Here is a 57,671-nt window from a genome sequence, read left to right as displayed (position 1 = left end):
CATCGCGCTCTGGGGTCATAGCTCTTCGGACGGCAAGAAAACCCGGATCTACGCAGCGACCAAGTTCTTCATCTTCACTCAGGCTTCCGGCCTGATCATGCTGGTGGCGATCCTCGGTCTGGTGCTGGTCAACTTCAACAACACTGGCGTGATTACCTTCAACTACGCCGACCTGTTGAAGACCAAGATGTCGATGACCACCGAGTACATTCTGATGCTCGGCTTCTTCATCGCCTTCGCGGTCAAGCTGCCAGTCGTACCGTTCCACTCGTGGTTGCCTGACGCGCACGCCCAGGCGCCGACTGCCGGTTCCGTCGACCTCGCCGGTATCCTGCTGAAAACCGCGGCCTACGGTCTGCTGCGTTTCGCCCTGCCGCTGTTCCCGAATGCTTCGGCCGAGTTCGCGCCGATCGCCATGACCCTCGGTCTGATCGGGATCTTCTACGGTGCGTTCCTCGCGTTCGCGCAAACCGACATCAAGCGTCTGATCGCCTTCTCGTCCGTTTCCCACATGGGCTTCGTGTTGATCGGCATCTACTCCGGCAGCCAACTGGCGCTGCAGGGCGCCGTGATCCAGATGCTGGCGCATGGTCTGTCGGCCGCGGCACTGTTTATCCTCAGCGGTCAGCTGTATGAGCGTCTGCACACCCGTGACATGCGTGAGATGGGCGGTCTGTGGTCGCGTATCGCCTACCTGCCGGCGATCAGCCTGTTCTTCGCCGCCGCTTCGCTGGGTCTGCCGGGTACCGGTAACTTCGTCGGCGAGTTCCTGATCCTGATCGGTACGTTCGCCAGTGCGCCATGGATCACCGCGATTGCCACCTCCGGCCTGGTGTTCGGTTCGGTCTACTCGCTGATCATGATCCACCGTGCCTACTTCGGTCCGTCGAAATCGGATTCGATCCTGCACGGCATGGACGGTCGCGAACTGACCATGGTGCTGGGCCTTGCGGCGCTGCTGATTTACCTCGGCGTCTACCCGCAACCGTTCCTCGACACTTCCGCCGCCACGATGCATGGCGTGCAGCAGTGGCTCGGCACCGCCTTCACTCAACTCGCTTCGGCCCGGTAAGAGCGCTATGGAATTCACGATTCAACACTTTATTGCGCTAGCGCCACTGTTGATCACCAGCCTCACCATTATCGTGGTGATGCTGGCAATCGCCTGGCGCCGCAACCACTCGCAGACCTTCCTGATCTCGGTCGCCGGTCTGAACCTGGCCCTGCTGTCGATCCTGCCAGCCCTGAAAGTCGCGCCTCTGGCCGTGACCCCGTTGCTGCAAGTCGACACCTTCGCCTGCCTGTACATGGCGCTGATCCTGGTCGCCACCCTCGCCTGTGTAACCCTCGCCCACGCCTACCTCGGCGATGGCGGTTCGGGTTACCCGGGCAACCGTGAAGAACTGTACCTGCTGATCCTGATGGCCGCCGCCGGTGGTCTGGTTCTGGTCAGCGCGCAGCACCTGGCCGGTTTGTTCATCGGTCTGGAACTGCTGTCGGTGCCGGTCTACGGTCTGGTGGCTTACGCCTTCTTCAACAAGCGTTCGCTGGAAGCCGGCATCAAGTACATGGTGCTGTCGGCCGCCGGTTCCGCGTTCCTGTTGTTCGGTATGGCCCTGCTCTACGCTGACGCCGGCACCCTGAGCTTCGTCGGTATCGGTCAGGCGCTGGCCACCACCAACCTGCCGAGCTCGCTGGCGCAGCTGGGTCTGGGCATGATGCTGATCGGTCTGGCGTTCAAGCTGTCGCTGGTACCGTTCCACCTGTGGACGCCGGACGTGTATGAAGGTGCTCCGGCACCGGTCGCCGCGTTCCTCGCCACGGCGTCGAAGGTTGCCGTGTTCGCGGTGATGGTGCGTCTGTTCCAGATCTCCCCTGCCGCGAGCAGTGGCGTGCTGAGCGACGTACTGAGCGTGATCGCCGTCGCCTCGATCCTGTTCGGTAACCTGCTGGCCCTGACCCAGAGCAACCTCAAGCGTCTGCTCGGTTACTCGTCCATCGCGCATTTCGGCTACCTGCTGATCGCCCTGGTGGCGAGCAAGGGTCTGGCGGTGGAAGCCATCGGCGTGTATCTGGTGACTTATGTGATCACCAGCCTCGGCGCGTTCGGCGTGATCACCCTGATGTCCTCGCCGTACAACGGCCGTGACGCCGACGCGCTGTACGAGTACCGCGGCCTGTTCTGGCGCCGTCCGTACCTGACCGCGGTACTGACCGTGATGATGCTGTCGCTGGCCGGTATCCCGCTGACTGCCGGCTTCATCGGCAAGTTCTACATCATCGCCACCGGTGTCCAGTCGCATCAATGGTGGCTGGTCGGTTCGCTGGTACTGGGCAGCGCCATCGGCGTGTTCTACTACCTGCGTGTGATGGTCACCCTGTACCTGATCGAACCGAACCTGCGCCGCCACGACGCCCAGCTGCACTGGGAACAGAAGGCAGGCGGCGTAATGCTGCTGGCCATCGCCGTGGTCGCGTTCTTCCTCGGTGTGTACCCGCAGCCATTGCTGACTCTGGTTCAGCAGGCGGGTCTGGCGGGCTGATATTCGGCTGGCTGGAAACGGAAACGGCACCTTCGGGTGCCGTTTTTGTTTTACGGATTCTATGTAGCAACAAATAACCTGTGGCGAGGGAGCTTGCTCCCTCGCCACAATGGCATCACAGTTTCTTCACCATCGGTACACACGCCAGTTGCAGACCCGAAGGTGATTGATAAACCGCGCTCTCCTCCCCGACGTAACCGCAGCGCCGGTAAAAATCGGCAGCGTTCAACGTTGCGTCCAGACACACCTCGGTCAGCCCGAGATCCCGCGCCAAATCTTCGAGAAAGTACAGAACACGCTTGCCCAGCCCACGCTGCATGAAATCCGGGCGAATGAAGATCGCGCCGATTTCACGGTAATCCAGATCGAGCATGCCGGTCGCTACGGCTTCACCCTCGATGCAGCCCAGATAGAAATGTCTCTCCATCAGCGTGTCGTAGCCGTCTTCGGCCGCTCCTTTGGTCCAATCGAGCATTTGCTGCTCGCTATAGGCACCGATGCACTGATGCCGAATCGCTAGTCGCCGGATATCGAAGGCAATCTGGGCATCGTCCGGGGTAGCTCTTCTGATGTCGAACATTTCTCTCTCCATGAGGTATGTGCGGACGGGGCATGAAAAAGCCCCGTCCATTGCTGGCGGGGCTTTGGGTAACACGTCAAATGACAAACACGTATGACCTCATGGCCCGCCGGAAGCGGTCATGGAGAAGCACATCATGTTCATTCGAAGTTGGACAGTCATGGGGCGATAGTGCTGCGGATTGTTCCGACACGTCAATTGCTAAGCCTCCTCTCTACTCAATCGAACGTTCTCACCACACTCGTCGATTCGTCCTACAGGTGTTTTTACGACCGGCGTCTACCGTTGAAAAAGGGACGAAAAGCAAGGCCAGGAGGCCTTGACCGATTCGATTATCGAGACAACACTATACGTAGGTAACGTACAGAACATGGATGCTCTATTTATCGAATTGCCTGTGTTTCAGAAGCACCGAGACGACTATCTGGATGACGATCTGTTTCGCAGCTTTCAACTGGAGTTGCTGAAAAATCCGGAGGCGGGCGATCTCATCGAGGACACAGGCGGGCTTCGTAAAATTCGCTTCAGCGACCAACGAAGAGGGAAAGGCAAGCGCAGCGGATTACGAGTGATTTATTACTGGTGGTCAGGCTTCGATCAGTTCTGGCTCTTTACCGTCTTCAACAAAAACGAGCAGGACGATTTGACGCCTGCCCAGAAAAAGCTTTTCAGAAAAACACTGGATAGAGAACTCAACGCGAGAAGCCACTATGAAACGTGACATTTTTTCCGAACTGATGGATGGACTGGAAGCACTGGCCGATGAACGCCAAGGCAAAATCACCTTGCGTACCCACAAGGTTCAGCTGCCAAAACTGATGCCGATCACTGCTGAGGAAGTGGTAGCCATCCGTCAGCAACTTAATCTCTCCCGGTCAGTATTCGCGATGTATCTACGCACCAATACGCGAACGCTCGAGAACTGGGAGCAAGGACGAGCTACGCCCAATGCTCAGGCCACAACCCTGATCCGTCTGGTCGAGCGTTTTCCACAGACAATCGAACAACTCGCAGCCCTGACCTGACACGGGGTTTTGATTCCAGCCACATGACGAAATTGTAATTCCCCCATCACCTTGGCGTTATCCGCAGCTTGCAACGATGTGACCCGGCGACCAATGCCGGCGGGCCCTGCCCCGCCGAACAATAAAACCACGCCGACGCACGTTCCCGTTCTGCCGAACCCAAGGAGTGTTTGATGGTTAACAATACAAAAATGTCGATGGCCGCTTTAGCGGTGGTGGTCGGCTCCGGGCCGTCCATGGTGTTTGCAGAAGACAAGCCCGAAGGCTTTGTCGAAGGCAGCAGCCTGACGGTGCTCAACCGCAACTTCTACTTCAATCGTGATCATCGCAACGGCCAGTCCAGCCCCACCGGCAACGGTTATTCCGAAGCCTGGGCGCATGCGGTCATCAGCAAGTTCGAATCCGGTTTCACCCAAGGCACCGTCGGGGTCGGTGTCGATGCATTTGCCATGCTCGGCTTGAAACTCGACACCGGTGACGGCCGCAACGGCGGGCGCAGTTCGTTCGATGTGCTGCCGGTCAACCGTGACGGCCAGGCGCGGGATGAATACACCAAAGTCGGTGGCGCCGCCAAAGTGCGGGCCTTCGATACCGTGGTCAAGGTCGGTGATGTGTTCCCGGCCAACCCGGTGGTGGCCGCAGGTGATTCGCGCCTGCTGCCGGAAAGCTTTCGCGGTGTGACGGCGACCAACACCAGTATCGACGGTCTGTCGATTCAGGGCGGTCGTTTGCATGCGATGAGCCAACCGGTGTCCAGCGACATGCGCGAAAATTTCGCCACGTTCTACGCAGGCCCGGTCAACTCGCCGTGGATCGCTTATGGCGGTGGTGATTATGTGCTGAACAAGAACCTTAGTCTCAGCCTGTACTCCAGTCGCCTCAAGGATGCCTGGAACCAGTATTACGCCGGCACCGCATGGACCTATCCGCTGTCGGATGACCTGTCGCTGTTCGGCGGCCTGAACTATTACAAGGCGGTCGACGAAGGCAAGCAACTGCTCGGCCAATTCGACAACAACATCTGGAGCGGCCGCGTCGGCGTGAAGCTCGGCGCGCACTCCGTCGCCCTCTCCCACCAGCGCAACAACGGCAACGACGACTTCGATTACTTGCGCCAGTCGGACTCGATTTTCCTCGACAACTCGATCCAGTACAGCGACTTCAACTCGCCGAAAGAACGTTCGTGGATGGTGCGTTATGACCTCGACATGAGCACTTACGGCGTACCCGGTCTGTCGTTCATGACCCGTTACGCACGTGGCACCGACGCCGACTATTCCAACGCCAACGCCGTGTACATGCGCCGCGATGCCGAAGGCAATCCGCTTACCGACCAGAAGCGCTGGGAGCGCGACATCGAAGTCAAATACGTGGTGCAGAGCGGTTCGATGAAAGACCTGTCACTGCGTTTGCGCCAGGCCACCACCCGTGCCACGGCGTTCGAGTCGGACCTGGATGAAGTGCGGGTGATCGTCGAATACCCGCTGGCGATTCTCTGAGTTTCCCCGAGCAATACCATTCACCTTTAGAAGCTCCTTGCTCCTTTGGTCAGAGGTGAATTTTTTGGCGCCCTTCGGGGCGCCTTTTTTGCTCTGCGGTCGCGACATAATCAACCCGCTATCGAGACAACCTGGCGGATAGCTGATTAATCCAAGCTTTTAGCGTAAAGGCAGCATCAGTGTTATAGGGGAAATGTCGGGGCACGGAATGAATCCCGCGTACTTGATATAAAAGCTCGACAGCCGATCATTCAAGGGATGAACAATTATCGCGCTGGATCCGATCGACTGAGACGCGTTGAGAGCTCTTTCAATCGCATCTTGCAGTAAATCGATGGCGAAGCCCTGGCCCTGAGCTTCCCGTGTTACGCCCATACGTCCCAATAGAGTTACCGGATGGACACTGGGCGAGTTGCGTTGACGGCTTTTCGGCATGACGCTGGCGCGGGCGACTGATCCGCTGGATAGCGTGTAGTAGGCCATCACATTCGACGTACCTTTGAGGCAACTGACGTACACAACAGCCTGCTTGGTGGATTGGGCTTTTCGCGCCTTCCTCTGCAGGTATTGGTCAATGGTCACCTCACCAGAATCGAAGGCATCAAGTTCGTGTTGGTCGTTGAGCTTCTCGGGCGCGGTCAACTCCAACGTTTTGGACGAGCGAGCAGTTGGTGCAGGCATTCGTTACCTCGAGCCGGATTGGCTTCAATAGCCTGTTCGAATGCGTCAAATGCGCTGTCGTCGAGAAGGAACAGTCGTTTATCCAGAATCACCTCTTCAGCTTTTTGGCAGGCAGCTTCCAGGATAAAACTTGTGCGATCACGACCAGACATGGCGGCTGCCAAATCGATCAGATTACGTTTCTTTTCGTCCGCTCTCATGTTGATTGGAACGGGTTTGGATTTTTCAACGCTTTCAGTTGTGGACATTGTTCTGTTTCCCATCTGGGTAGGTGATGTTGGAGCTGGAGCCTCCTTATGGCGTTAGCACATCAGCTTTTGTTTATTTTTCATTTTCTGACTCCTTGAGTGGCCCGGAGAGGTTTAGGCCATGCTCTTAACGTGAGATCTAACGTTTGAGGTGCGAAGCCATGAGAGCGACTTCGGAGTCGATTCTATACCGACCGTGTAGCTAATGCATATACGCGTATAGCTTTCAGATACACGGTCATTTTATTCAGGTCTGGCGAGAAAAGGATCCTCGTCAAAGGACCTTCGCCTACGTCGCGACTTCCACGTTATCCAGCGCTTTGTTCACCGCCAGTTCACCGAGCATGACCACCTGCGCGATGCCGAGCAGCGTCTTGCGATGCGTGCCCTCCAGCAACGCGGCGAAGTCGCCGAGCATCACCGTGGCCGAGGCCAGGGATTCGCAGGCGTTGGCCAGCAGGGATTCGGTGTCGGCGTTGGGATTGACCAGAAACAGCGCGTTGGCGGTGTAAGGCGTGGCCATGATGGGCGCTGCGGGCTTGAGGTAGTAGTCGAGGGCGCGCTCGGCGGCTTCGTGGAGTTTGTGGGTGTCGATGGCGGCGTAGGGGGATGTTGGATCGGGGTCTGCAGCAGCGTTCGCTTCGGGCGGATTGGGTGTTGGCTTTTTCATGGTGTATCTCCAGTCTTGCGGTGGAGCTGGCCCATTCGGTTCCACGCGATGGGTGGCAGCTGTACGCAGGTTGGAACCCGGGGACCAGAGAAAACCCGGCAGACTCGAAGTCTCCCGCGCACAGCCGCCATAACAGAGTGCACACCATGAAGGTGCGCAAGCATACGTCATGAAAGCCTCTTTTGCGCTTCTTGGGTCCCGGGGTTCCAATCCCGATCGCTGATTTGGCAGCGACCCACACAGGCTAGAGAGCGGACGTCCGAGGGACAACCTGAAAACATTGTGGGAAGGTTCAGCTTTTCCGACACAACCTTTAAACATTCCGAATCTAAATACAGATCGTGATACTGAAAATGTGCCCCGTGTAGGAGCTGCCGAAGGCTGCGATCTTTTGACTTTGAAGACCAAGATCAACAGATCGCAGCCTTCGGCAGCTCCTACAGGGATTAGGTGTTGGTTAGCCCCCACTGTTGCGGCACACGCCTGCCACGCTGTACTTGAGCGTATTGAGTTGCCCTTGCGAGTCCTCGTAGGTCATCGCCGTCGGCACCACCGAGCAAGCCGGCTGCGGCTTCACCACGCTGACGATTTTCACCACGTCGAGCTTCATGCCGTATTCGTATTCCTTGACCACCGGCGCCGCTTTGCCGCGCTCGGCGGCGTATTGCTCCATGGCTTTGGCGTTGGCGCTGAAAGCACGTTCGAAAGTGCGATCGCCGCCGCCTTCAGCCAGTGCATTTACCGACATCGCCATGACGCCGGCGAAGGTCATCCATTTGATCAACTGCATGTTTACTCCTCCGTAAAAAAGCCCGGCATCGGCACACGACAACGGGCTTGTTGCAGTGCGCCGGGCTTACAGGTCTTTGGTGCTGGCGTCTTTCTTCTCGTTGACGACGACCGGGTCGCGGGTCTGTTCCTTGGCCACGAACAGCTCCACGGCGCGATCATTGGCGGTCATCATCCGGTCGAACGTGCGGTCACCACCGCCTTCGGCCATGGCCAGGGACGACAACATCAGGGCGGCTGCGAAGGTGCTGAGTTGGGCGAATTTCATGGTTGATTCCTCGTTTAAGTAACTGACGGGATCAAGGTAACAAGGCGCACCTTTCGTGACGGTGGCGGGGGAATTACATATCCGTTATCTGCCGGATCAGTGCACGGAACCCATGTGGGAGCGGGCTTGCTCGCGAAAGCGGTGTGTCATCCAACATTGATGTCGACTGACACGGCCTCTTCGCGAGCAAGCCCGCTCCCACAAGGGATCACCTATTCAGACGGTACGGTGTCCTCATCCCGGCGATGGGCGATCTGGTACAGCGCGGGCAAGATCAGCAACGTGAGAATCGTCGAGGACAGAATCCCGCCGATCACCACCGTCGCCAGTGGCCGCTGCACCTCGGCGCCGGTGCCGGTCGCCAGCGCCATCGGAATAAACCCCAGCGACGCCACCAACGCCGTCATCAACACCGGCCGCAAGCGCGTCAGCGCGCCGACGTTGATTGCCTCCGCCAGCGACCTTCCTTCCTCGCGCAAATTGCGAATAAACGCGATCATCACCAGCCCGTTGAGCACCGCTACCCCGGACAGCGCGATAAACCCCACGCCTGCGGAAATCGACAACGGAATATCCCGCAGCCACAGCGCCATCACCCCGCCGGTCAGGGCAAACGGAATCCCGGTAAACACCAGCAAGCCGTCCTTCAAATTGTTGAACATCATGAACAGCAAGCCGAACACCAGCAGCAACGCCACCGGCACCACAATCTGCAAGCGCTTGGCCGCCGATTGCAGTTGCTCGAACTGCCCGCCCCAACTGGTCCAGTAACCGGCCGGCACCTGCACCTCGCGCTCGATCAGCGCACCGGCCTCGCTGACGAACGAGCCGATATCCCGCCCGCGCACGTTGGCGCTGACGATCACCAGACGCTTGCCGTTTTCGCGGCTGACCTGGTTCGGCCCGAGCACCAGATCGAGGCTGGCGACGTCCTTCAGCGCGATAAACCCGATCTGGTTCGCCGCACCGCTCAGCGCGGGCACCGGAATCAGCAATGCCGACAAGCCGTCGATGTCCTTGCGCATCGCGTCGGACAACCGCACCACCATGTCGAAGCGCCGATCGCCCTCGTACAAGATGCCGGCCTGACGCCCGCCCACTGCCACAGCGATGGTGTCCTGCACATCACCGACGTTGAGCCCGTAACGCGCCGCCTTGTCGCGATCGATGTTGATGGTCAGCACCGGCAGCCCGGTGGTCTGCTCGACCTTCACTTCAGAGGCGCCATTGACCTTCTGCATCGCCGCCGCGATCTTCGCTGCCGTGGCGTTGAGCACGTCCATGTCATCGCCGAACACCTTCACCGCGACATCGCTGCGCACACCGGAGATCAGTTCGTTGAAGCGCAACTGGATCGGCTGCGACAGTTCATAGTTGCTGCCCGGTAACGTCGCGGCGGCTTGTTGCAACTCGGCCATGAGGGTTTCGCGGGACTTGTTCGGGTCTGGCCATTGATCCTTCGGTTTGAGCATCACGTAGCTGTCAGAGATGTTCGGCGGCATCGGGTCGGAAGCGATTTCCGCCGTACCGGTGCGGGCGAACACCCGTTCAACCTCCGGCACTTTGGCCAGGATCAGCGTCTCCAAACGCTGCTGCATGTCCACCGATTGCGTCAGGCTGGTGCCCGGCACGCGCAGCGCTTGCAGGGCAAAATCCCCCTCACTGAGACTCGGCACAAACTCGCTGCCCATGCGGCTGGTGAGCACGCCGCTGAGCACGATAACCGCCAACGCCGCGCCCACGGCCACCGTGCGATGGGCCATGACCCAGGCCAGCGCTGGCGCATAAATACGACGGGCGCCGCGCATCACCGCACCCTCCTCTTCCTTGACCTTGCCGGTGACGAACAGCGCAATCGCCGCCGGCACAAAGGTCACCGACAGCAGCATCGCACCGAGCAACGCGATGACCACGGTGAACGCCATCGGGTGGAACATTTTCCCTTCGACGCCGCTCAGGGCGAAGATCGGCAGGTACACCACCATGATGATCAACTGGCCGAAAATCAGCGGTCGGCGCGCCTCTTTCGCCGCCGCGAACACTTCCTTGAAACGCTCGGCACGAGTCAGCAAGCGGCCGTGATGCTGCTGTGCGTGAGCCAACCGGCGCAGGGTGTTTTCGACGATCACCACCGCACCGTCGACGATGATCCCGAAGTCCAGCGCGCCGAGGCTCATCAGGTTGGCGCTGACCTTGTTACTGAACATGCCGGTGAAGGTGAACAGCATCGACAGCGGAATCACCATCGCCGTGATCAGCGCGGCGCGGATGTTGCCGAGGAACAGGAACAGAATCGCGATCACCAGAATCGCGCCTTCGATCAGGTTCTTTTTCACCGTGGCGATGGCTTTGTCGACCAGGTGCGTGCGGTCGTACACCGGCACGGCGATCACGCCTGGCGGCAGGGATTTATTGATCTGTTCGAGCTTGCTGGCCACCGCTTGCGAGACGGTGCGGCTGTTCTCGCCGATCAGCATGAACACGGTGCCGAGCACCACTTCACGACCATTTTCGGTGGCCGCACCGCTGCGCAACTCACGGCCGATTTCCACCGTGGCGACGTTCTTCACCCGGATCGGCGTGCCATCGACATTGGCCATGACGATGTTGGCGATATCCTCGGTGCTCGCCACTTGCCCCGGCGCGCGGATCAGCAACTGCTCGCCGCTACGCTCGATGTACCCGGCGCCGACGTTGGCGTTGTTGCGCTCCAGCGCGGTGATCAGATCGGTGAGGGTGAGCTTGTACGCGGCGAGGCGTTTCGGGTCCGGCGCGATCTGATATTCCTTGGCGAAACCACCAATGGTGTTGATCTCGGCGACGCCCGGCACGTTGCGCAACTGCGGCTTGATGATCCAGTCCTGAATCACCCGCAGATCGGTCGGCGTGTAGGCGCTGCCGTCGTCCTTCAGCGCGCCCTCCTGGGCTTCCACCGTCCATAAAAAGATCTCACCGAGACCTGTGGAAATCGGCCCCATCACCGCTTCCGCGCCTTCGGGCAATTGCTCCTTGGCGATCTGCAAGCGCTCGTTGACCAGTTGGCGAGCGAAGAACAGGTCGGTGCCGTCCTTGAAGATCACCGTCACTTGCGACAGGCCCGAGCGCGACAGCGACCGGGTCTGCTCCAGCGCCGGCAAACCGGCCATCGCGGTTTCAATCGGGAAGGTGATGCGCTGCTCGGTTTCCAGCGGCGAGAACCCGGCGGCACCGGTGTTGATCTGCACCTGGACGTTGGTGATGTCGGGCACGGCGTCGATCGGCAGTTTCTGATAACTGGCGATGCCGAGGCCGGCCATGAGCAGAACGGCGAGCAGCACGATGATGCGCTGCTCGATGGCAAACTGGATCAGGCGTTCGAACATGGTGACCTTCCAGAATTAATGACTGTGCTCGGCTGAGGCTTTGCCCAGCTCCGACTTGAGGACGAAGCTGCCGGCGCTGGCGACTTGCACGCCCGGTTCCAGGCCTTGGGTGACTTCGACGTGGCCGGCGGCGCGGCTGCCCAGCTCCACCGCCTGCGCCTTGAAGCCGTCGTCGGTTCGGACGAATACCGTGGGTTTGTCCTCGACGGTCTGGATCGCGGTTTCCGGTACGGCGACTTTGGCCTGGCGGCTGTCGGTGGCAACCCGCACGGTGACGAACAGCCCCGGACGCCATGAGCCCTGCGGGTTTTCCAGGGTCACGCGTACGGTCGCGGTGCGGGTCTGTTCGCCGAGCAGGCTGCCGACGTACGCCACGCTGCCGGTCACTTCGGCCTTCAGTTCAGGCGCGCTGACGGTGACCGGTTTGCCCACCTGCACTTTGGTCAGATCCTTGGGCGAGACACCGAAGGTCACCCACACCCGCGACAGATCCGAGAGGGTGAAAGCCGCGGTGGTCTCATCGACCACCTCCCCCGGCGTCAGGTGTTTTTCCACTACCACGCCATCGAACGGTGCGCGCAGTTCGTAGCGATTGCCGCCGGTGGCGACCACGCTGCCGCTGAGCACGCTGATTTTTTGCCGGGCGTTGTTCATGGCGATTTCCGCTTCTTGCAAGGCCTGGCGCGCCTGCAGAAAATCCTGCTCGGCGGAGATCTTGTCCTGCCACAGTTTTTTCTCGCGCTCGTAGGTGGTGCGCGCCAGCGCCAGGCGACGTTGCGCGGCCGCCTGTTCGCTGCGCTGATCGGAGATCTGCTGACTGGCGATCACCGCCAGCAACTGGCCTTTTTTCACCGGTTGCCCGAGGTTGACCGCCACCGACTCGACCACCCCCGGCACGCGCGGCACGACGTGTGCCGTGCGGTCCTCGTCGAAGCGCACTTCGCCGGGAAACGACAAGTCGAGACTGATGCTTTGCGCCCGGGCCTCGGCCAGTTGAATGCCTGCGGCGGCGATCTGCTCGGCGCTCAATTCGATGTGGCCTTCTTCGGCATGTTCGCCTTCGGCGGCAGCGCCCTCCTCGGCGTGATCGGCGTGTTCGGAGGCCTCATCGGCATGCGCGTCGATATTTGAATTGGCCGGCCACATCGAACCGATGCCAATGCCGAGCGCCAAGGTCGCCACCGCGACCACCATCAGTTTTTTATCCATGGAAACTCCTCTGCGCCGTGCCATCGCGCAGTTGTCTGAAAAGTGAAATTCAAGGGCTGACGCTGAGGTCGCCGTAGATCCGTTCGAGGCGCACGCGGGCGTCGGTCGCCTCGCTGACGGCCTGGATGTACTGGCTGCGCGCGGCGATCAGGGTGCGTTGGGCATCAAGCACGTCGAGGAAAGCGAACTTGCCCATTTCGAAACCACGGGTGGCGCTGTCCACTGCGCTTTGTGCGGCAGGCAGGATGGTCTGGTTGAACGCGTTGACTTCGCCGTTGGCGGTCTGCCATTGCTCAAGGCTGGTCTGGACTTCGGTGCGCAAACGCAGCTCGGTGGCGTTGCGCAGATCCCGCGCCTGATCGCTGCGCCTTGCGGCGGCGAGCACATTGCCCTGATTGCGGTTGAACAGCGGAATCGGCATCGACAGCCCGACCACGTTGACCCGTTCGCGCTCGGTTTCGCTGTACTGACTGCCGATGCTCACGGTCAGGTCGGGAATGCGCTGCGACTTTTCCAGGCCCAACGAGGCTTCGCGCTGATCGATCTGCAGCTTCGCCAGACGCAGCTCGGCAGTCTGGTTCAGACGCTCGAGCAAACGGCCGGGCGGCGGCAGCGTGGCGAGGTTTTGCGTGGCGGCTTGCACGTTGGTCGAGGTCGGTAACGGTGCGCCCATGACTTGCGCCAGTTGCTGATAGGCGTTGGCCTGATCGCGCTCGGCGCGGCTCACCTCCAGGCGCACTTCCGAGAGCTGCACCTGTGCTCGCGTACCTTCGACCGGCGACGATTTACCGGCCTCGATCCGCCCCTGAGCAACGCGCACACCGTGCTCGGCCAGTTGCAGCGACTGGCGCGCCAGCTGCAAGCGTTGCTGCGCGGTTTGCGCGCTGTTGAACGCCTGGAACACATCGGCGCGCAAGGCATTGCGCTTGCGCTCCAGCTCGATGCCGGCGGCGTCCTGCGCACGGCTGGCGACATCGATGCGCGCACCGCGTTTACCGCCCAGCTCAATCGGCTGGCTGAGCATCACCGTGGTGGTGCGCGAGTTGCGCCGGGTGTCTTCGGCCTCCCACGACACCTCGGGATTGGGGATCAGGCCGGCCTGCTGGCGATCGCCCTCGGCAATACCGATTTCCCATTGCGCGGCAGCGAGATCGGGGTTGCCGGCGAAAGCACTTTGCAGCGCCTGATCCAGTGTCAGGGTCGATGCGCTGGCCAGGCTGCTGCTCGCCAGCAACAAGAGGCCGCTGGCGGTTTTGTTCAGGCGTGATCGCGCCGTCAGTTCGATTAAACCGGGCAATGGAGGACTTCCTTTAATTCAGGATTTTTCGATGCCGCAACGTTAGGGTTTTGAACTTATCGACAAGGTGACTGGAACATTACAAATCCGTTATCCACGGTTCAGCAAAGTTGTTTTGTTCTAGGATGCGAAGTGCAAAAGGCTTTGCCGCAATACATGGAAACAAATACTCAGTAGTTATCTGCCGAACAGCACTTGCCTGAATGAAATACATGTCTGCTGGCGCATTCAGGCTGCGACAGGCTGTCGCGGATGGCCGTTTTAAAGGCCTCCAAGATTGACCCTGTAGCCACTACAGCCTTTACCGTATTCGTCATTCAGTTATTGAACAGCGTCCGGAAGACCTTACAAAAACCATAACTTTCCCGGCCACCTTAATTAAATATCCCTTAAATAAAAGTGGTGATAGATCATGCGAATCCTTGTCGTTGAGGACGAGCTTAAAGCTGCCGAATACTTGCATCAGGGTTTGACCGAAAGTGGTTATATCGTTGATCACGCCGCCACCGGTGCCGATGGATTGCATCTGGCGCAACAGCAGGCTTATGACCTGATTATTCTCGACGTGAACCTGCCGGAACTGGACGGCTGGGGTGTGCTGGAGCAACTGCGCCGCACCCACTCGACGCGGGTGATGATGCTCACCGCGCGCGGGCGGCTGGCGGACAAGATTCGCGGTCTGGACCTGGGCGCCGACGACTACCTGGTCAAGCCGTTCGAGTTTCCCGAACTGCTGGCGCGGGTCCGCACCCTGATGCGCCGCAGCGAAAACATACCAGTGCCGCAGGTGTTGAAAGTCGCTGATCTGGAACTGGATCCGGGCCGGCATCGGGCGTTTCGGGGTGCGCAGCGCATCGACCTGACCACCAAGGAATTCGCCCTGCTGCACTTGTTGATGCGCCAGTCCGGCGAGGTGCTGACCCGTACGCAGATCATCTCGCTGGTGTGGGACATGAATTTCGACTGCGACACCAACGTAGTCGAAGTGTCGATCCGGCGCTTGCGGGCGAAGATCGATGACCCGTTCGACAACAAGCTGATTCACACCCTGCGCGGTGTCGGCTACGTGCTGGAGGCCCGCGAATGAAGCCGGCCAGCCTGTCGATGCGCCTCGGTCTGACGGTGAGTATTCTCGGTGCGCTGTTGGTGGTGTTTCTGGCGATCCTTGCCTATTTCGCCCTGACCCATGAGCTGAATGCACTGTCCCGCGACAGCCTGCAAAAGAAGATGGCGCAGGTGGAGCACAGCCTGTCGCTGTATGTCGACGCCAACGAAGTCAGTGGCAGGCCGCACATTCTGCTCGATCAGGTCATGGGCCATGACAACCTGACGCTGACGATTTATGACCGTTCGAACCTGCGTACGCCGCTGCTCAAATCCGGCTCGGGACTCAAGGATCCACGCGCCGAATTGCGCGCAGTGCGAACCACCACCGAACAATTGGCCTATAGCGAAAGCATCGATGACGAGGGTGCGAAGTTCCTTACCGCGTCGAAGCTGATTCGGCTCAAGGACGGCAGCAGCGTGCCGGTGCTGTTGTCGATGGACAACGCGCACGATCAGGCGCTGCTCAGCGCCTATCTGCGCTCGACGCTGATTGCCTTGCCGCTGTTGCTGGTGTTCATCGGCCTGACGGCGTGGGGCGCGGTGCAGCGTGGATTGGCGCCGCTGCGCGAGTTTCGCAAAGTGGCGGCGAGGGTCTCGACGCAGGATCTGGAGCATCGGCTGTCGGTGGTGAACATGCCGCAGGAGTTGAGCGAACTGGCGCAGGGCATCAACTTCATGCTGCATCGGCTGGATGCCGGGGTGCAGCAGTTGTCGCAGTTCTCAGATGACCTGGCGCATGAGTTGCGCACGCCGATCAACAACCTGATGGGCAAGGCCCAAGTGACGCTGTCTCGCGAGCGCACGAGTGAGGAATACCAGGATGTGCTGGTGTCCTGCACCGAAGAGCTGGAGCGCGTGGCGCGGATTGTTTCGGACATGCTGTTTCTGGCGCAGGTCAGTCATCCGTCGGCACTGGCGCCATTTGAAACGGTGCCGCTGGAGGCGGAAGCGGCGAAGGTTGCGGAGATGTTTTCGCTGGCGGCGCAGGACAAGCAGATTCATTTGAATGTTGTTGGCAGCGCATCGGTGTTGGGCGATCGGCTGATGATCCAGCGGGCGATTTCCAATCTGCTGTCGAATGCGCTGCGTCATTGCCCGAACGGCAAAACCATCACCTTGCTGATCGAGCAAGGCGCGACGCAGGCTTCACTGCTGGTCAGCAATCCCGGCACCGGCATCGAGGCGCAACACCTGCCGCACCTGTTCGACCGCTTCTACCGCGTCGACAGCGCCCGCTCGCGCTCACAGGGCAGCACCGGGCTGGGACTGGCAATCGTGCGCTCGATCATGAGCCTGCATCAGGGCGTGGCGGAGGTGAAGAGCTTGCCCGGCGTCATGACCGTATTCCGCCTCGGTTTTCCTGCGGTGACACCCATGACCCCATCGCTTGCAGGCAAGCTCCCACAGGGACAGTAGTCATTCACAAAATATGTGGACGCCGCCAAAACCTGTGGGAGCGAGCTTGCTCGCGAAAGCGGTAGATCAGGCAACAAAAAAACGGCACCTTACGGTGCCGTTCGCCTTTCACATTTCAGCTATTACTTACGCGCATCCGCCCACGATTTCAGCAGTTCGTTGTAGCTCACGGTCTCGCCCTTCGGCTTCTCGTTGGCCAGTTTCGGTTTCGGTGCGCCTGGCTGGTCGAACCAGTACTGTGCGTCGCGCTCCGGGTTCATTTTCGGGGCGCATACTGCTTGCGCCTTGGAGCGTTCGAGGCGGGTCATGATCGCGTCCTGATCCTTGGCCAGGCCGTCCAGCGCCTGTTGCGGAGTCTTCTCGCCGCTGGCCGCTTCGGCGATGTGGCTCCACCACAATTGCGCCAGGCGCGGATAGTCCGGCACGTTGGTTCCGGTCGGGGTCCATTGCACGCGGGCCGGACTGCGGTAGAACTCGACCAGCCCACCAAGTTTCGGCGCCAGATCAGTCATCGCCTGCGAGTTGATGTCCGACTCGCGAATCGGTGTCAGGCCGACGATGGTTTTCTTCAGCGACACGGTTTTCGAGGTGACGAACTGCGCGTACAGCCACGCCGCCAGTTTCTGTTTCTCAGGCGTGGATTTCATGAATGTCCACGAACCCACGTCCTGATAGCCGAGCTTCATGCCCTCTTCCCAATACGGCCCGCGCGGCGACGGCGCCATGCGCCATTTCGGCGTGCCGTCGGCGTTGACCACCGGCAGGCCCGGTTTGGTCATGTCGGCGGTGAACGCGGTGTACCAGAAGATCTGCTGGGCGATGTTGCCTTGAGACGGCACCGGGCCGGACTCGGAGAAGGTCATGCCCGCCGCTTCCGGTGGCGCGTAGGCCTTGAGCCAGTCGACGTATTTCTGCGTGGCGAACACTGCCGCCGGGCCGTTGGTGTCACCGCCGCGAGTCACGCTGGAACCGACCGGGTGGCAGTCCTCGACGCGAATCCCCCACTCGTCCACCGGCAAGCCGTTGGGCAGGCCCTTGTCGCCGCCACCGGCCATGGAGAACCAGGCATCGGTGAAACGCCAGCCCAGCGACGGGTCTTTCTTGCCGTAGTCCATGTGCCCGTAGACGCGTTTACCGTCGATTTCCTTGACGTCTTCGCTGAAGAATTTGGCGATGTCTTCATAGGCCGACCAGTTCACCGGCACGCCCAATTCGTAGCCGTACTTTTCCTTGAATTTGGCTTTCAAGTCCGCGCGTTCGAACCAGTCGGCGCGGAACCAGTACAAGTTGGCGAACTGCTGATCGGGCAACTGATAAATCTTGCCATCCGGCGCGGTAGTGAACGAGATGCCGATGAAATCCTTGATGTCGAGGGTCGGCGAGGTGAAGTTCTTGCCTTCGTTGGCCATCAGGTCGGTGATCGACTCGGTCTTGCCGTAGCGAAAGTGCGTACCGATCAGGTCCGAGTCGTTGACCCAGCCGTCGTAGATGTTCTTGTCCGACTGCATCACCGTCTGCATTTTTTCCACCACGTCGCCTTCTTGCAGCAGGTCGTGGGTGAGCTTGATCCCGGTGATTTCAGTGAAGGCCTTGGCCAGCACCTTGGACTCGTATTCGTGGGTGGTCAGGGTCTCGGAAACCACTTTGATTTCCATGCCGCGAAACGGCTCGGCGGCCTTGATGAACCACTTCAATTCTTCGAGCTGCTGATCCGCCGTCAGGGTCGACGGCTTGAATTCACTGCCGATCCATTTTTTCGCCGCGTCTTCGTAGGCATCGGCCCAGGCAGATGCGCTCAAACCGCTGAGTGCCAGCATGGCTGCCAATGAAATGCTATGTCGCAGCTTATTGTTTTTGTCGAACATAGAGACCTCCAGTTTGAGTTACGGAGCACGATTGCCGAGCGACTCGACTAGCCCCAGCGCATCACAACCAACAGCCACACCAGAGACAGCGCGGACGCTACCCAGATGCTCCAGTCGGTGACGCCGATTACCAGCAGATGCAGGTAGGCGCTGCCGAGAAGACCGATGAACAAGCGATCGCCACGGGTGGTGGCAATCGGCAGAAAACCTCGCCGCAGGATGCTCGGCGAGCGCAATTCCCAGGTGGTCATGCCCACCAGCAACAGGCCGATGGCAATAAAGAACCCCGCCGTGGGGGTGGTCCAGCTCATCCATTCCATCATGCGTTCCTCAGACCCGACCGAGGGCAAAGCCCTTGGCCACGTGGTTGCGAACAAACCAGATCACCAGCATCCCCGGGAGGATGGTCAACACCCCCGCCGCCGCCAGCACGCCCCAGTCGATGCCCGAAGCGGAAACCGTACGGGTCATCACCGCGGCAATCGGCTTGGCGTTGACCGAAGTCAGCGTGCGCGCCAGCAGCAGTTCGACCCAGGAAAACATGAAGCAGAAGAACGCCGTGACGCCGATGCCCGAGCCGATCAGCGGGATGAAAATCTTCACGAAGAACTTGGGAAAGCTGTAGCCGTCGATGTATGCGGTTTCGTCGATTTCCTTGGGCACCCCGGACATGAAACCTTCAAGAATCCACACCGCCAGCGGCACGTTGAACAGGCAGTGCGCCAAGGCCACGGCGATGTGCGTGTCGAACAGCCCGATCGACGAATAGAGCTGGAAGAACGGCAACAGAAACACCGCCGGTGGCGCCATGCGGTTGGTCAGCAGCCAGAAGAACAGGTGCTTGTCGCCGAGGAAGCGATAGCGCGAAAACGCATAGGCCGCTGGCAGCGCCACACTCAGCGAGATCACCGTGTTCAGGCTGACGTAATACAGTGAATTGAGATAACCGGTGTACCAGCTCGGATCGGTGAAAATCACCTTGTAGTTGTGCCAGGTGAAATCCTGGGGGAACAGGGTCAACCCGCCGAGAATTTCGGTGTTGCTCTTGAACGACATGTTCAGCAACCAGTAGATCGGCACCAGCAGGAACAGGATGTACACCAGCAACGGGATCAGCTTTCTCTTGCTCATGGCCGGGCCCTCAGCGGTTGGCGTCGGAATGGGTCATGGCGGTGTAGAACAGCCACGAGACCAGCAGGATGATCAGGAAGTACACCAGCGAAAACGCCGCCGCCGGCCCCAGATCGAATTGGCCGACCGCCATCTGCGTCAGCGTCTGACTGAGGAAAGTCGTGGCATTGCCCGGCCCGCCGCCGGTGAGCACGAACGGCTCGGTGTAAATCATGAAACTGTCCATGAAGCGCAGCATCACCGCGATCAGTAGTACGCTTTTCAGCTTGGGCAACTGGATGTGCCTGAACACTGCCCACGCCGAAGCCCGGTCGATCCGCGCCGCCTGGTAATACACGTCGGGAATCGCCCGCAGCCCGGAAAAACACAGCAGCGCCACCAGCGAAGTCCAGTGCCAGACGTCCATCACCAGCACCGTCACCCAGGCGTCCATGGTGTTGGCCGCATAGTTGTAGCTGATGCCCAGGGCATTCAGGCTCGAACCGAGCAGTCCAATGTCGGCACGGCCGAAGATCTGCCAGATGGTGCCGACCACATTCCACGGGATCAGCAGCGGAATCGCCAGGATGATCAGCACCACTGACGACCAGCGGCCCTTGGTCGGCATGGTCAGGGCGACGGCGATACCCAACGGGATTTCGATCAGCAGCACGCAGGCCGAGTAGATGAACTGGCGTAGCAGCGAGTCATGCAGACGCGGATCGAGCAGCACCTGTTTGTACCAGTCGGCGCCGACGAAGTAGCGGCTGGACTGGTCGAAAATGTCCTGCACCGAATAGTTGACGACGGTCATCATCGGGATCACCGCACTGAACGCCACCAGCAGAAATACCGGCAACACCAGCCACCAGGCCTTGTTGTTCTGCACCTTGTTCATGGCTGCACCTCTTCATCGGCTTCAAGCAGAAACTCATCGGCATAGACCATCAGCCACTGTGCCGGAAAACTGATGTACGCCGTGCCCTGCGGCACCGGTTTGTCTTCGGCCAGACGCACCTTCAGCGGCGCACCATCGAGGTCGAGGGTGAGAATCTTGTAGGTGCCCAGGTCCTCGACGTGGACCACCCGCGCCTGCATCGCCTCGTCAAACGGCTCGTCCCAGACATGGATGAACTCCGGGCGGATGCCGACCTTCAGATTTTTCCACTGACCGTGTTCGATATGCCGTTGCAAGGCGTCGGACAGTGGCAAGTGCGTCGAAGCGAAACCGACCCCGCCCGGCTGCGGCTGCACCTCGATCAGGTTCATCCCCGGGCTGCCGATGAAGTAGCCGACAAAGGTGTGGCTCGGCCGCTCGAACAATTCCCGGGGCGTGCCGAACTGCACGATCTGTCCGCCGTACATCACCGCGATCTTGTCGGCGAAGGTCGAAGCTTCGAGCTGATCGTGGGTGACGTAGACCATGGTGATGTTGAACTGCTCGTGGATCTGCTTGAGCTTGCGTCGCAGCTTCCATTTCAGATGCGGGTCGATCACCGTCAGCGGCTCGTCGAAGAGGATCGCCGAGACGTCGTCACGCACCAGACCACGGCCCATGGAGACTTTCTGTTTTTCGTCGGCGGTGAGGTTGCGCGCCTTCTTGCTCAGCAGGTTTTGCAGGTCGAGGACTTCGGCGATTTCCTGCACCTTGCTGTGCACTTTCGCCTCGGCCATGCCCTGATTGCGCAGGGGGAAGGCCAGGTTGTCGAACACGGTCATGGTGTCGTAGACCACCGGGAACTGGAACACCTGGGCGATGTTGCGCTTCTCCGGGGTCAGGTCGTTGACCGCTTTGCCATCGAACAGCACATGTCCTTGCGAGGGGCTGAGCAGGCCGGAAATGATGTTGAGCAAGGTCGATTTGCCGCAACCCGAAGGGCCGAGCAAGGCATACGCGCCGCCCTGCTCCCAAATGTGGTCCATCTCGCGGATCGCGTAATCGTCAGGCCCGCTCGGGGTTTTGCTGTAGCTGTGGGCGAGGTGCTGCAAACGGATTTCGGCCATCAGGCAACCCTCGCGACACGTTGGCCCGGTGCCTGCACCAGACGGCCCTGCGCATCGAACACGAACAGTTTGTGAGTCGGGATGTAGATGCGGATCGGCGCATCGACGTCGTATTCGTGAACCCCCGGCAGGTGCAGCACCAGCAGGAAATGCTCGTTGCGCACGTGCAGGAAGGTTTCCGAACCGCTGATCTCGGCCACTTCGACGGTCACCGCCAACTCCAGATCGTCATCGTTGCTCGGCACCAGCGAGATATGGCTGGGGCGCACGCCAAAGCGAAACTCGCCCTCACCCACCGGGCGCAGATCGACGTTCAGCGGGAAGTGCACGAAGTTGGCGAAGCTGACTTCGTTGCCGGCGATGCGCCCGGGCATCAGGTTGATCGGCGGCTCGGAAAACAGCTCCGCCGCCAGCACGGTTTGCGGCTGGTGGTAGACCGAGGTCGACGGGCCGCTCTGGATCACCCGACCCTCGTGCAGAATCGTCGTGGTGCCGCCCAGCGCCAACGCTTCGTTGGGTTCGGTGGTGGCGTAGATCGCAATGGTGTGGCGCAGCTTGAACAGCTCGCGCATTTCCTGGCGCAGTTCTTCGCGCAGCTTGTAGTCGAGGTTGACCAGTGGCTCGTCGAACAGGATCAGCTCGGCGTCCTTGACCAGCGCCCGGGCCATCGCCGTGCGCTGCTGCTGACCGCCGGACAGCTCCAGCGGATAGCGCTGCAGGAACTTCTCGATGCGCAGCATCTTCGCGGTTTCCAGCACTTTGCTATGAATGATTTCTTTGGAAACACCGGCCTGACGCAGCGGCGAGGCGATGTTCTCGAACACGGTCATGGTCGGGTAATTGATGAACTGCTGATAGACCATCGACACGTTGCGCAGGCGCACCGGGCGCTGGGTGACGTCGACGCCGTTCATCAGGATCCGGCCACTGTCGGGCTTGTCCAGGCCTGCCATCAGGCGCATCAGGCTGGTCTTGCCGGACAGCGTGCGGCCGAGCAGAACGTTGAAGGATCCGGGTTCGAATTTCAGGCAGGCATCGTCGATCCAGGTCTGGCCCTCGACGGTGCGGCTGACGTGCTCCAGGGTGAGTGACATGGCTCGGCCTTTTTATTATTGGAGTCAAGCGACCTGTGCAGCAGAGCGACATTCGTGCCAGAAATGGCAAGTGGTTGATTTGTCGTGAAAAGGGCTGAAAACGCGGGGATCGGGCGTTCATTGCTGAACACATTTGAACAGTTGGGCGATTGACAATGAACAATAGTGAACAACACTCTATGAACGCTTTTTGCCCAAATTCTGTGAACGATGAAAATCCAATGTGGGAGCGGGCTTGCTCGCGAAGGCGGTGTGTCAGTCGATGTAAATGTGTCTGATATACCGCTTTCGCGAGCAAGCCCGCTCCCACAGTTTTGATCTGTGTTGGTTTTGAAAGCAGTGCCATAACAACAATAAAATGCCCTTCAGAGGCCCACCACCATGGCCGCACCTGCCCCGCCGCTGTCCCACGACGCGATTGTCCAGACCTCCTGGCAACGTTGCCGCGCCTTCGGCCTTGACCACCAGAGCGCCCCGGCCTTCGATCAATTGCCCGCCGCCGGGATCGCGCAGCTGCTCGACCGTCACCACGCGCTGGTGCAGACCACCCATCAGGAAGTGCTGCCGTACTACGAGAACATCCTCAGCAACTCCAATTGCCTGATCATGCTCGCCGACCATCAGGGTCAGGTGCTGACCTCGTGGGGCACTCAGCGCTTTATCGAGCCGAACCTGGCCCGAGGGTTTAGCGCCGGGGCGAGCTGGATGGAACGCTGCAGTGGCACCAATGCGATCGGCACCGCGCTGGCCTGCGAACAGGCGGTGCACATCGAGCACGATGAACACTTTCTGAAAGCCAACCGTTTCATGACCGGTTCCGCCGCGCCGATTTTCGATGCCGAGCGCAAGGTTATCGCCGTGCTCGACGTGTCCAGCGACAGTTACCTGCCGCCCTCGCACACGCTGGGCATGGTCAAGATGATGAGCCAGACCGTGGAGAACCGGCTGATCCTCAACCTGTTCCACGGCCAGCACTTTCAACTGACGTTCAACACCGGGTTGAACAACCTCGACAGTCAGTGGGCTGGTTTGTTGATTTTCGACGAGAGCGGTCAAGTGCTGTCGGCCAATCGTCGCGCCGACAATCTGCTCGGCGTGCGCCTGTCGCGGGTCAGTGTCGAGAGCCTGTTCAACGTGTCGCTGCTGGAGTTGATCAATCAGCCGGATGGATTGCCGTTCGCCCTGCAGACCTCCGGGCGCAACCGTTTTCAGTGTGTGCTGAAGCGCCCGCAACAGGCAGCGGTTCAGCCTCGGGTATTTGCTGAACCGAAGAGCGCCGAAAAGTCGCTCAAACCCGCGGGCGCCATCAGCCTCAGCACCCTGCACTTCGGTGACAGCCGGGTGGAAAAAGCCGTGCGTCAGGCCGAACGCCTGCTGGAGAAAGACATTCCGCTGCTGATCCACGGCGAAACCGGAGTCGGCAAGGAAGTCTTCGTCAAAGCCCTGCACCAGGCCAGTTCGAGAAGCAAACAGGCATTTATCGCCGTCAACTGCGCGGCGATCCCCGCCGAACTGGTGGAATCAGAACTGTTCGGCTATGAAAAAGGCGCGTTCACCGGCGCCAACCAGAAAGGCAGCATCGGCCTGATCCGCAAAGCCGACAAAGGCACCCTCTTCCTCGACGAAATCGGTGACATGCCGTTGCCGACTCAGGCCCGGCTGCTGCGGGTGTTGCAGGAGCGCTGTGTGCAACCGGTGGGCAGCAGTGAGTTGTTCGCGGTGGATCTGCGGATCATCTCGGCGACCAACCGCTCTTTGCGCGAACAAGTGCAACTGGGGCGGTTTCGTGAGGACCTGTATTACCGCATCGGCGGTCTGACCCTGGAGTTGCCACCGCTCAGAGAGCGCAGCGATAAAGAGGCGCTGTTCAAACGCCTGTGGGAGCAGCATCGTGAACCGACGCAATGGGCCGGGCTCAGCCGCGAAGTGCTGGAGCTGTTCGAGCGGCACCCGTGGCCGGGCAATTTACGTCAGGTCAGCAGCGTGATGCAGGTGGCACTGGCAATGGCCGAGGAGCAGCCAGTGCGGCCGGAGCATTTGCCGGATGACTTTTTTGTCGATCTGGAGATGGAGCCGGTGGAGAGCGTGCAGCCGCTGGGGCTGGATCTGAATGATGTGGAAGCGTTGAACCGGGAGTTGAAAGCAGCCGGGGGGAATATTTCGCATCTGGCACGTAGGCTTGGGGTGAGCCGCAATACGCTCTACAAGCGCTTGCGGCAGGCGGAGAGCTGACTGCTGCGCAGTCAATCGCGAGCAGGCTCGCTCCCACAGGGGATGTGTGTCGCGCAAAGATCCACTGTGGGAGCGAGCCTGCTCGCGAAGGCATCAGCCCTGGCACTGCAGTAATTAAGCCATGCGCATCAACAAAAACCCGCACAAGGCGGGTTTTGTTTTATAGCGGATCAGGCATCAGTCAGCCAGGCGCCAGGTCGTGCCGCCCTTGCCGTCTTCCAGCACCACGCCCATGGCGGTGAGCTGGTCGCGGATGCGGTCGGATTCGGCCCAGTCTTTGCCAGCGCGTGCCGCCAGACGTGCAGCAATCAGCGCGTCGACTTCAGCCGCATCGACACGCCCTTCGGCGCCCGCTTGCAGGAAGTCATCGGCTTCCAGCTGCAACACGCCCAGCACGCTCGCCAGTTCTTTCAGACGTGCCGCCAGACCGGCCGCCGCGTCGAGATCGCTGTCGCGCAGACGGTTGATCTCACGCACCATCTCGAACAGCACCGCGCAGGCTTCCGGCGTGCCGAAGTCGTCGTTCATCACCGTGGTGAAACGCTCGACGAAGGCTTCGCCGCCAGCCGGAGCAACGCTCGGCAGGCCTTTCAACGCGTGGTAGAAACGCTCGAGTGCGCCCTTGGCGTCCTTGAGGTTGTCTTCCGAGTAGTTGATCGCGCTGCGGTAGTGGCTCGACACCAGCAGGTAACGCACGACTTCCGGGTGGTACTTGTCGAGCACGTCACGAATGGTGAAGAAGTTGTTCAAGGACTTGGACATCTTCTCGCCATTGATACGGATCATGCCGCAATGCATCCACGCGTTGGCGTAGGTCTTGCCGGTGGCCGCTTCGCTTTGGGCGATTTCGTTTTCGTGGTGCGGGAACTCGAGGTCGCTGCCGCCGCCATGAATGTCGAAGGTTTCACCGAGGCAGCAGGTGGACATCACCGAGCACTCGATGTGCCAGCCCGGACGCCCGGCGCCCCACGGCGATTCCCAGCTCGGCTCGCCCGGTTTGGCGGCTTTCCACAGGACGAAGTCCAGCGGATCTTCTTTCGACTCGTCGACTTCGATGCGTGCACCGATGCGCAGGTCTTCGATCTTCTTGCGCGACAGCTTGCCGTAGCCCATGAACTTGGCGACGCGGTAGTACACGTCGCCATTGCCCGGGGCGTAGGCGAAGCCCTTGTCGATCAGGGTCTGGATCATCGCGTGCATGCCCGGAATGTGATCCGTGGCGCGCGGCTCCATGTCCGGCTTCTTGATGTTCAGGCGCGCTTCGTCTTCGTGCATCGCGGCGATCATGCGCTCGGTCAGCGCGTCGAACGACTCACCGTTCTCGCGGGCACGATTGATGATCTTGTCGTCGATGTCGGTGATGTTGCGCACGTAGGTCAGGTCGTAACCGCTGAACCGCAACCAGCGGGTCACCAGGTCGAACGCGACCATGCTGCGGCCGTGGCCGAGGTGGCAGTAGTCGTACACGGTCATGCCGCACACGTACATGCGCACCTTGTTGCCATCCAGCGGCTTGAAGACTTCTTTGCTCTTGGTGAGCGTGTTGTAGATCGTCAGCACTTTATATTTCCTTGACGCTAAATCACTGGCCCCACGAATCACGCAGGGTCACGGTACGGTTGAATACCGGCTGACCTGGTTTCGAGTCCTTGATGTCGGCGACGAAGTAGCCTTCGCGCTCGAACTGGAAACGGTCTTCCGGCTGTGCGTTGCCAAGCGATGGCTCAGCACGACAACCGGTCAGCACTTGCAGTGAGTCAGGGTTGATGTTGTCGAGGAAACTCGCGCTGTCTTCGGCCTTCTCCGGGTTCGGAGAACGGAACAGGCGATCGTACAGACGCACTTCGCACTCGATGCTGGCAGCGGCCGGCACCCAGTGGATCACGCCTTTGACCTTGCGGCCTTCCGGGTTCTTGCCGAGGGTGTCCGGGTCGTACGAGCAACGCAGCTCGACGATGTTGCCGTCGGCGTCCTTGATCGCTTCGTCGGCACGGATCACGTAGCTGCCACGCAAACGCACTTCGCCGTTCGGCTCCAGGCGCTTGTAGCCCTTTGGCGGTTCTTCCATGAAGTCATCGCGGTCGATGTAGATTTCACGGGCGAACGGCAGCTGGCGCACGCCGAGTTCTTCTTTCTGCGGATGACGCGGCAATTCGAGGTTCTCGACCTGACCTTCCGGGTAGTTGGTGATCACGACTTTCAGCGGGCGCAGCACGCACATGGCGCGCGGCGCGTTCGCGTCCAGGTCCTGACGGATGCTGAACTCGAGCATGCCGAAGTCGACCACGCCGTCGGAACGGTTGGTGCCGATCATGTCGCAAAAGTTGCGGATCGACGCCGGCGTGTAGCCACGGCGACGGAAGCCGGACAGCGTCGACATGCGCGGGTCGTCCCAGCCATTGACGTGCTTTTCATCGACCAGTTGCTTGAGCTTGCGCTTGCTGGTGATGGTGTAGTTCAGGTTCAGGCGGCTGAACTCGTACTGGCGCGGGTTGGCCGGCACCGGCAGGTTTTCCAGGAACCACTCGTACAGCGGACGATGGCTTTCGAATTCCAGGGTGCAGATCGAGTGGGTGATGCCTTCGATGGCGTCCGACTGACCGTGGGTGAAGTCATAGTTCGGGTAGATGCACCACTTGTCACCAGTCTGATGGTGATGAGCGTGGCGGATGCGATACATGATCGGGTCGCGCAGGTTCATGTTCGGCGAGGCCATGTCGATCTTCGCGCGCAGCACGCGGGCGCCGTCCGGGAACTCACCGGCACGCATGCGCGCGAACCAGTCGAGGTTCTCTTCCACCGAACGGTCGCGGAACGGGCTGTTCTTGCCCGGCTCGGTCAGGCTGCCACGGTATTCCTTGGCCTGCTCAGGGGTCAGGTCGTCAACGTAGGCCTTGCCGGCCTTGATCAGCTCGATGGCCCAATCGTGCAACTGGTCAAAATACTGCGAGGCGTAGCGCACTTCGCCGGACCACTCGAAGCCCAGCCATTTGACGTCGGATTCGATCGCGTCGATGTATTCCTGGTCTTCCTTGGCCGGATTGGTGTCGTCGAAACGCAGGTGCGTGACGCCGCCGAACTCCTGGGCCAGGCCGAAGTTCACGCAGATCGACTTGGCGTGGCCGATGTGCAGGTAGCCGTTGGGCTCAGGCGGAAAACGGGTGACGATCTGGGTGTGCTTGCCCGAGTCCAGGTCTGCCTGGATGATCGGCCGCAGGAAATTGACCGGCACGGCAGGGCCGGACTTGGCATTCGAGGTAGGGTCGACAGTGGGCTTGCTCATAGGATCCTTGACTTACATGTGCGCGGCCGCAAAGGGGGCCAGACAAAACAAAGCCGCTATCATAGCCGATGCTGTCAAGGGCCTGACAGAGCGCGGCCTATAAAGGAGTGCATTTAATCGAAGGGTTTTGGAAAAACAGCCTCGAAATTCGCGCCTGTCACGCTAAACTGCGCTCCTTGGCCGAAGCAGGCTGAACCGGTTGTGGGGCTGAATGTCCCAGAACCACGAATTCCTTATAAAGAGTAGCGATCATGACTCAAGTCAAACTGACCACCAACTACGGCGACATCGTCATCGAACTGGACGCGGAAAAAGCGCCAATCACCGCTGCCAACTTCATCGAATACGTCAAGAAAGGTCACTACGAGAACGTAGTGTTCCACCGCGTGATCAAGGGCTTCATGATCCAGGGCGGCGGTTTCGAGCCTGGCATGCAGGAAAAGAAAGACAAGAGCCCAAGCATTCAGAACGAAGCTGACAACGGTCTGCAGAACGAGAAGTACACCGTTGCCATGGCCCGCACCATGGACCCGCATTCGGCCTCGGCGCAGTTCTTCATCAACGCCACCAACAACAGCTTCCTCAACCACACCGCCAAGACCGCTCAGGGCTGGGGTTATGCCGTGTTCGGTAAAGTGGTTGCCGGTACCGACGTGGTCGACAAGATCGAAGGCGTTGCCACCACTTCCAAGGCCGGTCACCAGGACGTGCCGAAAGACGACGTGATCATCGAGAAAGCCGAGATCATCGAAGCGTGATATTGCTGATTTCAGACTTGCATCTGGAAGAGGAGCGCCCGGACATTACCCGGGCGTTTCTGGATTTGCTCGCCGGACGCGCCCGCTCGGCGAGTGCGTTGTACATCCTCGGCGACTTTTTCGAGGCGTGGATTGGCGACGATGCCATGACGCCCTTTCAGCGTTCCATCTGCCAAGCCCTGCGCCAGTTGAGCGACAGCGGCACGGCGATTTTTCTGATGCACGGCAACCGCGACTTCCTGCTCGGCAAGGCCTTCTGCAAAGAAGCCGGCTGCACGCTGTTGAAGGATCCGAGTGTCGTGCAGTTTTACGGCGAGCCGGTGTTGTTGATGCACGGCGACAGCCTGTGCACCCGCGACGTGGGCTACATGAAGTTGCGCCGCTACCTGCGCAACCCGATCACCTTGTTCATCCTGCGCCACCTGCCGCTGAGCACCCGCCACAAACTGGCGCGCAAGCTGCGCAGCGAAAGCCGTGCGCAGACGCGGATGAAGGCCAATGACATCGTCGATGTCACACCGGAAGAGATTCCGCGGGTCATGCAGCAATACGGGGTAAAAACCCTGATCCACGGGCATACCCATCGTCCGGCGATCCACAAGCTGCAACTCGGCGAGCAGGCAGCTAAGCGGATTGTGCTGGGGGACTGGGATCGTCAGGGTTGGGCGTTGCAGGTGGATGAGAACGGGTATGCCCTGGCACCGTTCGACTTTGCTCCGCCGCCGGCCCTGCCCGCTCACGCAATCTAAAAGTCAAACACAAACCACTGTAGGAGTGAGCCTGCTCGCGATAGCGGTGTACCAGTCAACGAAGATGTTGAATGTGATACCGATATCGCGAGCAGGCTCACTCCTACATTTTGACCGCGTTTTGCTTAGTGACCGCTGGCGGCCGGCCCGGCCTTCGCCGCAAACGGTGGCTTCGCCAGCCACACAATCAGAATCAGCCCCATGAAGCCCCAGCCCAGCAACGTGAAGTAATCCACGGTGGAAAGCATGTACGCCTGGCTGGTGAGGATCTGATCCATCTGCGCGTACGCCGATTGGCTCGCGCCGCCTAAATGGTTCAAGGTCTCGCGGGTCGCCGGTTCGAAGGTGCTGATGCTTTCGCTCATGTACGCATGATGCTGATCGGCGCGGCGGATCCAGATCCACGTGGTCAGCGATGCGGCAAAGCTGCCGCCCAAGGTGCGCAGGAAGGTTGCCAGGCCTGCGCCGTCGGCGATCTGGCTCGGTGGCAGGTCGGACATCAGGATGCTCAGGGTCGGCATGAAGAACAGCGCCACGCCAATCCCCATGAATAGCTGCACCAGAGCGATGTGCTGGAAGTCCACCTCGTTGGTGAACTCGGCGCGCATGAAGCAGCTCAGGCCAATCGCGAGGAACGCCAGACCAGCCAGCAGGCGCAGGTCGAACTTGTTCGCGTACTTGCCGACAAACGGCGACAGCAACACCGGCAGAATCCCGATCGGCGCCACCGCCAGACCGGCCCAGGTCGCGGTGTAACCCATCTGGGTTTGCAGCCACTGCGGCAGGATCAGGTTGATGCCGAAGAACCCGGCGTAACCCAACACCAGCACCAGCGTGCCGATGCGAAAGTTGCGGTGCGCGAACAGGCGCAGATTCACCACCGGGTGCTGGTCGGTCATTTCCCAGATCACAAACACCGCCAGCGCGATCACCGAAATCGCCGCGCCGATGATGATGAAGTTCGACTCGAACCAGTCCAGGTCATTGCCCTTGTCGAGGATCACCTGCAGCGCGCCGACGCCGATGATCAGCGTGATCAGACCGACGTAGTCCATCGGCTGGCGACTGGTCTCCACCGGGCGCTTGGCCAGTTGCGAGCGCACCACCATCACCGCAAAGATGCCGATCGGTACGTTGATGAAGAAGATCCACGGCCAGCTGTAGCTGTCAGTGATCCAGCCACCGAGAATCGGACCTGCAATCGGTGCGACCACTGTGACCATCGCCAGCAACGCCAGGGCCATGCCGCGCCTCGCGGGGGGATAGACCGCAATCAACAGGGTTTGCGTCATCGGGTACAGCGGCCCGGCCACCAGGCCTTGCAGCACGCGGAAACCGATCAGTTCCGGCATCGAGGTGGAGATGCCACAGAGAAACGAGGCCAGCACGAACAGAATGGTGGCCCACAAAAATAGCTTCACCTCACCGAAACGGCGGCTGAGCCAACCGGTCAGCGGCAGCGCAATCGCGTTGCTCACGGCAAACGAGGTGATCACCCAGGTGCCCTGCTCCGAACTCACCCCGAGGTTGCCGGAAATGGTCGGCAGCGCCACGTTGGCGATGGTGGTGTCGAGCACTTGCATGAACGTCGCCAGCGACAGGCCGATGGTGCTGAGCAACAGGCTGGGCGGCGTGAAAGAGGCGTTATTGCTCATTGTGAATCCTATGAAACCGGGTTGACGCCCTGTCTGTTACAGACACAGCAGCCCTTGTGGGAAAAAATCAATGTTGCAAGGAAACACTGTGGCGAGGGGATTTATCCCCGATAGGCCGCGAAGCGGCCCCTCCTTTGATTCATAAAAGCCGGGCCTGCTGCGCAGTCCATCGGGGATAAATCCCCTCACCACAGTAAATCTCATCACCTTGAGAACCTGTTCCCACAGGGGAAAGGGTCAGCGTTGCGCAGTCTTGCTCACCGCTGCGCTGTTGTCGTGGATCAGCTGCGCAATCATCGCGTCGGCTTCGGCCAGTTGGCGGTCGTAGACGTTGGTGCTGAACGAGGCCTTTTGCGGTGGTTGCTGGGCCAGCACCGGGCCGCTCTGGTCGTGCAGGTTCACTTCTACGTTGGTCGACAGACCGACCCGCAGCGGGTGCTTGGCCAGCTCTTCGGCATTGATGTGAATCCGCACCGGCACACGCTGCACGATCTTGATCCAGTTACCGGTGGCGTTCTGCGCCGGCAACAGGGCGAACGCGCTGCCGGTACCGGCGCCGAGGCTGTCGACGGTGCCGCTGTATTTCACGCTGCTGCCGTAGATGTCGGACTCGATGTCCACCGGTTGACCAATGCGCATGTCACGCAGTTGGGTTTCCTTGAAGTTGGCGTCGATCCACAGTTGATCCAGCGGAATCACCGCCATCAGCGCGGTGCCCGGCTGTACGCGCTGACCGAGCTGCACGGTGCGCTTGGCGACGTAACCGGTGACTGGCGCGATCAGGGTGCTTCGGGCGTTGGTCAGGTACGCCTGACGCAGATCGGCAGCGGCCGACATCACGTCCGGGTGCGACGAAACCACGGTGTCATCGACCAGCGCGCTGGTGGTTTTCAGTTGCTGCTTGGCGTTGGCCAGGGCGTTTTGCGCCGAGGTCAGGTCGTCGCGGGCGTGGGACAGTTCTTCCTGGGAAATCGCCCCGCCAGCAGCGAGGTTTTTCCGGCGGTTGTAGTTGTCCTGTGCTTTCTGTACTTCTGCCTGTTGCGCGTTGACCTGGGCTTTCATGCCATCGACGTTGCTGTACAGGCCGCGCACCTGACGCACGGTACGCGCCAGTTTTGCCTGAGCACTTTGCAGGCCGACTTCGGCGTCGTTCGGGTCGAAGTTGATCAGCACCTGCCCTTCGTGAACCAGATCGCCGTCGTCGGCGCCGATGCTGACCACGGTGCCGGTGACCAACGGGGTGATCTCCACGACGTTGCCGTTGACGTAGGCGTCGTCGGTGCTTTCGTTGAAGCGCCCGATGAATTCGTGATACGCCCACACGCCAGCACCAGCGAGCAGGACCACGACGGCCAGCACCAGCAGCATGAATTTGCGCTTGCGCGGATTGCCGGTGTCGGGGGTGTTGGTTTGAGTTTGGGTGTTTTCGGCAGTGGCCATGACAAATACCTGAATTAGTTGTGCGACGTGGCTGGGGTGGCGTTGGCTGCGGTCAGGGTTTCACCCTGAAAGCCGCCGCCCAGCGCTTGCATCAGTTGAATCGACAGGTCGATCTGCTCGGCATTGAGGTTGGCCAGCTGACGCTGGGCCTGCAGCAATTGCTGCTCGATGCTGAGCACGTCCAGGTAGTTGCCGATGCCGGAACCGTAACGCTGGACGACGGTGTTGTAAGAATCCTGAGCAATCTCGGTGGCGTGTTGCTGCGCGCCGATCTGCCGGCCGATGTCACGCAACTGGTTGATCGTGTCGCTGACATCACCGAGGGCTTTCACCAGGCTTTTGTTGTACTGCGCCACCGCCAGATCGTAATCGGCGTCGCGCGCATCGAGGTTGGCGCGCAGGCGCCCGCCGTCGAAGATCGGCACCGAAATGGTCGGGGCGATGCTGAAGAAGCGACTGGCCGACCCGAACATCGCGTCACCCAACAAGGATTCGGCACCGGCCGAAGCCGTGAGGTTCAAGTTGGGATAGAAGCGGGTTTTCGCCGAGTCGATGTCTTTGCTCGCCGCCTCTACACGCCAGCGCGCAGCGACCAGATCCGGACGCCGACCGAGCAGTTCCGCCGGCAACACCGACGGCACCGCCACGGCGCTGGCTTGCAGAACTTTCGGTCGAGCAATTTCGTTGCCGCGATCCGGGCCTTTGCCGAGCAGTACGGCCAAGGCGATTTTCGCGCTGTTCAGACGTTTTTCAGCGTCGATCAGGCTGGCTTCGGAACTGGCCTCAAGGCTTTGGGTTTGCTGGAACTGGTACTGGCTGTCGATCCCGGCACTCAAGCGGCGCTGGCTCAGATCGAGCATCTGTTTGGTGCGTTTCAGATCGTCGTTGGCCAGGTCGTAGACGATGTGCGCCTGACCCAGATCGCTGTAGGCCCGGGCCACGTCGGCGGCGAGGGTCAATTGCGCGGCCTGACGGTCGACTTCGGCAGCGCGAGCCTGACCGAGTGCAGCTTCCCAGGCATCACGCTGGCCGCCCCACAGGTCGAAGTTGTAATTGAAACCGGCGCTGACGTTACGCACGGTCGCATAAGCATCGCCCTGCCCGCGCGGGTCCTGATCCTTGGCCAGGCGCGAACGGCTGATGCCGGCGCTGGCGTCGAGGGTCGGATAGCGTTCGGCATCGGCGGCATACGCGGCGGCGCTGGCCTGATGCGCGCGGGCTTCGGCGATCTGCATGTCCGGGCTGTCGTGCAGCGCTTCGCGGATCAGCCCGTCGAGTTGCGGATCGCCGAGGCTCGTCCACCAGTCGCTCTTCGGCCATGCCGCCGGCGACAGAGTCACGCCGTTGAGCGACTGGCCGACTTTCAGGCTTTTCGCGTCGAGATTTTTGCCCTGAGTGTCGAGGCCGCTGTAGTTGGCGCAGCCGGCGAGGATCATCGCCGACAGCACCAGGGTCAGGCTGCTGCGCAAGGTTTTACCGCTCATTGTGTTCACCTAACCGCTGGATAGTGATCGGGTCACCGGCTGCCAGCAGGATTTTCTTGAGGATGTATTCCAGGGTTTTCAGCTCTTCACGAGAGATGGCGCCGGCCAGTTCATTCATCGCATCGGCACCGATGTATGGCAGGCGATCGGCCAGTTGCTGGCCCTGCTCGGTGAGTTTGAGTTGCACCTGACGGCGATCGCCTTCGCTGCGTTGGCGAGCCAGGAAACCTTTCTGCTCCAGACGATCGAGCATGCGTGTCATCGAACCGCTGTCCAGCGACAAATGCCGGCACAGCTCGGCCGGGGTGTCGACGCCGAACTGGGCCATGATGATCAACACCTTGAACTGCGCGGCGGTGATGCCGTGGGGTTCCATGTGGATGTCGATGATCCGGTCCTTGAGCAGCGCGGCACGGCCGAGCAACAGACCGAGATGGCAATGTTTGAATTCGTCCGGGGTGAAATGCTTCATGTGCTCACCTAATAACTGCCTAGGCAGTGAATGTATGTCGAGATGTTACTGCCTAGGCAGCTAATGTCAACGTAATAGTTAGGTTGCTTTGTAATTAGTTGACCAGTGGAGTGGGTTTTTGTGTTGCCCGCACTGACGCTTTCGCGAGCAGGCTCGCTCCCACAGGGTCATGCGTCAGCCAGACAATATTGGCAAGGACCCAAAACCTGTGGGAGCGAGCCTGCTCGCAAAGGCAGCGACTCGGTGTAACGTCGGTCAGGATTTGTCGGAAGGATGCACAGCCGGCGGCTGGAGGGGATGCACTTCACGCCCGCGCAAAGCAGTCACTGCATAACCGCAGGCGCGTTTGATCACCGCATACATGCTGTGCCAGCCCGGCGGTGCCGGCTCGATGGCGGCATGCAGCGCCCGTGCGTAATCGAGCACCAGACCGGGCGTCCAGGCCATCACTTCAGCGCGTTTACGCACCTGCGCCGCCACCCAGAACTCGGGGCTGAGGACCACTCTGGCGAAATCGAGCATGCTCGAATGCCCGCGATTCATCGCCCCTTCAAGGGCTGCTTCGAGGCTGTGAGCGACGGCACTCGAGCAGTTGCGGCTGGTGAGATTGTACGTGCTGTTCTGCCGATATTCGCTCCAGAACGCCTGCAACCGCCGGGCGTCGTAGTGAGCAAAACTGACCTGAACCGAAGACGGGCACCAGTCAGCCACCTCCCCCGCATAATCAGGCAGAAACCGCCCGGCGACATCGTTGTTCGGCGTCGCCCGCAGCAAGCGCACGAAATCCCCCGCCGAACGATCGATGTCGTCCAGCGGGTAATGGCTGATGTAAATGTCCGGGCCACATTCCAGCGCCGCGTGGCCGGCCGAGATTACGCCGTTGATGTCGACTGCGGCGATATAGCGATTGAGCAGACGGTTGCGCACCAGAGTGTCATCGACGGTGCCGCTGGGGGTCCAGACATGAATGACCAATGCGTCGCTGCTGGCCGGCGCACTGGGCGCAACAGGGTTTGTCAGCGGCGGCAGGTGTCTGAAGCGCACGGCTTGGCGCAATAACGCGCAGCCCGAGAGAAACAGGCTCATGCCGATGCAGAACGGCACCGTGCCCTTGTACAACGTCGGATACGGTTCAAGGATAAACAGGCCAAAGCCGATTTCGAACAATCCGGTCAGCAACGACAATTGCCAACCGACAAAGCGCACCACCACCGCAGCCGCCAGCCTGAAGACCCCGTCAACGATGAAAGCCCCGCCAAACAGCACCGCCAGAATCAGCCCGGCAGCATGTTGCCGGTCAACGATCAGCAGCCCCAGCAAGAGAAACGCCAGACCTCGCGCTTTACGCAGGGCCGCAGCGGTCCCGGTCTGCGGTGCCGGCACCAGCAGCAGGATCAGCGCTTCGAGCAACAACAGATAGCCGAAGAGATGCAGCGGGAAATACAAAACGCCATCCAGCGCATCGATGAAGATCGCCACCCCGGCCGCGCCCCAGACAATGCCGGTCAGCGCCAGTGCCGACCAACGCTTGCGGACAAAGTCATTACCGAGCAAGACCATACTCAAGCGGACCATAGGCGCAACCGGCAAGGTTTTGAGGGTTCGGTGAGTCTAATACATCCTGGAAAAACCGGATCGCAGCGTCACGACCCGGCTATTGGCCACGTTCTCAGAAATCGCGCTTGTAGAAGATATCCAGCGAACTGGCGACACCGCTGGCGGCTTCGACATATACCTTCTTGCTCAGCTTGTAACGCAGCGCGATGGTGTTGGCTGGCTCGAACACGCCGACGCCATAACGCAGGCTGAGCTTTTCGGAGATGTTGCCGCTGGCGACCACGCTGGTGGTGTTGCCGCTGCCCTGGGTGTCGAGCTGGAAGTCCTGAATCCCAAGGTCTTTGGCCAGGCCGCTGGTGACCCCGGAACTGCCCATCAAGCCCAGACCCAATGCTGCTTGCGCGAGCATGTTGTTGTCTTCGCCGTTGGTGCTCAGCGGACGTCCCAGTACCAGGTAGGACAACGCCTGCTCCTGACTCATCGCCGGTTCAGAGAAGATTTGCGTGGTCGGTTGCTCGGCGCTGCCGCTCAGGCGGATACCGGCGATCACGTCGTCGGTCTGGCGGATCGCTTCGATGTCCAGATACGGCTGATCGATCGGGCCGGCAAACAGCAGCCGCGCACGACGCACGTTCAGGCGCTGGCCATAGGCGCGGTAACGGCCGTCGTTGAGCCACAGCTCGCCACGGGTGTCCATGTTGTCGCCGATGTGCACGTGACCTTGCAGGTTGGCGGTCAGGCCGAACCCGGCGAAGCTCAGTTTGTCTTCGCCGACCACCACGTCGATGTCCATCTTCATGGCCATCGGCGGTTTACCCTCCTCGGTCTGCGCACCAACGATGATCGTGTCATCGGAGACTTTAACCGTGGAGGGCGGCAGTTCGCGGACGGTGATTTCGCCTCTGGGTACCAGCACTTTGCCGGCAATCTTCAGCTCGTCGCCGGCCATGGAGATTTTCAGATCCGGCGCCACTTCCAGCTTGGCATACGGCTCGACGGTGACCGGCAATTGCGTGCCCTTGAGCGCCAGATCGACTATCAGCGCCTGCCCCCACGCGACGTTGCCATTGAGACTGCCCTGCCCGGTCTTGCCACTTTTCCAGCCGCCGTCCAGACGCACGGACTCGCCGGCAATCACCGCTTGCAGTTGCAGGTCTTTGAGTTCCATCGGCAACTCGGCGCCAGATACTTCGCCGTCGCTGAGTTGCACGGTGCCGTTGACCAGCGGCGCCAGCAGCCCGCCGGAAATCGTGCCGCTGCCGTTCAGGCGCCCGGTCAGTTTCTCGACCATCGGCACAAACGGCCGCGCCACCGACAGGTCCAGCCCGGAGAGACGGAACGAGCCGCTCAGCGGTTTGTTTTTCGGCAGCGGATTGAGCTGTGCCTGCACCATCAATTCGCCGAGCTTGCCGCCGACGAAGTTGAGTTCGGTATCGACGCGCTTCGGTGTGAGTTTGCTGGTGAGCTTCAGGGTCTGGTACGGGAAGTCCAGCCACTGATCCTTTTCCTTCATGCGCAAGGTGCCGCCGCTGGCGTCGACGCTGACCACGCCGTTGGGGCCGCTGGCCGGCAGATCCAGTTGCAGGTCGGCGTTGAGCTTGCCCTGCCAGGCGAAGTCTTTCGGTAGCCATTGTGCGAGGCTTTCAATCGGGAACTGCTTGAGGTGGTAACGCAGTTTCGGCTCCGGCAGCAGGCGCTGATCTTCACCGCACAGACTGGCATTGCCGGACATCCAGCAATGCGCGCCGAAGTTGATCTTGCCGTCAGCCAGACGTTCGAGTCTGGCCGGGCTCTGCAGTTTCCAGTCCTGGCCGCCGGCCTGAATATCGCCGCTGGCCAAACGACCGCGCCAGTTGCCCTTGTCCAGATTGCCGTCCAGGCCAAGGGCCAGTTTCAGCTTCGGCCCGAGCAGGTCGAGGTTGAGTTTCTGGCTCTTGATGTCGCCCTGCGCGCTGGCGGTCAACACACCGAGGTTGGTGTCGCCGGCCTGAATGCCGCTGCCCTTGAGATCGATCTTCGCCCGTTGCGCACTGTCGAGCGTGGCGTCGAGGTTGAGGCTTTGCAGGCGATTGTCCTGAAACGCCAGTTGCGAACCTTGCAGGCCGAGTTTGCCTTGCGGTGCTTTCAGCGTACCGGCAACGTTGACCTGACCCGTGACCTGCCCCCGCAGCTGCGGCCAGAGCTGGGCCAGACGCGTCAGTTTGATGTCGATCTGGCCGGTGAGTTTCTGTTGCAGGCTGCCCTTGCCGCTGATGCTGTTATCGCCGAGGCGGATTTGCAGGGCATTCAGGTTCCACTGCTCACCCGCGCCGTCAGCCTTGGCCTGGAGGATCGCCGGTTGGCCGCGCAGTTTGCCCTTGAGGTCGAGATCGGCGGTGAGGCTCAGGCGTTCGTTCTTCATCTCGCCTTTACTTTTCAGCGGACCGGCCAGCGTGCCCGGCAACTCCGCAACCCAGTACGCCGGGTTCAGCGCAGAGAGATCCAGCGCCGTGTCCCAGGCGATGCCGTCGGCGAACTGCACATTGACATGCCCTTCAGCCTTGCCCTGCCCGGCTTCCATTTTCAATTGCGGCAAGGCGATCTGTTTCAGGCTGCCGCTGAACGGACTGCTCAGGCTGAACGCCCCCGCCGGGCCATCGAGGTCGGCGGCAAAGTTACCGAGGTACTGACCGTCGGTGTAGGAGACTTCGCCGGTGAAGGTGCGCAAGGCGACTTGCGGCTCGTCGATTTCGTTATACAGCCGATGCCACGGGAAATCCTGCCAGTTGATGTTGGCCTGAGCCGTGAGGCCCTTGCTCCAGTCAATGCTGCCGGTGAGCTTGAGGCTTTGCTTATCGTTGGCCGTCAGGTCGAGGCCGGCGATCTGCGCACCGCTGGCATCGACCTTGCCTTTGAGCAGCAGCGCCACCGGGCCTTTATCGGCGGGCAGCGTGGCGTTGCCGTTGAGCTGATAACCGTTTTTCAGGTCACCGTCGCCGGTCAGTACCAATTGATTGAGTTGCAGGGTGTCCGGCAAATCGGCGCTGGGTTTGAACGCCTCGGAGGTGATGCGCACCTTGGCCGGCAGATTTTCCGCCAGCGGTTGCAGTTCGCCGCTCAACTGGCCGTCGAGGTAGCCACGGCTGTCGGCATGCAGGTTGAGGGTTTTCAGCAGATCGCCGTCGACTTTCAACGCCAGCGTCCAGGGGCCTGTGCCTGGGGACGGCAGGCTCAGGTCACCGGCGATGTTCAGCGGCCATTTGCCGGTCGGTTGCAGCAGGCCGGAGAGATTCAGGCTGAGGTCGTCGCGCTGCAGTTTCACGCTGTCGATCTGCAGGCCCTGGGCCGTCCAGTGCGCCGCCAGTTGCAGGCCCTTGAGCTGCTCGCTGCCGTTGAACAACAGGCTGCCGACTTGTACGTCACCGAGTTCGATGGCCACCGGCAGTTGCAGATCCGGCAGTTTGATCGGGCCGCTTTCAGTGGTTTCTTCACTCGGCGGGAATTGCAGAATGACCTGATCGGCCTTGAGCTGTTCGATGCACAAAGTCATGCGGGTCAGGCACAGCGGGGACCAGGCGAAGATTGCCTTGTTCAGCTCGACGCGACTGCTGTCCTGCTGCCACAGCAGATGATCGGCGCTCCATTGGCCACCGAGACGGCCCTGGAAATTCTCCACGCTCAAACCCGGCACCAGGCTCAGCGCCCAACGGCTGCCGGCCTGCGTCCCGAGTACCGCGCTGATGCTCATTACAACCAACAGCACCAGCGCCAACAGCGCCAGTGCCGCTATTTTCAAACCACGCTTCACAGCTCAGGCCCCATGGAAAAGTGCAGCCGGATGCCGCCGTCGTCGTCCAGCGCGTGGGCCAGGTCGAGGCGGATCGGCCCCACCGGCGAGACCCAGCGCACACCGATACCGACCCCGGTCTTGAGGTTCGGCAGTTCGAGTTTGTTGAAGGAGTTGCCCTGGTCGACGAAGGTCGCGACCCGCCATTTCTCGGCAATCGAGTACTGATACTCGACGCTGCCGGCCACCATGTAGCGGCCGCCGATGCGGTCGCCCTTGGAGTTTTCCGGGGACAGGCTCTGGTAGTCGTAACCGCGCACGCTTTGATCGCCGCCGGCGAAGAAACGCAGCGACGGCGGTACCGAGTTGTAACCGTTGGTGGCGCTGCCGCCGACCTGCACCCGACCGAGGAAGCGGTGGTTGTCGAACACCGTGGTCAGGCCCTTGATGAGCGCCGTGCCATATAAAAGGTTGTTGTCCGAGCCAAGGCCTTCTTTCGCCACTTTGCTTTCGAAGGTCAGGCGATAGCCGTTGTGCGGGTCGATGCGGTTGTCGCTTTTCAGGTACGAGTAACTGATGCCGGGCATCAACAAGGTACTCAGGCCGGAGTCGTCGCCAAGTTCATATTCTTCACGCTGCCATTTCAGCGAGATCACTCGCTGCCAGCCGCTGGGCAATTTGCTGTGCCATTCCGGGCCGAAGGTCAGCAGCTTGCTCAGGGTGTCCGAGCCGTCGATGTTTTCAAATTGATAACCACCGGCCCAACGCAGTTTGTCGGTCAGCGGTGGGTCGAGCGGAATGTCGTAGAACAGCCCGACGTTCTGCCGTGGCGCCGACAACTCGGCTTCCCAGCCGTAACTGTCGCCCTGCGGGTTGACCCAGTGGCGCGTCCAGTTGGCCTTGATCCGTGGGCCGACGTCGGTCGAATAACCGAGGCCCAGGCCCATGGTGCGTGGTTTGCGCGTGTCGAGTTTGACGTCTACCGGAATCACATCGTTCTTCGCCGCCGTCGGCGCCGCATCGACGCGCACGCCTTCGAAATAGCCACTCGATTGCAGGTCGCGGTTGAGTTCGGCGATCAGCTCGGAGTCATACGGATCGCCGGCCTTGAACGGCACCATGCGTTGCAGCAGGTCTTCGTCGAACGGCGTATCGCCCTCGAAACTGACTTTGCCCAGCGCATAACGCGGGCCGCTGTCGTAGATCAATTCAACGTCGGCCACCCCGGCACGCGGGTCGACCAAAAGTTTCTGGCTGGTGAAATGGCCACTGAAAAAGCCGAAGCGCGAGGCCTGGTTCTGGATCAGGCGTTTGGCGTCTTCATAACGCCCATGGTTGAGCACCGCGCCGGACTTGAGCGTGTCACTGCTCGGCACACGAAAGGATTTGAGGGAGGCAGCAGGGCCATCGACGCGGATGGTCACATTGCGCAGACGAATCGGCTCGCCGGGATCGATGTTCAGCACCAGGCGCGGCTTGTCGCCGCCCTTCACATCACTTTCGATCTGCGGCTGGTAATAACCCAAGGCCTGCGCAGCTTTGCGCGCCTGCTCCTCGGCCCCGCGACTGAAGCGCAGCAAGGCTTCTTCATCACGATCGCCGAGGCTGCCGATATAGCCTTCTATATTGGCCTTGAGTTCGTCGTTGGACGGTTTGATCCGCACGTCCAATTCACTTTGCGCCAGCGCCGCGCAGCTGGTTAACAGCATGAGCACGCCACTGGTAAATCTTCCTGGAAACTTCATAGGCGCGGATGCTATCACGGGCTTGGGAGCGTGATAGAACAGGAAATTTCCTGAAAAGTTCTATGGCTAAGCAGTTGCAGTTTGTAACACCTGCGGATTGGCGTGAAAAAACACGTGCTCGCGCACCGGGCCGACGGCCACTTCGCCGATCTCTTCGTAGCCCTGGCGTTTATAGAATTCCAGGTAACGCGGGTTGCCGGTGTCGAGCACCACACCTTGCGAGGTTTCGTCCACCGCGCACCAGTTGTGCACGGCGGTCAGCAACTGCTCGCCGAAGTGTTTGCCCTGAAACTGCGGATGAATGCCCAGCAGCGGCAGCATGTGCACCGAGTCGCTGGGCACGCAGGCGGCCACTGCATCGTGATATTCCAGATAACGGCGGGTGCAGCGGAAACCTGTGCTGAGCACCATGCGCAGGCGCCACGCCCAACTTTCGGTGATGCCCAGGCGACGCTGCGGCGGCGCGATCAGAGCAATGCCGATCAGGCGGTCATTGACTAACAGGCCGATGGCCGGCTGATCCTGCAGAAAATGCTGTTTGACCAGTTCGCGCACCGTGGCTCGCACGCGCTGCTCGTACCCCGGCCGCTCGGCCTCGAACAGGTAACCGAAGGTCGGCTCGTGGCGATAGGCCTGATACAGCAGCGATCGGGCTTCGCGCGAGTAACCGCGGTCGAGCATGTGGATGTCGGCGATGGCGGTCTGGGTTTCAGGCATAACGGTGATTCTCCCCCGGGGCGCGGCTCAAATGACTGCGCTCTTGATGGTACGAACCTTTTGCGGGTGGCGCAGTTCCCCACAGGTATAGACCAACTCGGGATCTTCATCGACTGGGCGGCCGCCATCGCGAGCAGGCTCACTCCTACAGGGGGTACGCATTCCAATTGTAGGAGCGAGCCTGCTCGCGATGGCGTCAGCTCGGGCAACCCACATCCCACAGATGAAAATGATTTCTCCCACCCCACACTGGCCCCCATCCCACATGTCAGCTAGCATCGCCCTTTTGCCAGGACTGCCGACCATGAAGATTGTTTCCTTCAACATCAACGGACTGCGCGCCCGTCCGCATCAGCTGGCAGCGCTGATCGAAAAGCATCAGCCGGACGTGATCGGCCTGCAGGAAACCAAGGTCCACGACGACCAGTTCCCGCTGGAAGAAGTGCGCGCGCTGGGCTACCACGTTTATTTCCACGGTCAGAAAGGCCATTACGGCGTCGCCCTGCTGTCGCGCAAAGAACCGATCGCGATCCACAAAGGCTTCGCCAGCGATGAAGAAGACGCGCAGCGCCGCTTTATCTGGGGCACCTTCGCCGACGCCAATGGCGTACCGGTGACCATCATGAACGGCTACTTCCCGCAGGGCGAAAGCCGCGACCACCCGACCAAATTCCCGGCCAAGCAACGCTTCTACAGCGACCTGCAAACCCTGCTGGAAAGCCAGTTCCACAACGAGCAGCCGCTGGTGGTGATGGGCGATGTGAACATTTCCCCGGAGGACTGCGACATCGGCATCGGCCCGGACAACATGAAGCGCTGGTTGAAAACCGGCAAATGCAGCTTCCTGCCGGAAGAGCGCGAGTGGATGGCCCGCCTGAAAAACTGGGGCCTGACCGACAGCTATCGCCACTTGAACCCGGACGTGACCGACATGTTCAGCTGGTTCGACTATCGCAGCCGTGGTTTTGAAGACGAACCGAAACGTGGCCTGCGCATCGACGTGATCCTCGCCTCCCACGGCTTGCTGCCGCGGGTCAAGGATGCGGGCGTGGACTATGAACTGCGCGGCATGGAAAAACCGTCGGATCATGCGCCGATCTGGCTTGAACTGAGCTGATTCACAACGTTTCTCCCTGTACGAGTGAGCCTGTGGTGAGGGGATTTATCCCCGATGGGCTGCGAAGCGGCCCCAGTCGTCTCTAGTAGATCGAAATGAAGATTTTGGGTCGGCTTCGCCAACCATCGGGGATAAATCCCCTCACCACGGACTCACTCCTACATTGGATCACTGTCATGTTTTGGTCATGCGCCTGACTTAATCTCCCCGGCAATCCCCTTGGCTTGATTCGGTGCCGGCATGACCCTGCGTGTTCTGTTCGCTTTTCTGTCGAGTGCATGGCTGACGGTCAGTGCCGCCACCCTGCCCATCCCTGAAAACGGCCCGGCATTGCGCATTCAGGGTTCCAACACCATTGGCGCCGACCTTGGCCCGGCGTTGGTTGAAGGCTTTCTGCAGGACCAGGGCCTGCTGAAAATTCACCGAGAGAACCCCGACGCCGCCAACGAACAACACATCGTCGGCCAGACTGCCCAAGGCAAACGGGTGGTGATTGAAGTCGCCGCCCACGGTTCCAGCACCGGTTTCACTGCGCTGAAAAGCGCCAGTGCCGACCTCGCCGCCTCCTCCCGACCGATCAAGGACAGCGAACTGCTCAGCCTGCAAGCGCTCGGCGACTTGAAAAGCGCCGCCGCCGAGCAGGTGATTGCCATCGACGGCCTGGCGATCATCCTTAACCCCGGCAACCCACTGCAGCAACTAGACACCGAGCAACTGGCGCGGATCTTCGCCGGTGAGGTGAAAACCTGGGAAGACCTCGGCGGTCGCGGCGGCGCGATTCATTTATATGCGCGGGATGATCAGTCCGGCACTTACGACACGTTCAAGGAACTGGTGCTGGGTCGGCGTGGGAAAAGTCTGAGTTCCAGTGCGAAACGCTTCGAATCCAGCGAGCAATTGTCCGACGCGGTGAGCAGTGATCCGCAGGGTATCGGTTTCATCGGTCTACCGTATGTGCGTCAGGCCAAAGCCGTGGCGATTGCCGACGGCGCATCGCAATCGATGTTGCCGCTCAACAGTCTGATTGCCACTGAGGACTATCCGCTGTCGCGGCGCCTGTTCTTTTATCTGCCGCCGGGCAACCAGAATCCGTGGGCATCGGCACTGGTGGCGTTTGCGCAAAGCCCACAGGGCCAGAAGATTGTCGCGGCCAACGGCTTCATCAGCCAGACCGTGCACGCGATGACCGTGACACCGAATGCGCTGATGCCCGAGGGTTATCAATCCCTCAGCCGCCATGCCCAGCGTCTGACGGTGAATTTCCGTTTCGAGGAAGGCAGCGCCAGCCTCGACAACAAGGCGCGGCAGGATCTGGCGCGGGTGCTCGACTATATACAGCGCCACGACAAGACCGAGCGCGCGGTGACGCTGGTGGGGTTTGGCGACGAGAAAGACGATCCGGCCCGCGCCGACCTGCTGTCAAAGCTGCGGGCGATGGCGGTGCGCCGTGAATTGGTGAAGAACGGCGTGGTGATGCGCGAAGTGCGCGGGTTTGGCGCGTTGATGCCGGTGGCGGCGAACAGTGCGGATGAAGGCAGGATCAAGAATCGGCGGTTTGAGGTTTGGGTGTATTGAATCTGATGTTGATGGACTGAATGGGCTGGCCCCTTCGCGAGCAGGCTCGCTCCCGCAGTGATCGCATTCTTCCATTTGGTATGCGGTCTAATGTGGGAGCGAGCCTGCTCGCGAAGCCGGCGACGCGGTCTTAATGACCGCTGCGCAGCATTTCCTTCGGCACGTACTTGCCAATCTCGAACTTGCCGATCGCCGCTCGGTGCACTTCGTCCGGGCCGTCGGCCAGGCGCAGGGTGCGCTGCATGGCGTACATGTAGGCCAGCGGGAAATCGTTGGAGACCCCGGCCCCGCCGTGGATCTGGATCGCCCGGTCGATCACCCGCAGCGCCACGTTCGGCGCGACGACCTTGATCTGCGCGATCTCGCTCTTCGCCACTTTGTTGCCGACGGTGTCCATCATGTACGCCGCTTTCAGGGTCAGCAGGCGCGCCATGTCGATTTCCATCCGCGAGTCAGCGATCTTGTCGACGTTACCGCCCAGACGCGCCAGCGGTTTGCCGAACGCGGTGCGACTCACCGAGCGCTTGCACATCAATTCCAGCGCACGTTCAGCCATGCCGATCGAGCGCATGCAGTGGTGAATCCGCCCTGGGCCGAGGCGACCTTGAGCGATTTCGAAGCCGCGTCCTTCACCGAGCAGGACGTTTTCGTACGGCACGCGCACGTTGTCGAACAGCACTTCGGCGTGGCCGTGCGGTGCATCGTCGTAGCCGAACACCGGCAGCGGACGGACGATTTTCACCCCGGGGGTGTCGACCGGCACGAGGATCATCGAGTGCTGCGCATGGCGCGGTGCGTCGGGGTTGCTCAGGCCCATGAAGATCAGGATCTTGCAGCGCGGATCGCAGGCGCCGGAGGTCCACCATTTCTTGCCGTTGATCACCCACTCGTCGCCATCACGCACGGCGCGGGCGGCCATGTTGGTGGCGTCGGACGAGGCCACGTCAGGCTCGGTCATGGCAAACGCCGAGCGGATCTCGCCGCGCAGCAGCGGTTCGAGCCAGCGCTGTTTCTGCTCTTCGTTGGCGTAGCGCACCAGCACTTCCATGTTGCCGGTGTCCGGCGCCGAGCAGTTGAACGGCTCCGGCCCCAACAAAGAACGGCCCATGATTTCCGCCAGCGGTGCGTATTCAAGGTTGGTCAGGCCGGCGCCGAGTTCCGATTCCGGCAGGAACAGATTCCACAGCCCTTCAGCCTTGGCCTTGGCTTTGAGCTCTTCCATGATCGCGGTCGGCTGCCAGCGATCGCCCTCGGCAACCTGGCGTTCGAACACGGCTTCGGCCGGGTAAACGTATGCGTCCATGAACGCGGTCACGCGCTCACGCAGTTCTTGCACCTTGGGCGAATAAGCGAAATCCATGAGCAATTACCTTCTTTAGGCAGAGGTTGTTCAGATCATGCAATCGATGCTAGAACAGCGCGGATAATTTACCTAGCCTATTCTCGGCGTGTATAAACATTCATCACCGATATATGATCCGCTGATCGTCAGCCCCTAGAACAAGAGAAGCCGCGTTATGAATCTGAGTAAGGTCGACCTCAACCTTTTCATCGTCTTCGACGCGATCTACACCGAAGCCAACCTGACTCGCGCCGGGCAGATTGTCGGGATTACCCAGCCGGCGGTGTCCAACGCGCTGGCGCGGTTGCGCGAGACCTTCAACGATCCGCTGTTCGTGCGCACCGCGCAGGGCATGGTGCCGACACCGATGGCGCAGAACATCATCGGCCCGGTGCGCAACGCGCTGTCGCTGCTGCGGGTGTCAGTGCAGGAGAGCCGGATTTTCAACCCGGCGCAGGCGGTGAAGACTTACCGCATCAGCATGACCGACCTCACTGAGGCGGTGATTCTGCCGCCGCTGTTCCAGCGTTTGCGGCGTCTGGCGCCGACGGTGATCATTGAAAGTTTCCTGTCCAAACGCCGCGAAACCACCAAGGAACTGGCGGCCGGACGCCTGGATTTTGCCGTCGATGCCCCGCTCAACACCGACCCGCAGGTGCGCCACGTCAAGCTGATGGAAGACCGTTACGTCTGTGCAATGCGCAAGGGTCATCCGCTGGCGGGCAAGGAGAAACTGTCGCTGGATGACTATCTGTCGCTGACCCACATCCATATCTCCAGTCGCCGCAGCGGGCTGGGCTATGTGGATCTGGCGCTGGGCAAAATGGGCATTCAGCGCAAGATCGCCCTGCGCTCGCAGCATTATCTGATGGCGTCGCAGGTCATGCAGCAGACCGACATGGTGATGACGGTACCCGAGCGCTTTGCCCGGCGTAACGACTTGCATGCGTTCAACCTGCCGGTCAACGACGTGCCGCCGCTGGAGACTCACCTGTATTGGCATGAGAGCACCGACCAGGATCCGGCCAATCGCTGGATGCGCGAGCAGATCATCGAGTTGTGCCAGCAGGTGGCAGCGCAGGAGAAGAAGCTCGACAAAGTGTAAGGCTGGCAACCGCGTTATCGTTCTTCGCGAGCAGGCTCGCTCCCACATTCGATCGCGCTTCTTCAGATGACATGCAATCAACTGTGGGAGCGAGCCTGCTCGCGAAGAGGCCATCCCTCACACCATACATCTTGAACCTTGACGTAAACGTCAACTCGCCATTAGCTTAGCGCCAAGACCTTTTTCCGAGCGCTTTCATGAGCAGCCAGACCTACAGCATTTCCGACCTCGCCCGCGAGCTGGACATCACCACCCGGGCGATCCGCTTTTATGAAGAACAAGGCCTGCTCAGCCCTGAGCGCCGTGGCCAGGAACGCATCTACTCGCCGCGCGACAAGGTCAGCCTGAAGCTGATCCTGCGTGGCAAGCGCATCGGTTTCTCCCTGGCCGAATGCCGTGAGCTGATCGAGCTCTATGACCCGTCCAGCGGTAACACCAAACAGCTCAACAGCATGCTGGCAAAAATCGGCGAGCGCCGCGAACAGCTCGAGCAGCAGTTGCTCGACATCGAACAGATGAAGCTGGAACTCGATACCGCTGAAGAACGCTGCGTGCAGGCGTTGGAGCAGACGCTGAAGAGCCAGCAGATAGCGCAGTAATCAGCCACAACTCATTCCCTGTGGGAGCGGGCTTGCTCGCGAAGGCGGAGTGTCAGGCGACAAATTTTGTATCTGATACACCGCCTTCGCGAGCAAGCCCGCTCCCACAGGGACCTCATGTAATTCCGAAAATGAGCAGGTCAATCCCATGTCCCTCCCCTCCCAAGTACGCCTGATCGAAGTCGGCCCGCGCGATGGCCTGCAGAACGAAGCCCAACCGATCAGCGTGGCTGACAAGGTGCAACTGGTCGACGCCCTGAGCGCCGCCGGCCTTGGTTATATCGAAGTCGGCAGTTTTGTCTCGCCGAAATGGGTGCCGCAGATGGCCGGATCCGCCGAAGTGTTTGCGCAGATCCAGCGCAAACCCGGCGTGACCTACGGTGCACTGGCGCCGAACCTGCGCGGTTTTGAAGATGCACTGGCGGCCGGTGTGAAAGAAGTCGCGGTGTTCGCTGCGGCGTCCGAGGCGTTCTCGCAGCGCAACATCAATTGCTCGATCAGCGAAAGTCTGGCGCGCTTCGCACCGATCATGGAGGCCGCGAAACAGCACGGCGTTACCGTGCGCGGTTACGTGTCCTGCGTGCTCGGTTGCCCTTATGAAGGCGAGGTCGCACCGGAACAAGTGGCGATGGTCGCCCGCGAGTTGTATGCGATGGGCTGCTACGAAGTGTCCCTTGGCGACACCATCGGCACCGGCACTGCCGGCGCAACCCGTCGGTTATTCGACGTGGTCTCGGCGCAAGTCCCACGGGAAAAACTGGCTGGACACTTCCACGACACCTACGGCCAGGCGATGGCCAACATCTATGCCAGCCTGCTGGAAGGCATCGCGGTGTTCGACAGCTCTATCGCCGGCCTCGGCGGCTGCCCGTACGCCAAAGGCGCGAGCGGTAACGTCGCCACCGAAGACGTGGTGTACCTGCTCAATGGTCTGGGCATCGAGACCGGCATCGACCTGGACGCCCTGATTGCGGCGGGTCAACAGATCAGCGCGGTGCTCGGTCGCCCGAGCGGTTCGCGCGTGGCCAAGGCCCGTAACGCCCAGTGAGGGTGAAGGTGTTACCGCTGTGTCGGAAACGTAGGCGTGGTCGAGTAACACGGAAACAAATTGTCTGGTTTGCCCAGAAGGAAAAATCCTTCAAAAATCTCAAATCATTGATTTAAAAGGATTTTAAAAAGTTGGCACGGCTTCTGCTATCTCTATGGCATAACAAGAATAAAAAGCAGCAAACCAATAAAAATAAGACGTACCGACTCTGACATAACAAAAACAACACGGCAGAGACGCAGCTAACAGATTTTTTTGGAGAAGGTGTGCTTTTCAGGGTGCTCTCAGGAGTGACCCGCAACCGGGCAGAGAACAATAAAACTACCTTCAGGTAGCTCCCGAATCGGTTGGATCGTTTAACGAGAAAGCAGATCAGCGCTCAAAAAAATACGTTTGCTCTTGACCCCGGATGGGGGTCGCCAAAAACAGCGGTAAAGGGCCACGGTTGCCAAAAACAACAACAGACCGCCCCTCAATAATAAAAAAAGAGCACGCGACGACAAAATTAAAGGGGAGCCTCGGCTCCCCTTTGTGCTTTCTGTGATTTCTTAATTCCCCCAAATCCCTGTGGGAGCTGGCTTGCCAGCGATTGCGGTAGATCATTCAACATTGATGCTGGCTGACCCGACGCCATCGCTGGCAAGCCAGCTCCCACATTGTTTGTGTTCACCGCTCGACTGTCTTCAGCTCCTCGATACTGATCTCACGCATCCGAAACTTCTGGATCTTGCCCGTCACCGTCATCGGAAACTCTTCGACGAACTTGAAGTAACGCGGCGTCTTGAAGTGCGCGATGCGCTCCTTGCACCAGGTTTGCAATTCCAGTTCGGAGGCGCTGTGACCGGGGTGGAACTTGATCCAGGCGACAATCTCCTCACCGTAACGCGAGCACGGGATGCCGATCACCTGCACGTCCGCCACCGCCGGGTGGGTGAAGAAAAATTCTTCCAGCTCACGCGGGTAAATGTTCTCGCCGCCGCGAATGATCATGTCTTTGTTGCGCCCGGCGATGTTCACGTACCCCTCATCGTTCATACTCGCCAGATCGCCGGTGTGCATCCAGCCGGCCTCGTCGATGGCTTCGGCCGTGGCTTGCGGGTTGCTCCAGTAACCGAGCATCACACTGTAACCGCGGGTGCACAGCTCACCGATAGTGCCGCGCGGCACCAGGTTGCCCGCCTCGTCGATGATTTTGTTTTCCAGTTGCGGCTGGGTGCGGCCGACGGTGGTGACGCGCAGTTCAAGTTCATCGTTGGGTCCGGTCTGCAGCGACACCGGACTGGTCTCGGTCATGCCGTAGGCAATCTGCACTTCGCTCATGTGCATCTCGCTGATGACCCGGCGCATTACCTCGATCGGGCAAGTGGCGCCGGCCATGATCCCGGTGCGCAGGGTCGACAGGTCGAACTCGGCCCGCTGCGGCTGATCGAGCATGGCGATGAACATGGTCGGCACACCGTACAGGCCGGTGGCTTGTTCTTCGGCGACAGTTTGCAGGGTCAGCAGCGGGTCGAACGCGTCGTTGGGATAAATCATGGTGCTGGCGTGGGTGATGCAGCCGAGGTTGCCCATGACCATGCCGAAGCAGTGATACAGCGGCACGGGGATCACCAGGCGGTCGCTCGGGGTCAGGCCGATGCTTTCGCCGACCATGTAACCGTTGTTGAGGATGTTGTAGTGACTGAGGGTCGCGCCCTTGGGGAAACCGGTGGTGCCGGAGGTGTACTGGATGTTCACCGGTTGATCGAAGTGCAGACTGTCGCTGCGTTCACGCAGTTGTTCGGGCGAAACACTGCTCGCCAGATCGGCCAGTTGCAACCACGGCAGGAAGCCCGACGGTGGCTGTGCGTCGAGGCTGATCACCCCGCGCAAATCCGCCAGACGTTCGCTGCACAAATGGCCGATGGATTGCTCGGCGAGTTCCGGTACCAGCCCTTGCAGCATGGCGTGGTAGTTGGAGGACTTGAAAGCGCCGGCGCACACCAGCCACTGGCAACCGGACTGCTTGAGCACGTATTCCAGTTCGGAGCTGCGGTAGGCCGGGTTGATGTTGACCAGGATCACGCCGATCTTCGCCGTGGCGATTTGCGTGATGCACCACTGCGCGCAGTTCGGCGCCCAGATGCCGAGCCGATCTCCCGCCTGCAAACCCAGCGCCAGCAAGGCTCTGGCGTGCAGGTCGACGCTATCGGCCAGTTGCTGCCAGGTATAACGCAACTGCTGATGCCTTACGACCAGCGCCTCGCCGTACGGGTGTTGCGCGACAGTCTGATCGAACTTCTGCCCGATGGTCATCGCCAGCAAGGCTTTGTCCTGTGAGCCACGGGTGTAGCTGCGCTGCGGGTTTGCACTGGGTTGATCCATGATGACCCCTATTGTCTTTATTAGTGGGTTTACCGGGATTTTGCTCTTGGCGGGAGTCAACTGTGGCGAGGGGATTCATCCCCGATGGTGTGCGAAGCGCACCCTCAGTTTTTCCTGTTGAACCGCATTCACAGGTTTTGGGTCGGCTTCGCCAACCATCGGGGATAAATCCCCTCACCACACAAGCCCGCTCCCACCAAAAGCACTCCGTTTTCAATCCTGAACTGCCCCTACTCTCGCTCAAGTTGACGTTAACGTAAAGGGTGATTGACAGCCAACCATCGCAGGCTTACGTTAACGTAAAGGTGAGAGCCATTGACCGCCCTCCCCACCCTACAAAAAAGCCAAAAGGTGACCCATGAGCTACCCATCCCTGAACTTCGCCCTCGGTGAAACCATCGACATGCTGCGCGATCAGGTTCAGTCCTTCGTCGCCGATCAGATTGCCCCACGCGCCGCGCAGATCGACCGCGACAACATGTTCCCGGCCGACATGTGGCGCAAATTCGGTGACATGGGCCTGCTCGGCATCACCGTGCCGGAAGAGTACGGCGGTGCGGGTCTGGGTTACCTGGCGCACGTGGTGGCGATGGAAGAAATCAGCCGCGGCTCGGCTTCCGTGGCGCTGTCCTACGGCGCGCACTCCAATCTCTGCGTCAACCAGATCAACCGCAACGGCAACCACGAACAGAAATCCAAATACCTGCCGAAGCTGATCAGCGGCGAACACGTCGGCGCCCTCGCCATGAGCGAGCCGAACGCCGGCTCCGACGTGGTTTCGATGAAACTGCGCGCCGACAAACGCGGCGACCGCTTCGTGCTCAATGGCAGCAAGACCTGGATCACCAACGGCCCCGACGCCAACACCTACGTGATCTATGCCAAGACCGACCTGGAAAAAGGCCCGCACGGCATCACCGCGTTCATCGTCGAGCGCGACTGGAAAGGCTTCAGCCGCAGCAACAAGTTCGACAAGCTCGGCATGCGCGGTTCCAACACCTGCGAGCTGTTCTTCGATGACGTCGAAGTGCCGGAAGAAAACATCCTCGGTGTGCTCAATGGCGGCGTGAAAGTGCTGATGAGTGGCCTCGATTATGAACGCGTGGTGCTGTCCGGCGGCCCGACCGGGATCATGCAGTCGTGCATGGACCTGATCGTGCCGTACATCCACGATCGCAAGCAGTTCGGCCAGAGCATTGGCGAATTCCAGCTGATCCAGGGCAAAGTCGCCGACATGTACACCCAGCTCAACGCCAGCCGCGCCTACCTGTATGCGGTGGCCCAGGCCTGCGAGCGTGGCGAAACCACGCGCAAGGACGCCGCCGGAGTGATCCTCTACACCGCCGAGCGCGCCACGCAAATGGCCCTCGACGCGATCCAGATTCTCGGCGGTAACGGCTACATAAACGAATTCCCGGCCGGGCGTCTGCTGCGTGATGCCAAGCTTTACGAAATCGGCGCCGGCACCAGTGAGATCCGGCGCATGCTGATCGGCCGCGAACTGTTCAACGAAACCCGCTAAAACGGAGCTGCACATGGCTATCCTGCATACCCAGCTCAATCCCCGTTCAGCGGAGTTCGCCGCCAATAGCGCGGCGATGCTTGAACAGGTCGACGCGCTGCACACCCTGCTCGCCCAAGTGGCGCAGGGCGGCGGCGCGAAAGCCCAGGAACGACATACCTCGCGCGGTAAATTGCTACCGCGTGAACGCATCAATCGCTTGCTCGATCCGGGCTCGCCTTTTCTGGAAATCAGCCAGCTCGCCGCCCACGCAGTGTATGGCGAAGACGTGCCAGCCGCCGGGGTGATCGCCGGGATCGGCCGGGTCGAAGGCGTCGAATGCATGATTGTCGCCAACGACGCGACGGTGAAGGGCGGCTCGTACTACCCGCTGACCGTGAAAAAACACCTGCGCGCGCAGACCATTGCCCTACAGAACCGCCTGCCGTGCATCTATCTGGTGGACTCGGGTGGCGCCAACCTGCCTCGTCAGGACGAGGTGTTCCCGGATCGCGAACACTTCGGGCGGATCTTCTTCAACCAGGCCAACATGAGCGCCATGGGCATCCCGCAGATCGCGGTGGTCATGGGCTCATGCACCGCTGGCGGCGCGTACGTGCCGGCGATGGCGGACGAAGCGATCATGGTGCGCAATCAGGCAACGATTTTCCTCGCCGGCCCACCGCTGGTGAAAGCCGCGACCGGTGAAGTGGTCAGCGCTGAAGACCTCGGCGGTGCCGATGTGCACTGCAAGATTTCCGGCGTGGCCGACCATTACGCCGAGAGCGACGAACACGCCCTCGCCCTCGCCCGCCGCAGCGTTGCCAACCTCAACTGGCGCAAGCTCGGCGAGTTGCAGCAACGCACGCCGATCGCGCCGCTGTATGCCAGCGACGAGTTATACGGTGTGGTTTCCGCAGACGCCAAACAGCCGTTCGATGTGCGCGAAGTCATTGCGCGGCTGGTCGACGGTTCGGTGTTCGATGAATTCAAGGCATTGTTCGGCACCACGCTGGTTTGCGGTTTTGCGCACTTGCATGGCTACCCGATCGCGATCCTCGCCAACAACGGCATCCTTTTCGCCGAAGCCGCGCAAAAAGGCGCGCACTTCATCGAACTGGCCTGCCAGCGCGGCATTCCGCTGCTGTTCCTGCAGAACATCACCGGGTTCATGGTCGGCCAGAAATACGAGGCCGGCGGCATCGCCAAGCACGGCGCCAAACTGGTGACCGCCGTGGCCTGCGCCAAAGTGCCGAAATTCACCGTGATCATCGGCGGCAGCTTCGGCGCCGGTAACTACGGCATGTGCGGCCGCGCTTACGATCCGCGCTTCCTGTGGATGTGGCCGAATGCGCGCATCGGCGTGATGGGTGCCGAGCAGGCGGCGGGCGTGCTGGTGCAGGTCAAGCGCGAGCAGGCCGAACGCAGCGGCCAAGCCTTCAGCGCCGCGCAGGAAGCCGAGATCAAGCAACCGATCCTCGATCAGTACGAAGAGCAGGGTCATCCCTACTATTCCAGCGCACGGCTGTGGGACGACGGCGTCATCGACCCGGCGCAGACCCGCGATGTGCTGGCCTTGGCCTTGTCCGCGTCGTTGAACGCGCCTATCGAACCGAGCCGCTTCGGCGTGTTCCGGATGTGATGCTTTTTTTGTGGGAGCGAGCCTGCTCGCGAAGACGGTCTGTCAGCTCCGGATACTTCGACTGATACACCGCTTTCGCGAGCAGGCTCGCTCCCACAAGAACCGTGGAGACGGAAGAATATGAGCGACTTCAACACCCTCGAACTGCAGAGCGACCCAAGGGGTTTCGCCACCCTGTGGCTCAATCGTGCGGAAAAGAACAACGCGTTCAACGCCGAAATGATCCGCGAACTGATCCTCGCACTGGACAAGGTTGCCAGCGACGCCAGCCTGCGTTTCCTGTTGGTGCGCGGGCGTGGCAAGCATTTCAGCGCCGGCGCCGATCTGGCGTGGATGCAGCAATCGGCCGAACTCGATTACCACACCAACCTGGACGATGCCCGCGAACTGGCGGAGCTGATGTACAACCTCGCCAAGCTGAAAATCCCGACCGTGGCCGTGGTGCAGGGCGCGGCGTTCGGCGGCGCGCTGGGGCTGATCAGTTGCTGCGACATGGCGATTGGCGCCGATGACGCGCAATTCTGTCTGTCGGAAGTGCGCATCGGCCTGGCACCGGCAGTGATCAGTCCGTTCGTGGTGCAGGCCATCGGCGAACGTGCCGCGCGTCGTTATGCGCTGACTGCCGAGCGCTTCGGCGGGCAGCGTGCGCGAGAAATCGGTTTGTTGTCCGACAGCTACCCGGCCGCCGAGCTTGATCAAGCCGTCGAGCAATGGATCGACAACCTGCTGCTCAACAGTCCGGCCGCGATGCGCGCCAGCAAGGATCTGTTGCGCGAAGTCGGTAACGGCGCGCTGACCCCGGCGCTGCGCCGCTACACCGAAAACGCCATCGCGCGCATCCGCGTCAGCCCTGAAGGCCAGGAAGGCTTGCGCGCCTTTCTGCAAAAACGTGCGCCAAGCTGGCAAGCCGCAACCACCACTAAGGAGCCGCGTTGATGAGCGCACCTGTTCTCACCACCCTGCTGGTGGCCAACCGTGGCGAAATCGCTTGCCGGGTCATGCGTACCGCCAAGGCGCTGGGCCTGACCACCGTCGCCGTGCACAGTGCCACCGACCGCGAAGCGCGGCACAGCCGGGAGGCGGATATCCGCGTTGATCTCGGGGGCAGCAAAGCCGCCGACAGTTATCTGCAAATCGACAAGCTGATCGCGGCGGCCAAGGCCAGCGGCGCGCAGGCGATTCACCCGGGGTACGGTTTCCTGTCGGAGAATGCCGGCTTCGCCCGTGCCATTGAACAGGCCGGGCTGATTTTCCTCGGCCCGCCCGCTTCGGCCATCGACGCGATGGGCAGCAAATCCGCAGCCAAGGCGCTGATGGAGACCGCCGGTGTGCCGCTGGTGCCGGGCTATCACGGCGAGGCGCAGGATCTCGAAACCTTCCGCGATGCCTGCGCACGCATTGGCTATCCGGTGCTGCTCAAGGCCACGGCCGGTGGCGGCGGCAAAGGTATGAAAGTGGTTGAGGACGTCAGCCAACTGGCCGAAGCGCTGGCCTCGGCGCAGCGTGAGGCGCAGTCGTCGTTCGGCGATTCGCGGATGCTGGTGGAGAAATACCTGCTCAAACCACGCCATGTGGAAATTCAGGTGTTCGCCGATCAGCATGGCAACTGCCTGTACCTCAACGAGCGTGATTGCTCGATCCAGCGCCGGCACCAGAAGGTCGTCGAAGAAGCCCCGGCCCCGGGCCTGACCCCGGAACTGCGCCGCGCCATGGGCGAAGCGGCCGTGCGTTCGGCGCAGGCGATCGGTTACGTCGGTGCCGGCACCGTGGAATTTCTGCTCGATGCGCGTGGCGAATTCTTCTTCATGGAGATGAACACGCGCTTGCAGGTCGAGCACCCGGTCACCGAAGCGATCACTGGCCTCGATCTGGTGGCGTGGCAGATTCTTGTGGCGCGCGGTGAAGCGCTGCCGATCACCCAGGATCAGGTGCCGCTCAATGGCCATGCGATTGAAGTGCGCCTGTATGCCGAAGATCCGTCGAATGATTTCCTTCCGGCTACCGGTCGCCTGGATTTGTACCGTGAATCGGCAGGAGGACCTGGGCGTCGGGTGGACAGCGGGGTTGCAGAAGGCGATGAAATTTCGCCGTTCTACGACCCGATGCTCGGTAAGCTGATCGCCTGGGGCGAGGATCGCGAGCAGGCGCGCCTACGGCTGTTGAGCATGCTTGATGAGTTCGCGATTGGCGGCTTGAAGACCAACATCAACTTCCTGCGGCGGATCATCGCGCATCCCGCGTTTGCTGCGGCGGAGCTGGATACCGGGTTTATTCCGCGTTATCAGGAAACGCTGCTGCCCGCTCCGGGTGAGCTGAGCGATGAGTTCTGGCAGACCGCAGCGCAGGCTTTCGCGCAGAGTCTGCCGGGCGCTGTTCGGGCGGATGACCTGGGTTCGCCGTGGGCGTTGAACAGCGGGTTGCGCGCAGGGTTGCCGGCGGAAGTCACCTTGCACTTGAGCTGCGAAGGTCAGGATCGGGCGTTGACCTTGGGCAGCACCGACAACGCCAAACTGTCGGATGAAGCATTGGTCGTCGAGCACGATGGCGTACGCCGAACCTTGCGTGCCATTCGTCAGGGCGATTCGCTGTACCTGCAATGGGACGGCGAGTTGCGGCGCATTCAGACCTACGACCCGATCAGCGCCGTCGACGCCAGCCACAGCCATCAGGGCGGTCTGACTGCGCCCATGAACGGCAGCATCGTGCGGGTGTTGGTGGAGGCCGGGCAATCGGTCGAGGCCGGTGCGCAACTG

The 57,671-nt window shown here is 60.6% G+C and carries 46 protein-coding genes (2 of these 46 cut by a window edge); 19 read left to right on the top strand and 27 right to left on the bottom strand.

The genetic code is table 11. The features are described 5' to 3' along the window. Window positions 1-1,072 carry the 3' portion of an NADH-quinone oxidoreductase subunit M gene (nuoM, locus tag ACM6I7_RS03765; protein ID WP_027614661.1) on the top strand. The gene continues 461 nt to the left of window position 1, outside the view, so only the last 1,072 of its 1,533 coding nucleotides appear in the window; the start codon falls outside the window, past its left edge; its stop codon occupies window positions 1,070-1,072. A gap of 7 nt (window positions 1,073-1,079) precedes the next feature. After that, the gene (gene nuoN / locus ACM6I7_RS03760) at window positions 1,080-2,543 is read left to right on the top strand and encodes an NADH-quinone oxidoreductase subunit NuoN (RefSeq protein WP_414887979.1); all 1,464 of its coding nucleotides are present in this window, start codon (window positions 1,080-1,082) and stop codon (window positions 2,541-2,543) included. 115 nt (window positions 2,544-2,658) lie between these two features. Here nuoN and ACM6I7_RS03755 read toward each other — a convergent pair whose 3' ends face one another. Further along, on the bottom strand, window positions 2,659-3,123 hold the full coding sequence (locus ACM6I7_RS03755; RefSeq protein ID WP_096795643.1) for a GNAT family N-acetyltransferase: 465 nt from the start codon (window positions 3,121-3,123) through the stop codon (window positions 2,659-2,661). A 370-nt stretch (window positions 3,124-3,493) separates the two neighbouring features. On the opposite strand from ACM6I7_RS03755, the gene ACM6I7_RS03750 reads away from it, so the two are divergent. The 3 genes from ACM6I7_RS03750 to ACM6I7_RS03740 all read left to right on the top strand — a co-directional run bounded on the left by ACM6I7_RS03750 (window position 3,494) and on the right by ACM6I7_RS03740 (window position 5,647). Then, window positions 3,494-3,844 carry a toxin gene (locus tag ACM6I7_RS03750; RefSeq protein WP_027614658.1) on the top strand — a complete coding sequence of 117 codons (351 nt, stop codon included), beginning with the start codon at window positions 3,494-3,496 and terminating at the stop codon, window positions 3,842-3,844. Next, entirely contained in the window at window positions 3,834-4,148 is a 315-nt protein-coding gene (locus ACM6I7_RS03745; RefSeq protein ID WP_007964870.1) for a helix-turn-helix domain-containing protein, read from the top strand. The genes ACM6I7_RS03750 and ACM6I7_RS03745 overlap by 11 nt, the downstream gene beginning before the upstream one ends. Before the next feature lie 173 nt (window positions 4,149-4,321). Then, complete coding sequence (locus ACM6I7_RS03740; protein ID WP_096795644.1) at window positions 4,322-5,647, top strand: OprD family porin; 1,326 nt, start codon at window positions 4,322-4,324, stop codon at window positions 5,645-5,647. 159 nt (window positions 5,648-5,806) lie between these two features. Here the strand turns inward: ACM6I7_RS03740 and ACM6I7_RS03735 are convergent, their stop codons facing one another. The 8 genes from ACM6I7_RS03735 to ACM6I7_RS03700 form a co-directional block, all read right to left on the bottom strand. Beyond that, a complete protein-coding gene (locus ACM6I7_RS03735) occupies window positions 5,807-6,328 on the bottom strand; it encodes a hypothetical protein (RefSeq protein WP_052510612.1) in 522 nt (173 codons plus the stop codon). Then, the gene (locus tag ACM6I7_RS03730) at window positions 6,286-6,576 is read right to left on the bottom strand and encodes a DUF1778 domain-containing protein (protein ID WP_041073246.1); all 291 of its coding nucleotides are present in this window, start codon (window positions 6,574-6,576) and stop codon (window positions 6,286-6,288) included. The genes ACM6I7_RS03735 and ACM6I7_RS03730 overlap by 43 nt, the downstream gene beginning before the upstream one ends. Window positions 6,577-6,865: 289 nt before the next feature. Then, complete coding sequence (locus tag ACM6I7_RS03725) at window positions 6,866-7,246, bottom strand: DUF6124 family protein (RefSeq protein ID WP_095138906.1); 381 nt, start codon at window positions 7,244-7,246, stop codon at window positions 6,866-6,868. A gap of 457 nt (window positions 7,247-7,703) precedes the next feature. Beyond that, window positions 7,704-8,036, bottom strand: coding sequence for a DUF2790 domain-containing protein (locus ACM6I7_RS03720; RefSeq protein WP_414887978.1), 333 nt, complete (start codon window positions 8,034-8,036; stop codon window positions 7,704-7,706). A 66-nt stretch (window positions 8,037-8,102) separates the two neighbouring features. Further along, window positions 8,103-8,303: a co-regulatory protein PtrA N-terminal domain-containing protein gene (locus ACM6I7_RS03715; RefSeq protein ID WP_414887977.1), complete on the bottom strand. Its 201-nt coding sequence runs from the start codon at window positions 8,301-8,303 to the stop codon at window positions 8,103-8,105. A 212-nt stretch (window positions 8,304-8,515) separates the two neighbouring features. Then, window positions 8,516-11,665 carry a CusA/CzcA family heavy metal efflux RND transporter gene (locus ACM6I7_RS03710; protein WP_414887976.1) on the bottom strand — a complete coding sequence of 1,050 codons (3,150 nt, stop codon included), beginning with the start codon at window positions 11,663-11,665 and terminating at the stop codon, window positions 8,516-8,518. A gap of 15 nt (window positions 11,666-11,680) precedes the next feature. Continuing rightward, window positions 11,681-12,874, bottom strand: coding sequence for an efflux RND transporter periplasmic adaptor subunit (locus tag ACM6I7_RS03705; protein WP_414887975.1), 1,194 nt, complete (start codon window positions 12,872-12,874; stop codon window positions 11,681-11,683). Window positions 12,875-12,923: 49 nt separating this feature from the next. Beyond that, entirely contained in the window at window positions 12,924-14,171 is a 1,248-nt protein-coding gene (locus ACM6I7_RS03700; protein WP_414887974.1) for a TolC family protein, read from the bottom strand. A gap of 412 nt (window positions 14,172-14,583) precedes the next feature. On the opposite strand from ACM6I7_RS03700, the gene ACM6I7_RS03695 reads away from it, so the two are divergent. After that, window positions 14,584-15,258, top strand: coding sequence for a heavy metal response regulator transcription factor (locus ACM6I7_RS03695; RefSeq protein WP_027614650.1), 675 nt, complete (start codon window positions 14,584-14,586; stop codon window positions 15,256-15,258). Next, the gene (locus ACM6I7_RS03690; RefSeq protein WP_414887973.1) at window positions 15,255-16,694 is read left to right on the top strand and encodes a heavy metal sensor histidine kinase; all 1,440 of its coding nucleotides are present in this window, start codon (window positions 15,255-15,257) and stop codon (window positions 16,692-16,694) included. Before ACM6I7_RS03695 ends, ACM6I7_RS03690 begins: the two co-directional genes overlap by 4 nt. A gap of 122 nt (window positions 16,695-16,816) precedes the next feature. Here the strand turns inward: ACM6I7_RS03690 and ACM6I7_RS03685 are convergent, their stop codons facing one another. From ACM6I7_RS03685 to ACM6I7_RS03660, 6 genes are read right to left on the bottom strand one after another with little or no spacing between them, the layout of a single operon-like run. Next, on the bottom strand, window positions 16,817-18,559 hold the full coding sequence (locus ACM6I7_RS03685; RefSeq protein WP_025108977.1) for an ABC transporter substrate-binding protein: 1,743 nt from the start codon (window positions 18,557-18,559) through the stop codon (window positions 16,817-16,819). A gap of 47 nt (window positions 18,560-18,606) precedes the next feature. After that, window positions 18,607-18,879 (bottom strand): DUF2160 domain-containing protein, encoded by a 273-nt coding sequence (locus ACM6I7_RS03680; RefSeq protein WP_027614647.1) that lies wholly within the window; start codon window positions 18,877-18,879, stop codon window positions 18,607-18,609. Between the two features lie 10 nt (window positions 18,880-18,889). Beyond that, window positions 18,890-19,690, bottom strand: coding sequence for a carbohydrate ABC transporter permease (locus tag ACM6I7_RS03675; protein WP_027614646.1), 801 nt, complete (start codon window positions 19,688-19,690; stop codon window positions 18,890-18,892). A 10-nt stretch (window positions 19,691-19,700) separates the two neighbouring features. Continuing rightward, entirely contained in the window at window positions 19,701-20,567 is an 867-nt protein-coding gene (locus ACM6I7_RS03670) for a carbohydrate ABC transporter permease (protein WP_007961995.1), read from the bottom strand. Further along, entirely contained in the window at window positions 20,564-21,673 is a 1,110-nt protein-coding gene (locus tag ACM6I7_RS03665) for an ABC transporter ATP-binding protein (protein WP_047597573.1), read from the bottom strand. The genes ACM6I7_RS03670 and ACM6I7_RS03665 overlap by 4 nt, the downstream gene beginning before the upstream one ends. Beyond that, the gene (locus ACM6I7_RS03660) at window positions 21,673-22,767 is read right to left on the bottom strand and encodes an ABC transporter ATP-binding protein (protein ID WP_095138884.1); all 1,095 of its coding nucleotides are present in this window, start codon (window positions 22,765-22,767) and stop codon (window positions 21,673-21,675) included. The genes ACM6I7_RS03665 and ACM6I7_RS03660 overlap by 1 nt, the downstream gene beginning before the upstream one ends. Window positions 22,768-23,148: 381 nt before the next feature. Here ACM6I7_RS03660 and ACM6I7_RS03655 point away from each other — a divergent pair, with 381 nt between their 5' ends. Next, window positions 23,149-24,999 carry a sigma-54-dependent Fis family transcriptional regulator gene (locus ACM6I7_RS03655; RefSeq protein WP_414887971.1) on the top strand — a complete coding sequence of 617 codons (1,851 nt, stop codon included), beginning with the start codon at window positions 23,149-23,151 and terminating at the stop codon, window positions 24,997-24,999. Window positions 25,000-25,176: 177 nt separating this feature from the next. Here ACM6I7_RS03655 and cysS read toward each other — a convergent pair whose 3' ends face one another. Next, window positions 25,177-26,559: a cysteine--tRNA ligase gene (gene cysS / locus ACM6I7_RS03650; RefSeq protein ID WP_115990196.1), complete on the bottom strand. Its 1,383-nt coding sequence runs from the start codon at window positions 26,557-26,559 to the stop codon at window positions 25,177-25,179. Window positions 26,560-26,581: 22 nt separating this feature from the next. Beyond that, window positions 26,582-28,282 carry a glutamine--tRNA ligase/YqeY domain fusion protein gene (locus ACM6I7_RS03645; protein WP_027614640.1) on the bottom strand — a complete coding sequence of 567 codons (1,701 nt, stop codon included), beginning with the start codon at window positions 28,280-28,282 and terminating at the stop codon, window positions 26,582-26,584. Between the two features lie 251 nt (window positions 28,283-28,533). Here ACM6I7_RS03645 and ACM6I7_RS03640 point away from each other — a divergent pair, with 251 nt between their 5' ends. Together ACM6I7_RS03640 and lpxH are read left to right on the top strand one after the other, a co-directional pair. Next, the gene (locus tag ACM6I7_RS03640; protein WP_414887970.1) at window positions 28,534-29,040 is read left to right on the top strand and encodes a peptidylprolyl isomerase; all 507 of its coding nucleotides are present in this window, start codon (window positions 28,534-28,536) and stop codon (window positions 29,038-29,040) included. Next, window positions 29,037-29,789 carry a UDP-2,3-diacylglucosamine diphosphatase gene (lpxH, locus tag ACM6I7_RS03635; protein ID WP_414887969.1) on the top strand — a complete coding sequence of 251 codons (753 nt, stop codon included), beginning with the start codon at window positions 29,037-29,039 and terminating at the stop codon, window positions 29,787-29,789. Before ACM6I7_RS03640 ends, lpxH begins: the two co-directional genes overlap by 4 nt. Window positions 29,790-29,914: 125 nt before the next feature. Here the strand turns inward: lpxH and ACM6I7_RS03630 are convergent, their stop codons facing one another. The 8 genes from ACM6I7_RS03630 to ACM6I7_RS03595 all read right to left on the bottom strand — a co-directional run bounded on the left by ACM6I7_RS03630 (window position 29,915) and on the right by ACM6I7_RS03595 (window position 42,625). Continuing rightward, on the bottom strand, window positions 29,915-31,444 hold the full coding sequence (locus ACM6I7_RS03630; RefSeq protein ID WP_027614637.1) for a DHA2 family efflux MFS transporter permease subunit: 1,530 nt from the start codon (window positions 31,442-31,444) through the stop codon (window positions 29,915-29,917). A gap of 237 nt (window positions 31,445-31,681) precedes the next feature. After that, window positions 31,682-32,884: an efflux RND transporter periplasmic adaptor subunit gene (locus ACM6I7_RS03625; RefSeq protein WP_096795658.1), complete on the bottom strand. Its 1,203-nt coding sequence runs from the start codon at window positions 32,882-32,884 to the stop codon at window positions 31,682-31,684. Between the two features lie 14 nt (window positions 32,885-32,898). Beyond that, a complete protein-coding gene (locus ACM6I7_RS03620; protein WP_183782624.1) occupies window positions 32,899-34,368 on the bottom strand; it encodes an efflux transporter outer membrane subunit in 1,470 nt (489 codons plus the stop codon). Beyond that, window positions 34,358-34,840: a MarR family winged helix-turn-helix transcriptional regulator gene (locus ACM6I7_RS03615; protein ID WP_414887968.1), complete on the bottom strand. Its 483-nt coding sequence runs from the start codon at window positions 34,838-34,840 to the stop codon at window positions 34,358-34,360. Before ACM6I7_RS03615 ends, ACM6I7_RS03620 begins: the two co-directional genes overlap by 11 nt. A gap of 255 nt (window positions 34,841-35,095) precedes the next feature. Beyond that, complete coding sequence (locus ACM6I7_RS03610) at window positions 35,096-36,415, bottom strand: HdeD family acid-resistance protein (protein WP_414887967.1); 1,320 nt, start codon at window positions 36,413-36,415, stop codon at window positions 35,096-35,098. 94 nt (window positions 36,416-36,509) lie between these two features. Further along, on the bottom strand, window positions 36,510-40,184 hold the full coding sequence (locus ACM6I7_RS03605; protein WP_414887966.1) for a translocation/assembly module TamB domain-containing protein: 3,675 nt from the start codon (window positions 40,182-40,184) through the stop codon (window positions 36,510-36,512). After that, on the bottom strand, window positions 40,181-41,908 hold the full coding sequence (locus ACM6I7_RS03600; RefSeq protein WP_414887965.1) for an autotransporter assembly complex protein TamA: 1,728 nt from the start codon (window positions 41,906-41,908) through the stop codon (window positions 40,181-40,183). The genes ACM6I7_RS03605 and ACM6I7_RS03600 overlap by 4 nt, the downstream gene beginning before the upstream one ends. 66 nt (window positions 41,909-41,974) lie before the next feature. Further along, entirely contained in the window at window positions 41,975-42,625 is a 651-nt protein-coding gene (locus ACM6I7_RS03595; protein WP_007961094.1) for a GNAT family N-acetyltransferase, read from the bottom strand. A gap of 304 nt (window positions 42,626-42,929) precedes the next feature. On the opposite strand from ACM6I7_RS03595, the gene xthA reads away from it, so the two are divergent. After that, window positions 42,930-43,742: an exodeoxyribonuclease III gene (gene xthA / locus ACM6I7_RS03590; RefSeq protein ID WP_027614628.1), complete on the top strand. Its 813-nt coding sequence runs from the start codon at window positions 42,930-42,932 to the stop codon at window positions 43,740-43,742. A gap of 240 nt (window positions 43,743-43,982) precedes the next feature. Beyond that, window positions 43,983-45,317 carry a substrate-binding domain-containing protein gene (locus tag ACM6I7_RS03585; RefSeq protein WP_414887964.1) on the top strand — a complete coding sequence of 445 codons (1,335 nt, stop codon included), beginning with the start codon at window positions 43,983-43,985 and terminating at the stop codon, window positions 45,315-45,317. A gap of 130 nt (window positions 45,318-45,447) precedes the next feature. Here ACM6I7_RS03585 and ACM6I7_RS03580 read toward each other — a convergent pair whose 3' ends face one another. Then, window positions 45,448-46,677, bottom strand: a complete 1,230-nt coding sequence (locus tag ACM6I7_RS03580; protein WP_007961105.1) for an acyl-CoA dehydrogenase — start codon at window positions 46,675-46,677, stop codon at window positions 45,448-45,450. Between the two features lie 157 nt (window positions 46,678-46,834). Between ACM6I7_RS03580 and ACM6I7_RS03575 the strand changes: the two genes are divergently transcribed. The 3 genes from ACM6I7_RS03575 to ACM6I7_RS03565 all read left to right on the top strand — a co-directional run bounded on the left by ACM6I7_RS03575 (window position 46,835) and on the right by ACM6I7_RS03565 (window position 49,411). After that, window positions 46,835-47,764 carry a LysR family transcriptional regulator gene (locus ACM6I7_RS03575; RefSeq protein ID WP_027614626.1) on the top strand — a complete coding sequence of 310 codons (930 nt, stop codon included), beginning with the start codon at window positions 46,835-46,837 and terminating at the stop codon, window positions 47,762-47,764. A 197-nt stretch (window positions 47,765-47,961) separates the two neighbouring features. Further along, on the top strand, window positions 47,962-48,363 hold the full coding sequence (locus ACM6I7_RS03570; protein ID WP_027614625.1) for a MerR family transcriptional regulator: 402 nt from the start codon (window positions 47,962-47,964) through the stop codon (window positions 48,361-48,363). A 148-nt stretch (window positions 48,364-48,511) separates the two neighbouring features. Continuing rightward, entirely contained in the window at window positions 48,512-49,411 is a 900-nt protein-coding gene (locus tag ACM6I7_RS03565; RefSeq protein WP_414887963.1) for a hydroxymethylglutaryl-CoA lyase, read from the top strand. Between the two features lie 666 nt (window positions 49,412-50,077). On the opposite strand, the gene ACM6I7_RS03560 is transcribed toward ACM6I7_RS03565, so the two are convergent. Further along, a complete protein-coding gene (locus ACM6I7_RS03560) occupies window positions 50,078-51,775 on the bottom strand; it encodes an AMP-binding protein (RefSeq protein ID WP_414887962.1) in 1,698 nt (565 codons plus the stop codon). Between the two features lie 358 nt (window positions 51,776-52,133). Between ACM6I7_RS03560 and ACM6I7_RS03555 the strand changes: the two genes are divergently transcribed. From ACM6I7_RS03555 to ACM6I7_RS03540, 4 genes are all read left to right on the top strand, one after another. Beyond that, window positions 52,134-53,297, top strand: coding sequence for an isovaleryl-CoA dehydrogenase (locus tag ACM6I7_RS03555; RefSeq protein WP_414887961.1), 1,164 nt, complete (start codon window positions 52,134-52,136; stop codon window positions 53,295-53,297). 13 nt (window positions 53,298-53,310) lie between these two features. Further along, complete coding sequence (locus ACM6I7_RS03550; protein WP_414887960.1) at window positions 53,311-54,918, top strand: carboxyl transferase domain-containing protein; 1,608 nt, start codon at window positions 53,311-53,313, stop codon at window positions 54,916-54,918. A gap of 120 nt (window positions 54,919-55,038) precedes the next feature. Further along, window positions 55,039-55,854, top strand: coding sequence for a gamma-carboxygeranoyl-CoA hydratase (locus tag ACM6I7_RS03545; RefSeq protein ID WP_330206895.1), 816 nt, complete (start codon window positions 55,039-55,041; stop codon window positions 55,852-55,854). Next, window positions 55,854-57,671: the 5' portion of an acetyl/propionyl/methylcrotonyl-CoA carboxylase subunit alpha gene (locus ACM6I7_RS03540; RefSeq protein WP_414887958.1), read on the top strand. Its footprint extends 132 nt past the window's final position; only the first 1,818 of its 1,950 coding nucleotides appear in the window; the start codon lies at window positions 55,854-55,856; its stop codon lies beyond the right edge, outside the window. Before ACM6I7_RS03545 ends, ACM6I7_RS03540 begins: the two co-directional genes overlap by 1 nt.

The sequence above is a fragment of the Pseudomonas sp. IT-93MI4 genome (genome assembly GCF_949767635.1).
Taxonomy (GTDB): domain Bacteria; phylum Pseudomonadota; class Gammaproteobacteria; order Pseudomonadales; family Pseudomonadaceae; genus Aquipseudomonas; species Aquipseudomonas putida_A.
The sequence above is the reverse complement of the archived record's forward strand: the minus strand, read 5'-3'. Positions and strand labels throughout refer to the sequence as shown.

Coding starts and splice junctions, on each gene's coding strand:
- nuoN (WP_414887979.1), top strand. CDS start 1,080: ATGGAATTCACGATTCAACACTTTATTGCGCTAGCGCCACTGTTGATC.
- ACM6I7_RS03755 (WP_096795643.1), bottom strand. CDS start 3,123: ATGTTCGACATCAGAAGAGCTACCCCGGACGATGCCCAGATTGCCTTC.
- ACM6I7_RS03750 (WP_027614658.1), top strand. CDS start 3,494: ATGGATGCTCTATTTATCGAATTGCCTGTGTTTCAGAAGCACCGAGAC.
- ACM6I7_RS03745 (WP_007964870.1), top strand. CDS start 3,834: ATGAAACGTGACATTTTTTCCGAACTGATGGATGGACTGGAAGCACTG.
- ACM6I7_RS03740 (WP_096795644.1), top strand. CDS start 4,322: ATGGTTAACAATACAAAAATGTCGATGGCCGCTTTAGCGGTGGTGGTC.
- ACM6I7_RS03735 (WP_052510612.1), bottom strand. CDS start 6,328: ATGCCTGCACCAACTGCTCGCTCGTCCAAAACGTTGGAGTTGACCGCG.
- ACM6I7_RS03730 (WP_041073246.1), bottom strand. CDS start 6,576: ATGTCCACAACTGAAAGCGTTGAAAAATCCAAACCCGTTCCAATCAAC.
- ACM6I7_RS03725 (WP_095138906.1), bottom strand. CDS start 7,246: ATGAAAAAGCCAACACCCAATCCGCCCGAAGCGAACGCTGCTGCAGAC.
- ACM6I7_RS03720 (WP_414887978.1), bottom strand. CDS start 8,036: ATGCAGTTGATCAAATGGATGACCTTCGCCGGCGTCATGGCGATGTCG.
- ACM6I7_RS03715 (WP_414887977.1), bottom strand. CDS start 8,303: ATGAAATTCGCCCAACTCAGCACCTTCGCAGCCGCCCTGATGTTGTCG.
- ACM6I7_RS03710 (WP_414887976.1), bottom strand. CDS start 11,665: ATGTTCGAACGCCTGATCCAGTTTGCCATCGAGCAGCGCATCATCGTG.
- ACM6I7_RS03705 (WP_414887975.1), bottom strand. CDS start 12,874: ATGGATAAAAAACTGATGGTGGTCGCGGTGGCGACCTTGGCGCTCGGC.
- ACM6I7_RS03695 (WP_027614650.1), top strand. CDS start 14,584: ATGCGAATCCTTGTCGTTGAGGACGAGCTTAAAGCTGCCGAATACTTG.
- ACM6I7_RS03690 (WP_414887973.1), top strand. CDS start 15,255: ATGAAGCCGGCCAGCCTGTCGATGCGCCTCGGTCTGACGGTGAGTATT.
- ACM6I7_RS03685 (WP_025108977.1), bottom strand. CDS start 18,559: ATGTTCGACAAAAACAATAAGCTGCGACATAGCATTTCATTGGCAGCC.
- ACM6I7_RS03680 (WP_027614647.1), bottom strand. CDS start 18,879: ATGGAATGGATGAGCTGGACCACCCCCACGGCGGGGTTCTTTATTGCC.
- ACM6I7_RS03675 (WP_027614646.1), bottom strand. CDS start 19,690: ATGAGCAAGAGAAAGCTGATCCCGTTGCTGGTGTACATCCTGTTCCTG.
- ACM6I7_RS03670 (WP_007961995.1), bottom strand. CDS start 20,567: ATGAACAAGGTGCAGAACAACAAGGCCTGGTGGCTGGTGTTGCCGGTA.
- ACM6I7_RS03665 (WP_047597573.1), bottom strand. CDS start 21,673: ATGGCCGAAATCCGTTTGCAGCACCTCGCCCACAGCTACAGCAAAACC.
- ACM6I7_RS03660 (WP_095138884.1), bottom strand. CDS start 22,767: ATGTCACTCACCCTGGAGCACGTCAGCCGCACCGTCGAGGGCCAGACC.
- ACM6I7_RS03655 (WP_414887971.1), top strand. CDS start 23,149: ATGGCCGCACCTGCCCCGCCGCTGTCCCACGACGCGATTGTCCAGACC.
- ACM6I7_RS03645 (WP_027614640.1), bottom strand. CDS start 28,282: ATGAGCAAGCCCACTGTCGACCCTACCTCGAATGCCAAGTCCGGCCCT.
- ACM6I7_RS03640 (WP_414887970.1), top strand. CDS start 28,534: ATGACTCAAGTCAAACTGACCACCAACTACGGCGACATCGTCATCGAA.
- ACM6I7_RS03630 (WP_027614637.1), bottom strand. CDS start 31,444: ATGAGCAATAACGCCTCTTTCACGCCGCCCAGCCTGTTGCTCAGCACC.
- ACM6I7_RS03625 (WP_096795658.1), bottom strand. CDS start 32,884: ATGGCCACTGCCGAAAACACCCAAACTCAAACCAACACCCCCGACACC.
- ACM6I7_RS03620 (WP_183782624.1), bottom strand. CDS start 34,368: ATGAGCGGTAAAACCTTGCGCAGCAGCCTGACCCTGGTGCTGTCGGCG.
- ACM6I7_RS03615 (WP_414887968.1), bottom strand. CDS start 34,840: ATGAAGCATTTCACCCCGGACGAATTCAAACATTGCCATCTCGGTCTG.
- ACM6I7_RS03610 (WP_414887967.1), bottom strand. CDS start 36,415: ATGGTCCGCTTGAGTATGGTCTTGCTCGGTAATGACTTTGTCCGCAAG.
- ACM6I7_RS03600 (WP_414887965.1), bottom strand. CDS start 41,908: ATGAAGTTTCCAGGAAGATTTACCAGTGGCGTGCTCATGCTGTTAACC.
- ACM6I7_RS03595 (WP_007961094.1), bottom strand. CDS start 42,625: ATGCCTGAAACCCAGACCGCCATCGCCGACATCCACATGCTCGACCGC.
- xthA (WP_027614628.1), top strand. CDS start 42,930: ATGAAGATTGTTTCCTTCAACATCAACGGACTGCGCGCCCGTCCGCAT.
- ACM6I7_RS03585 (WP_414887964.1), top strand. CDS start 43,983: ATGACCCTGCGTGTTCTGTTCGCTTTTCTGTCGAGTGCATGGCTGACG.
- ACM6I7_RS03580 (WP_007961105.1), bottom strand. CDS start 46,677: ATGGATTTCGCTTATTCGCCCAAGGTGCAAGAACTGCGTGAGCGCGTG.
- ACM6I7_RS03575 (WP_027614626.1), top strand. CDS start 46,835: ATGAATCTGAGTAAGGTCGACCTCAACCTTTTCATCGTCTTCGACGCG.
- ACM6I7_RS03570 (WP_027614625.1), top strand. CDS start 47,962: ATGAGCAGCCAGACCTACAGCATTTCCGACCTCGCCCGCGAGCTGGAC.
- ACM6I7_RS03565 (WP_414887963.1), top strand. CDS start 48,512: ATGTCCCTCCCCTCCCAAGTACGCCTGATCGAAGTCGGCCCGCGCGAT.
- ACM6I7_RS03560 (WP_414887962.1), bottom strand. CDS start 51,775: ATGGATCAACCCAGTGCAAACCCGCAGCGCAGCTACACCCGTGGCTCA.
- ACM6I7_RS03555 (WP_414887961.1), top strand. CDS start 52,134: ATGAGCTACCCATCCCTGAACTTCGCCCTCGGTGAAACCATCGACATG.
- ACM6I7_RS03550 (WP_414887960.1), top strand. CDS start 53,311: ATGGCTATCCTGCATACCCAGCTCAATCCCCGTTCAGCGGAGTTCGCC.
- ACM6I7_RS03545 (WP_330206895.1), top strand. CDS start 55,039: ATGAGCGACTTCAACACCCTCGAACTGCAGAGCGACCCAAGGGGTTTC.